This is a genomic window from Halopseudomonas sp. L-58 (assembly GCF_056859475.1).
The window spans coordinates 1-48,329 of the sequence record NZ_JBSXON010000042.1; the positions used below are offsets into that span (position 1 = coordinate 1).

The following is a 48,329-nucleotide window of genomic DNA, read 5'->3' on the forward strand; positions in this document are numbered from 1 at the left end:
CGTCTTTCGAACAACCCTTTCGAGGTGGCGCATTCTACGCCATCTCGCCGAACTGTCAAGCTTCATTTTAAAGCTAACTTATTGATTAATAAGCGCTTTAAGCGAAGCATCCTGCCCGACGAGGAGGCGAATTATAGGCCCGTCAGATTTTCCGTCAAGCCTTTTTTCAGCAATTCACACCGAACGATAAATAAGCCGCTTGCAGGCGTTGCGCCTGCGACGACCAGTCCGGCCGCAGACCAAACCTGCAACCCGCAACTCACACCCACCCGAACAACGAGACGACTGCGCAGGCACAAAAAAACCCGCCGAAGCGGGCTTTTCTTGCACCAAGCGCTTACTTCACGTCTTCAACAGACTTCAGCGGGTAGTGCGCCGGATAAGGCAGAGTCGCCACACCGGAGTCGATGGCAGCTTGCGCAACGGCAGCCGGCACCTTCTCGATCAGGCGAATATCCATCGGCTTCGGAATGATGTACTCACGACCGAATTCCAGAGCAATCCCGCCGTACGCTTCGGAAACGTAGTCCGGCACCGGCTCTTTGGCCAGTTCGCGGATAGCGTGAACCGCAGCGATCTTCATTTCTTCGTTGATGCGGGTCGCGCGAACGTCCAGGGCACCACGGAAGATGAAGGGGAAGCCCAGAACATTGTTAACCTGGTTCGGGTAGTCGGAGCGGCCAGTAGCCATGATCACGTCAGGACGCGAAGCGTGAGCCAGCTCGGGATCGATCTCCGGATCCGGGTTCGAGCAGGCAAACACGATCGGATTTTCAGCCATCAGCTTCAGCTCAGCCGGTTGCAGCAGATTCGGGCCAGACAGACCAACGAATACGTCAGCACCTTTCATGGCGTCGGACAGGGTGCGCTTGTCAGTCTCGGTGGCGAAGATGGCCTTGTACTCGTTCAGGTCATCACGGCCAGCGTGGATCACGCCCTTGCGGTCGAGCATGTAGATGTTTTCGGTCTTGGCGCCCATGCTGACCAGCAGCTTCATACAGGCGATAGCAGCAGCACCGGCACCCAGGCAGACGATCTTGGCGTCTTCGATGGTCTTGTCGGCCAGTTCCAGCGCGTTGATCATCGCGGCTGCGGTTACGATCGCAGTACCGTGCTGGTCATCGTGGAATACCGGAATGTCGCACTGCTCAATCAGCGCGCGCTCGATTTCAAAGCACTCGGGCGCCTTGATGTCTTCCAGGTTGATACCACCGAAGGTGCAGGAAATGCGCTTGACGGTATCAATGAAGGCTTGCGGGCTTTCGGCTTCAACTTCGATGTCGAATACGTCAACGCCTGCAAAGCGCTTGAACAGAACACCCTTGCCTTCCATAACCGGCTTACTCGCCAGCGGGCCGAGGTTACCCAGACCCAGAATGGCAGTACCGTCAGAGATAACGGCAACCAGGTTACCCTTACCGGTGTATTTGTAGGCGTTTTCCAGATCCTTGGCGATTTCACGCACCGGCTCTGCTACACCCGGGCTGTACGCCAGAGCCAGATCGCGGGCAGTCGCGGTCGGCTTGGTCAGTTCAACGCTCAGTTTGCCTGGACGCGGGTTGGCGTGATAGGCGAGTGCATCAGTTCTCAAATCAGACATGGTCACTATTTTCCGGTCAGGTTGCTCATGCGGACGACGGAGAGTACATAAAACGAAACACCCTCGCAAGGTTATTCACGAGATCAATGTCAAGGACATTCTCTTACAACTTTGAGTCATCTTGACGTTGTCAGTCACTGCTGAACAGATGTAGCTGAGCGGGGTGGCGCAGGCTGATCATGTAGCGGCGAAAACCGTTTTGCTGTTCGCGACGGTCAACTACCCAGCCACGCACTTCAATCTCTCGCCCAACCCAACTGGCGCCCGGCGCAGACGCAAAGTTCACCAGGTCCCGGCGGTCCAGCCTGAGCGTCAGCGACCCTTCCAAGTCGATCCAGATCGCCTGACGGGCCTGACTGACCGCAACGACGCTGCCACGCAGCAACTGAAAGCCACCACGATCAAGGTGCGTCACCGGGCGCACCACACCAGACTGCCAGAGCCCTCGCCGAGCCTGACGCGCATTCGCCTCAGCCGCCAGGTGGCACTCGGCCAACGCATCATTGGGCGGAATGACGACCGCATAACCAAGACCGGACTGCAGCAGCTCCGCCTCAACGCTGCGGCCGTGGCTGTCGAACAGGTAGCCCAGCGTACGACCGTAATGATCCCGCGGATCATCACCGACCTTGAGCTGCAGCGACTCGCCGCTGACCAGCGCCAGCAGCTCGCGCCGCGCGGCCTGCGCCCAGGGCTCCGACGCCTTGCCGTCACGCCCGATCTCGGGGGTATTGATACCCGCCAGCCGCAGCCGGCGACCATCGGTCAAACGCAAGGTGTCGCCATCAGTAACGCTGCGTACAGACACCGTCTCAACGCCCGGCGGCATGACGCAGGAAGCCTGTGGCGGGTCAGCCTGAACGCAGCCAGCCAGTAAACTGCAGGCAAGAAAAAAGGCGCCCACAAGGGACGCCTTCTTTTCGTTCGCCAGAACCACAAGGGCCTGCATGGCAAACTTACTTGCTGCTGACCGCACCAAAGCGAGCCTTGAAGCGCTCGATACGGCCGCCGGTGTCCAGAACCTTCTGCTTACCGGTGTAGAACGGGTGGCACTCGGAGCAGACGTCCAGGTGGATCGGAGCGCACAGGGTGGAACGGGTCTTGATCACCGCGCCGCAGCTGCAGGTCGCTTCGATTTCTTCGTACTTCGGATGCAAATCAGCTTTCATGGTATGTCCTCGGTTGGTTTGTGCCGCCACCGGATCAACCTGATCGGGCACCGCACTCTGAATCTGTTCTACCAGCCAAGTGACTGCATGCCACAAGCGGCGCATACAGAGTGACCGGAAAATAGGCCGGCGATGATAACAGAATCCGCCAGTGAAGCAAGCACCATTGTTTTGCGCCCGTCGGTGGTAACATCAGCGCCACGCCCCATGGAGTGATCTGCGTGACCGGACCTATCCTGCAAGTTGCCCTGCCCTCGCCGCTGAGACGCCTGTTCGACTACCGCGCGCCGCGGGGAGTCAGTGCGGCCGACCTGCAGGTGGGCCAGCGGGTTCGCGTACCGTTCGGCAATCGCGCCATGGTGGGCATGATTGCCGGCATCAGTGACCACACCGAGGTACCGGCCAATCGACTCAAGCCCGCCGAGGCACTACTCGACCTGACGCCAGTTCTGCCCGACAGCCTCTGGCGCCTGTGTCTATGGACCGCGCGCTACTACCAGCACGGCCTGGGCGATACTCTCAGTGTCGCCCTGCCGGTCCTGCTGCGCCAGGGCGAACCGGCGTTAGCCCGTCAGGACCAGCTCTGGCAGCTGCAGCCCGGCGCCTACCCCGAGCACCCGGCGGTGCAACGTGCGCCCAAGCAAAAGCAGGCGGTGCAGATTCTCGCCCAGCATTCGCATGGCCTGTCCCACGCGCTGATCGGTCAATGGGGGCTGAGCCGCGACACGCTGGTTACCCTTGAGAGCAAGGGCCTGGTACAGCGCATTGAGCGCTCACCTCACCATGTCGCCGAACCGCTGCCTTTATTAAGGCAGGCGCACCTTACTGCCAACGCCGAACAGCAGGCGGCACTGGACGCGATTCTCGGTGCCGAGGGCTTTCATACCTGGCTGCTGGAAGGGGTAACCGGCAGCGGCAAGACCGAGGTCTATCTGCAGGCCATTGAGCGCTGCCTGCTCAGCGGCCACCAGGCGCTGGTACTGATCCCGGAGATCGGCCTGACCCCCCAAACCCTGAGCCGCTTTCAACAGCGCTTCAGCGCACCGGTGGTGATTCTCCATTCCGGCCTGAATGATCGCGAGCGACTGGATGCCTGGATCGCTGCCCGCGACGGCGACGCATCCATTGTTATTGGTACCCGCTCGGCGATCTTCACCCCGCTGGCGCGGCCCGGCCTGATCATCGTCGATGAGGAACACGACCTTTCCTATAAACAGCAGGACGGTCTGCGCTACAACGCGCGGGATCTCGCGGTCTACCGCGGCCATCTGGAACAGGTCCCGGTGATCCTCGGCTCGGCGACGCCATCGTTCGAGAGCCTGCACAACGTGCAACAGGGCCGCTACCGGCACCTGCGCCTGACCATTCGCGCCGGCAATGCCAAGGCCCCAACCTTCCAGTGCCTCGACATCCGCAGTCGCCCACTGGAAGGCGGCCTCTCCCGCCCGTTGACCGAGCTGGTCGGCGAACACCTCAAGCGCGGCAATCAGGTCCTGGTGTTCATCAACCGCCGCGGCTTTGCCCCGACCCTGATGTGCCACGACTGCGGCTGGATTGCCGAGTGCCGGCGCTGCGACGCGCGCATGACCGTGCACCAGTCGCCGCCGCACCTGCACTGCCATCACTGCAACAGCCAGCGCCCGCTCGATCGCCACTGCCCCAAATGCCAGAGCGAGGACCTGCGCCCGCTGGGTGCCGGCACCGAGCGCACCGAGGAGTTCCTCAAGGAACGCTTTGCGCACATCGACGTACTGCGCATTGATCGCGAGAGCATGAGCCGCAAGCGCGCCATGCAGGACATGATGGACACCATCCAGAGCGCTAGGCCGTGCATTCTGGTCGGCACCCAGATGCTTGCAAAGGGGCATCACTTCCCCAACGTCACCCTGGTCGCCATTCTGGACGCCGACGGGGGGCTGTTCTCCGCCGACTTTCGCGGCCCCGAGCGCATGGCACAGATGATTACCCAGGTCGCCGGACGCGCCGGACGCGCCGAAAAGCCGGGGCAGGTGATCATTCAGACCCACATGGCCGAGCACCCGCTGCTGATCGAACTGACCGAACGCGGCTACCCGGCGATTGCCGAGCGCGAACTGGCCGAGCGCGAAATGGCCCAGCTGCCGCCCTATCGTTTCATGGCGCTGCTGCGCGCCGAAGCCAATCAGGCCAGCGCCGCCGAGGACTTTCTCGAAGCCGCGCTGGAGCAGGCCGAGATGCTGATCGGCCAACACAACCTGCCGGATATCGACCTGCTCGGCCCGGTCCCCTCACCCATGGAACGCCGCGCCGGACGCCACCGCGCCCAACTGCTACTGCAAGCGGCCCAGCGCTCAGCCCTGCACCAACTGGTGCACATGCTGCTGCCAATGCTGGAACAGCACCCGCAGGCGCGCAAGGTGCGCTGGTCGATTGATATTGATCCGCTGGATATGTTTTAGAAGGGTGACACCAGGCTGGCTGACAGACAAAGAACCATCGCCCGGTATTTGCATCGCGCTGCGGTTGAGCCATCAGAAAGAGGGCGCAATGCGTGAAGACTGCACGGACCCACTCCCCGTTTACGCGGGCGAGTAGCGCAGGACTGGCAGGAAAAAGGACGGCAGCCTGTTTGACGCTCGAAGAGCCGAGTTCTGCCGGCCCCTGCCAAGCCGAGCAACGCAGCTAACCCGCAGGGCCGCGTAGCTGGGTGCCCGGGGGATCGCTAAGGGGGGCTGGGCAAGCAGCCCCCCCTTGGCTCGCCGTAAAAGGCGAAAAGCAAACTCGACAAAAGCACCTTGCAGAGAACGATCACCCTTGTGCAGCCACCGCAGAGCTACATAAAGCCCGCGCCAGCCGCAACGACAAACCCCAACCGACCACAGGGTTTGGCAAGCCGCCCCATAAAACGGATAATGTCGGGTTTTCACTGGGCACCTGCCGGATACTCCATTAAATGAAGAACCTGATCAGCCAACTGCTTGCCGATGCTGTAGACCGCCTCAAGGCCGACGGCGTCCTGCCGACCGACCTTTCGCCCTCCATTCAGGTCGAGAACGCGCGCGACAAGGCCCACGGCGACTTCGCCAGCAACCTGGCGATGATGCTGGCCAAGCCGGCCGGCATGAAGCCGCGCGATCTGGCCGAGAAGCTGATCGCCGCCCTGCCCGCCCATCAGGCGGTGGCGTCGGTCAACATCGCCGGCCCGGGCTTTATCAACTTCTTCCAGGATGCCGGCTGGCTGGCCGGTCAGCTTGAAGCCGCGCTGGCCGACCCGCAACTGAGCGTGCGCGCCGAGGTTCCCGCCCAGCGCGTCGTCGTCGATTACTCCTCGCCAAACCTGGCCAAGGAGATGCACGTCGGCCATCTGCGCTCCTCGATCATCGGTGACGCCGTTGCCCGCATCCTAGAATTCCTCGGCCACACCGTGATCCGTCAGAATCATGTGGGCGACTGGGGCACCCAGTTCGGCATGCTGCTGGCCTATATGGAAGAGCACAGCGTCGACGCCGAAGCCGAGCTGGGCGATCTGGAGAATTTCTACCGCCAGGCCAAGAAGCGCTTCGACGAGAGCGAAGACTTCGCCGCCCGCGCGCGCCAGCGCGTGGTCGACCTGCAGGCTGGCGAGCCATCCTGTCTCGCTCTGTGGGAACGCTTCAACAGCATTTCCCTCGGCCATTGCCAGGCCGTCTACGACCGCCTCGGCGTCAGCCTGACGCCCGCAGATGTGCGCGGCGAAAGCGCCTACAACGCCGATCTGCCGGGCATCGTTGCCGATCTGCGTAGCGCCGGTCTGCTGACCGAGAGCGATGGCGCCCAGTGCGTATTCCTCGAGCAGTTCAAGAACGCCGAGGGCAACCCGCTGCCGGTGATCGTACAAAAGGCCGGCGGCGGCTATCTGTATGCCACCACCGACCTGGCCGCCATGCGCTACCGCCATGCCGAGCTGCATGCCAACCGGGTGCTGTACTTTGTCGATCAGCGTCAGGCGCTGCACTTCCAGCAGGTGTTTGCCGTAGCGCGGGCAGCCGGCTTTGTTCCCGCCGACATGCAACTTGAACACATGGGCTTCGGCACCATGAACGGTGCCGACGGCAAGCCGTTCAAGACCCGCGACGGCGGCACCGTCAAGCTGGTCGACCTGCTGGACGAGGCAGAGCAGCGTGCTCTGCGCCTGGTTAAAGAGAAGAACCCGGAGCTGCCGTCCGACGAGCTGCGCGCCATCGGCACCGCCGTGGGTATCGGCGCGGTCAAGTACGCCGACCTCTCCAAGCACCGCAGCAGCGACTACAGCTTCAACTTCGACCTGATGCTGAGCTTCGAGGGCAACACCGCGCCCTACATGATGTATGCCTATACCCGCGTTGCCAGCGTATTCCGCAAACTGGAGCGCAGCATGGATTCGCTCGCCGATCTGGCTCCTATGGCTCTGGTCGAGCCGGCCGAGACCGAGCTGGGCGCGCATCTGGCGCAATTCAACGCCACGCTGAATTACGTTGCTCGCGAAGGCACCCCGCACGTACTCTGCACCTATCTGTACGAGCTGGCCGGTCGCTTCTCCAGCTTCTATGAACAGTGCCCGATCCTCGCAGCGGACAGCGAGACCCAGCGCGACAGCCGTCTGCGCCTGGCAGCACTGACCGGCCGTACCCTCAAGCAGGGTCTGAACCTGTTGGGCATCAACACTCTGGAGCGTATGTAAGGGCATGGCAAAAGGACGCAAAGCCCCTCGCCGCGGCGCCAGCCGCGCGCAATCAGCGCCACGGCGCAAAGGCATTCCCGGCTGGTTGTGGCTGATCAGCGGACTGGTGATTGGTGTGTTCGTTACCTTCCTGCTGCAACTCGAACCGGGCCGCGAGGGGGTCCGACGCTCGCCCGAGCCACCCAAGCCAAGCAACACACCCGCCGCGCCCCCAACGACGCCCAAGCCGCAGTACGATTTCTACACCCTGCTGCCGGAGTCCGAGGTCAGCACTCCGCAGCAGGCGACGCAGACTACGCCGGCACCAACACCGGCGCCCGAGGCCAGCAAACCGGCCTCAAGCGGGCCATCCTATTACCTGCAGGCGGGCTCCTTCCGCCAGCGTTCGGATGCCGACCAGCTGCGCGCGCAGATCCTGCTGCTGGGCATGGACGTGAAACTGGAGAACGCCACCATCAATGGCGACCAGTGGTACCGCGTTCAGGTTGGCCCGTTCAACAACAAGGACAGCATGACCCAGGCCCAGCGCACCCTCAGCGGCAACGGCTTCAGCAACCTGCTGCCGCAACAGCGCTGAGCCTCTCGCGCCCGTTGCTCGGGCGCATCCAGCTTTGCCTTGAAATCCTGATCAGTGCCCCCAGATCAGGATGCAAGGCAGCGATCCTGCCACTTTTTCCCCACAGCCAACCAGGAGTTGCGCGTGACTACAATCGTATCCGTACGCCGCCACGGCAAGGTCGTGATCGGTGGTGACGGCCAGGTATCCCTCGGCAACACCGTCATGAAGGGCAACGCCCGCAAGGTACGCCGCCTCTACAAGGATCAGGTCATTGCCGGTTTCGCCGGTGGTACCGCCGATGCCTTTACCCTGTTCGAACGCTTTGAAGCCCAACTGGAAAAACACCAGGGCAACCTCGTCCGCGCCGCCGTCGAGCTGGCCAAGGACTGGCGCACCGACCGCGCCCTGCGCAAGCTGGAAGCCCTGCTTGCCGTCGCCAACAAGGACGCCTCGCTGATCATCACCGGCAACGGCGATGTCATCGAGCCTGAAGAAGGGTTGATCGCCATCGGTTCCGGTGGCCCCTACGCGCAATCCGCCGCGCGCGCCCTGCTGATGCACACCGAGCTGTCTGCTCGCGAGATCGTCGAAACCAGCCTCAACATTGCCGGCGACATCTGCATCTATACCAACCGCAACCTGACTATCGAGGAGCTGGACGCCAATACCTGAGGCGACCGGATTCAACCCCATGTCCATGACACCCCGTGAGATCGTGCACGAGCTGGACCGACACATCATCGGTCAGCAGGATGCCAAGCGCGCCGTCGCCATCGCCCTGCGCAACCGCTGGCGCCGCCAGCAGCTGCCCGAGGCGCTGCGCAATGAAGTCACCCCGAAGAACATCCTGATGATCGGCCCGACCGGTGTCGGTAAGACCGAAATCGCCCGTCGCCTGGCGAAACTGGCCCAGGCACCGTTCATCAAGGTCGAAGCCACCAAGTTCACCGAGGTGGGGTACGTCGGCCGCGACGTCGAATCCATCATCCGTGATCTGGTCGATGCCGCCATCAAGCTGCTGCGCGAACAGGAGATGACCAAGGTTCGCTACCGCGCCGAAGACGCTGCCGAAGAGCGCATCCTCGACGCCCTGCTGCCCGGCGCCCGCCCGGCTACCGGCGACCAGCCGGAGCGCACCGACAGCAGCACCCGTCAGCTGTTCCGCAAGCGCCTGCGCGAAGGCGAGCTGGATGACAAGGACATCGAGATCGAGGTTTCCGATGCGCCGGCCGGCATCGAGATCATGACCCCACCGGGCATGGAGGAGATGACCAGCCAGCTGCGCGACATGTTCTCCAACCTGGGCAAGGGCAAGAAGAAAACCCGCACCCTCAAGGTCCGCGATGCGCTCAAGCTGGTGCGCGATGAAGAGGCTGCGCGCCTGGTTAATGAAGACGACCTGAAGACCCGCGCGATCAACGCCGTCGAGCAGAACGGCATCGTCTTCCTCGACGAGATCGACAAGGTCAGCAAGCGCGCCGACAGCGGCAGCGGCGCCGACGTTTCCCGCGAAGGCGTACAGCGCGACCTGCTGCCACTGATCGAAGGCTGCACGGTCAACACCAAGTTCGGCATGGTCAAGACCGACCACATCCTGTTCATCGCCTCCGGCGCCTTCCACCTGACCAAGCCCTCGGACCTGATTCCCGAGCTGCAGGGCCGCCTGCCGATTCGGGTTGAACTGCAATCGCTGACGCCGAGCGACTTTGAGCGCATCCTGACCGAACCGGATGCCTCGCTGACCGAGCAGTATCGCGCTCTGATGGCGACCGAGAACCTGAACATCGAGTTCGCCCCTGATGCCGTCAGCCGCCTCGCGGAAATCGCCTGGCAGGTCAACGAGAAGACTGAAAACATCGGTGCCCGTCGTCTGCACACGGTGCTGGAGCGCCTGCTGGAAGAAGTCTCGTTCAGCGCCGCCGATCTGGCCGCCAAGCACGACGATCAGCCGCTGGTTATCGACGCCGCCTACGTCGACAGTCACCTCGGTGAGCTGGCCGTCAACGAAGACCTGTCACGCTATATTCTTTAACTCAAGCCGCAAGCTTCAAGCGGCAAGCGAACAGCAGATCGTGCGCGCCATGCGATCTGCTTGAAGCTTGAAGCTTGAAGCTTGAAGCTTGAAGCTCAGGACTCTGCCATGCCTGCACCTATCCCGACCCGCATCAAGTTGCACAAGGCCTCGCGCACGCTGGAGCTGGGATATGCCGACGGTCGCAGCTATCAGTTGCCCGCCGAATACCTGCGCGTGCTGTCACCCTCTGCCGAGGTGCGCGGACATGGCCGTCCCGTCCTGCAGACCGGCAAGATCAACGTTGCCCTGGTCGGCGTCGAGCCAGCCGGGCGCTACGCCCTGAAGCTGGTGTTTGATGACGGTCACGACAGCGGCCTCTACAGCTGGGACTATCTCTACCGCCTCGCCACCGAACAGGCGCAGCGCTGGCAAGCCTACCTTGACGAGCTGCACCAGACTGGTGCATCGCGCGACCCTGACGTCAGCGCAATCCGCTTCATCCCCTAACAGGGCGCTCGCCTCAACACCTGTTTGACATATGGCTCTGATTTAGTTGACCTGCCTAAAAAGGCGTTAACAGCAATCAAGCCGCATGCTAACGTGTCTCAAGAATGCGACACCAACAAGCTGGTTCAATTCTTGCTGGACTGCATTCGGAGCGGCTTCCCTGCCTCAGACTGGAGCGTTGAAAATGGGCGATAAAACCAATAATGAAAATCTGGCCAACAAGGCCAGCGAACATATTCTCGGCCCCAACCCCGTGGTTGGTGTTCCGGCACGTGATCTTGTCAGCACTGCCCGCATGGTGCTGAGGCAAACTGTCAAACAACCGCTGCACAGTATTCGCCATCTGGGTCGCCTCGGCATGGCGGTGACCGATGTGATGCTCGGTCGCTCGCAACTGGCTCCCAGTGCCGACGACCGCCGCTTTGTGGATCCGACCTGGAGCCAGAACCCGCTGTACCGCCGTTACATGCAGACCTATCTGGCCTGGCGCAAGGAACTGAACAGCTGGATTACCAGCTCCGATCTGTCGGCCCAGGACATAAGCCGCGCCCAGTTTGTCATCGCCCTGATGACCGAGGCTATGTCGCCGACCAACACCGCACTCAATCCGGCTGCACTCAAGCGCTTTTTCGAGACCGGCGGCAAGAGCATCCTCGACGGTCTCACCCACATGGCCAAGGACATCGCCCACAACGGTGGCATGCCAAGCCAGGTGAACATGAATGCCTTCGAGGTCGGCGGCAACCTGGCCACCACTCGCGGCTCGGTGATTTTCCGCAATGAGGTGCTGGAACTGATCCAGTACAAGCCACTGACCGAAGAAGTCTATGAACGCCCGGTGCTGGTGGTACCGCCGCAGATCAACAAGTTTTACGTCTTCGATCTGTCACCCGACAAGAGCCTGGCCCGCTACCTGGTCAGCAACCATATGCAGGGCTTCGTGGTCAGCTGGCGCAACCCGACCAAGAGCCATCGTGAGTGGGGTCTGAGTACCTACATCGACGCCCTCAAGGAAGCCGTCGACGTGGTACTGGACGTGACCGGCAGCAAGGACCTGAGCATGCTTGGCGCCTGCTCCGGCGGCATCACCACCGTCTCCCTGCTCGGCCACTACGCGGCGCTGAAGGAAAAGAAGGTCCACTCCTACACCCTGCTGGTCAGCGTGCTGGATACCGAACTCAAGACCCAGGTCGCGCTGTTTGCCGACGAGCGCTCAATTGAGGCCGCTCGCCGCATGTCCTACCAGAGCGGCGTGCTGGAAGGCCGCGACATGGCACGCATCTTTGCCTGGATGCGCCCCAACGACCTGATCTGGAACTACTGGGTCAACAACTACCTGCTGGGCAACGAACCGCCGGTATTCGACATCCTGTTCTGGAACAACGACACCACTCGCCTGCCGGCCGCGTTGCACGGCGAATTCCTGGAGATGTTCAAGACCAACCCGCTGACCCGCCCCGGCGCACTGGAAGTCAGCGGCACGCCGATCGACCTGAAGCAGGTCAAGAGCGACTTCTTTGTCATTGCCGGGCTAAACGATCACATCACGCCATGGGAATCGTGCTACAAATCAGCCAAACTAATGGGCGGCAAGTGTGAATTCGTACTGTCCTCCAGCGGCCACATCCAGAGTATTCTTAATCCGCCAGGCAACCCCAAGGCGCGCTTCTTTACCAGCGGCGACATGAGTGGCGATGCCAAACACTGGCTGGAAACCGCGACCAAACAGTCCGACTCCTGGTGGCAATACTGGCGGGACTGGCTGCATGCCCGCGGCGGCAAGCGCAAGCCGGCCCCTGCGGTGCTTGGCAACGAGTCGTATCCGGCGCTGGAGCCCGCACCCGGCACTTACGTACACGAGCGCTGATCGGCGCAAAACTGAGAGCAGCCCATGCCGCAGTCCATCATATTTCGCACCATCGAGCTGGACGGTCAGTACCTGCGTACAGCCGTTCGCCCGGGCTCAAGCTCGCTGCCTCCGCTGCTGATCTTCAATGGCATTGGCGCCAACCTGGAACTGGTGTTTCCGTTCATCGAAGCGCTGGACCCGGACCTGGAGGTCATCGCCTTCGATGTGCCCGGTGTCGGCGGCTCATCCACGCCGATGACGCCGTTCCGGTTCCCCGGTCTGGCCAAGCTGGCCGCACGCATGCTCGACTACCTCGACTACTCCCAGGTCAACGTCATCGGCGTGTCCTGGGGGGGCGCGCTGGCGCAGCAGTTTGCCTACAGCCACCCCGAGCGTTGCAAGAAGCTGATTCTGGCGGCTACCTCGGCTGGAGCCGTAATGGTCCCCGGTCGGCCGGCCGTACTGATGAAGATGGCCAGCCCGCGGCGCTACATTCAGCCTTCGCACGGCGTCACCATCGCCCCCGATATCTATGGCGGCGCGTTCCGCCGCGACCCGCATCTGGCCGAGAAGCACGCAGCCAAGGTGCGATCCTCCGGCAAGCTGGGCTACTACTGGCAACTGTTCGCGGGGCTGGGCTGGACCAGCGTGCACTGGCTGCACAAGATCCGGCAGCCGACGCTGATTCTGGCCGGTGACGACGACCCGATCATTCCGTTGATCAATATGAAGCTGCTGGCCTGGCGCATTCCCAACTCGGAGCTGCATGTGATCGACGACGGCCACCTGTTTCTGGTGACGCGCGCACAGAGTGTCGCTCCGATGATCATGGCGTTTCTGTCAGAGGAGAAACAGCCCGCCGTCATCCGGCACCCTGCCTCCATCAAGCAGGCTCCCGGGCATGGATGATCAGGCACAGCGCCAACGCCAGCAAGGCGCCCTCGACACAGCCCCGTACAGGGCCTGCTTGCGTTAGACTGCGACACGAGACACGGATCTGGATCAGGAACGCTGGATGCCCGAGCACTCACAAGGACGAACGCGCCAAAGCGCTATCGGGCGAGACCTGTCGCAGAGTCTGCTGGCACTGCTGCGCAGCCTGAGCCAACAACCCTGCCACCATGCAGATTACCTGCTCCAAACCCTGGGCAAGGCCCTGCAAGCATTGCTCGGCCAGCTGGATATCGACGTACCGGAGGGCGACCCCCGCTTCAGCCACCCGGGCTGGCAGGCAACCATGCCACAACGCATTTTGCAGCTTTGGTACGCCTGGCAGCAGCCGCTGAACGCATGGCTCAACGGCCTGGAGATGGCTGAGCACGAGCGCGCGCAACTGCGCTGGCTGCTGGAGCAAGTGGCTGCCGCCGCAGCACCCAGCAACAGCCTGCTCAACCCTGAGGTGCTCGACGCCGCCCGCCAAAGCCGGGGTCATAGCCTGTGCCGGGGCGCACATAACCTCTGGACCGACCTGGCCAGCGGTCGCCCCTTTGCCCAACCCAATCTGGATACCCGTCACCTGCTCGGGCGTGACATCGCCTGCAGCCCTGGCCAGGTAATCGCCCGCCACGCCGAGTTCGAGCTGCTTTGCTATCAGCCATTGACTGACCGCGTCCACAACACTCCGCTGCTGATCGTTCCGCCGCCGATCAACCGCTTTTACCTGCTTGATCTGACCCCGGACACCAGTCTGATCCGCCATGCCCTGCAACAGGGGCTGCAGGTCTACCTGATCAGCTGGCGCAATCCCAATCCCAGCCACTGCAACTGGGGGCTGGGCCGCTACGTCAGCGCTAGCCAGCGCGCGCTGAGCGAGTGCCTGCAGCACAGCGCCAGCCCCCAGGCAACACTCACCGGTGTCTGCAGCGGCGGCCTGATCGCTGCCCTGCTCTGCGCCTGGCAGCAGGCCGCAGGCCGCCCTAGCCAACTGAATGCACTCAGTCTGCTGGTGACCCCGCTGGATACTCGCCTGCAGACCGACCTGATGCGCCTGAGCGGCCCGGCAACCCGACAGCGCCTGCGCCAGCGGGTCTGGCGCGACGGCTACCTCGACGCCCGCAGCAGCGGCGCCCTGTTCGGCTGGATGCGGCCGGAACAACTGGTTTGGATACCGGCCGTCACCCGTTACGGGCTGGGCCGCGAGCTGAAGGACTGCCCGGTCAGCACCTGGGGACACGATCACACCCGCCTGCCGGCGCAACTGGTCGAGGACATGCTCGACCTGTTCGACCGCGACCCGCTTGGCCAGCCCGGCAGCCTGCAGGTGAACGGTGAAGCAATCGACCTCAGCGCAGTGACCCTGCCCAGCTGGCATCTGGCCGCGCGTCGGGATCACATCGTGCCTTGGCAAAACACCTACCCCGGTACCCGTCTGGGGGGCGAGAAAGTCTTCAATCTGTGCCACAGTGGCCATATTCAGGGCCTGCTGTGCCCGCCCGGCCATCCACGCGCGCACTTCCAGCACGGCCAGGTCACCTGCGCTTCTGCCGACGCCTGGCTGGCCACAGCCGAAGCACAGCAGGGCAGTTGGTGGTTGGCCTGGACTGGCTGGCTGAAGCGCTACAGCGGCGATCTGATCAGCGCACCGACTCACGCCGATGGCGGCCACGGCCCGGCGCCCGGCCAATACGTTCAACAGCAATGAGTAACCGATGAAGACCCGCGATCGCATCCTGCTCTGCACTCTGGAACTCTACAATGCCGACGGCGAGCCCAACGTCACCACCCTGGACATCGCCAACGAGCTGGAGATCAGTCCGGGCAACCTGTATTACCACTTCAAGGGCAAGGAAGCACTGCTGGAGGCGCTGGTCGATGACTTTCTGCTTTCCACCCACAGCCTGCTGGTCAGCCCAGAAGAACCCGACGATGCCTCACCCGACGACCTCTGGCTGCTGCTGCACCTGCTCTTCGAAGCCATCGCCACTCACCGCTTCCTGTTCCAGGATCTGTCCAACCTGATGGGGCGCTATCCGTTCCTGCGCCATGCCATGCGCCCGTGGTTGGCGGCGCTGCGCAGCCGACTGAATCAGGTGCTGCGGGCCCTGCGCAACAGTGGCCATCTGATCTGCGATGAGGACGCGGAACAGCGCCTGCTTGATGCGCTGTGCCAGACCACCCTGTTCTGGCTCGACTACCAGCGCGTCGCCGGCGACGGCGAGGCCGATGCCGCCGGCGGCGTGCAGCAGATGCTCGGCCTGCTGCGCCCCTGCCTCGACGAGGAGACCGCCGAGTGGATGCAGCTGCTGATCGAGCGCTACGACTGATCGCCCACGCTCACGCAGCCAATAAAAAACCCCGCAATGCCGAAGCAGTGCGGGGTCGGGTACGACGGAGTGCGATCAGGCGCCGGTGGGCTTGTCTGCCGCCGGAGCTGCAGGGGCCGGAGCAGGGGCGGCCGCAGTGGGCGCCTTCACAGCGGGCGTTGCCTTCGGCTTGGCCGGGGCTTTCGGCTTGGCCGCAGCAGTCTTCGCCGCCGGTTTGGCAGCCGGCTTCGGTGCGGCCTTCGCGGCTGGCTTGGCGGCCGGTTTCGCTGCGGGCTTGGCCGCGGGCTTGGCAGCTGCGGTCTTCGGCTTGGCTGCCGGCTTGGCAGCAGGTTTCGCCGCCGGTTTGGCAGCCGCAGGGCTGGCTTTCGGCGCAACCTTGGCAGCCGGCGCCTTGCCGGAAGCCATACCCTGAATCAGCTTGGTCAACTCATCGACCTTGTCGTTCAGCGCCTTCACTTCATCACGTGAGGGCACCCCAAGGCGGGAAACAGCACTGTTGAGACGCTTGTCGAAGGCTTCTTCCAGCTCATTCCACTTGCCTGTCAGCTTGCCCTTGGCCTTTTCGGCCTTGGACTTGGCTTCATCAAGCGGGCTCTTGCCGGCTTTCGCCTTACCCTTGAGGGTGTCGACCTGCTTGTCGATCTCGGCCTTGGCTTTCTTCTCGGCAACCTCTCCGTCCTTGATCAGGGTTTCGAAGAGCTTCACGCCCTCCTTCCCGACCTTGGCGTAGGCACCCAGACCTGCCAGCCAGATCTGCCGCGAATAGCTTTCGATATCCGCAACCCAACTTGGATCCTTGTCCTTCTTTTTACCCGCCATGGAGCAACTCCTCTGTGACCTTACTTGCTTTGCAGCGACTTGAGTGCAGCACTCAGATCATCCAGCTTAGCAGACAGCTGATCAATATCTTTCTTGCTCGGAATACCCATGCGACCGAGGGTGGAAGCAACGCGCTCGTCGAATACTTCTTCAACCTTGCTGAAGCGACCGCCGGTCTTTTCCTGCACCTTTTCCTTGAAGGTTTCGATGCGGCTGTTGGCGGCTTCAACCTGGCTGGCGACCAGTTCCTTGCCCTGTTTCTCGACGGCTTCGCCTTCGCTTACCAGCGCCTTGAAATAGTCCGCACCTTCTTTACCGGCCTTGGCATAGGCACCCAGGCCTGCCAGCCAGATCTGATGGGCGTATTTCTTCACGTCAGCAGCAAAACCAGCGGTGCTTTCTTCAATTTTCTTTGCGGTGTTCTTGGCCATGTTCGTAACTCCAGTTCAGTAGATTGGGATACTGCAATGGACCGGTTACCGATCCTTGGAGACGAACTTACCCAGCAAAATTAGAAAACACATACTAAAAACCGGGACCGGGCAGAGCAGCCTGTCCGCGAGGACGTGCACGCAGGCTCTGGGACAGCCGTTACAGCCGGAGCCTGCGACACGATGACACAGCAATCAAACCAGGTACTTGTCCAGTGCCTTCTGCACTTCGCTTTTCACCATGCCGGCCATCGGCGTGAGCATCATGCCCAGATTGACCTGTACTCGCACGTCAGTATCGGAGACAGTGATGCGGCCATCGGCGCCACTGCGTTTGAAGGTCAACTGGTCACCCTCCCAGCTGCATTTGGCGTCCAGCTTCTGAACCAGCTTGTCAGCCAATTTCTGGGCACGCTGACGCGCTTCTTCCTTGCCCAGGCTGTGTTCGCGGGTAATGTCTACGGTCGGCATCGTTTGTTTCATCCAGTGTTGTTAACAAAGCTCGTCAGCATGCCGCAAATGAGGGCAGCCGTCATCACCCGGGGGAAAACCCGGGCGCGGCAAATGGACTGCGCTTCCGGGTGCAAAAAATGGTTAGAATGGGGCAAATTTTCCAGCGCAGACGGAATCCATGAGCGATCGACACGACAGCGACAAAACCACCCACTTCGGCTATCAGACGGTCGCCGAGTCCGAAAAGGCCCAGCGCGTCGCTGAGGTCTTTCACTCGGTAGCCGCCAAGTACGACATCATGAACGACCTGATGTCCGGCGGCATTCACCGCCTGTGGAAGCGCTTCACGATCGAATTGTCTGGCGTTCGCACCGGCAACCGGGTACTCGACATTGCCGGCGGCACCGGCGACCTGACTCGCCGCTTTGCCAAGCGTGTGGGCCCGACCGGTGAAGTCATCCTCGCCGACATCAATGCCTCCATGCTCAAGGTCGGCCGCGACCGCCTGCTCGATCTGGGCGTCGCCGGTAACGTACGCTTCGTCCAGGCTGACGCCGAGGCACTGCCATTCCCGGACAACTACTTTGACTGCATCACCATCGCCTTCGGCCTGCGTAACGTCACCCACAAGGATACCGCCATCGCCTCAATGCTGCGCGTATTGAAGCCGGGCGGCCGTCTGCTGGTGCTGGAGTTCTCCAAACCCAAGAGCGAGCTGCTGTCCAAGGTCTACGATCAGTACAGCTTCAAGTTTCTTCCCCTGATGGGCAAGCTGGTGGCCAACGATGCCGAGAGCTACCGCTATCTGGCCGAGTCGATTCGCATGCACCCGGATCAGGAAACCCTCAAGGCGATGATGGAAGAAGCAGGCTTTGCCCGGGTCACCTACCACAACATGACTGGCGGCATCGTCGCCCTGCACCGGGGCATCAAACCCTGATGCTGCCGGCTGCACTGCTCAAGGCGGCGGAGCGCAGCATTGCTGCGGCACTGGCCCGTGACAGTGTGACCGCCAGGCGGCTCGGCGCACTGCAGGGCAAATCTGTACTTATCTCGGCCCGTGACCCGGACTGGCAACTCTGGCTGCTGCCAGCCGAGGGCGAGATTGCCCTGCGCAACGCCAGCGAACAGCCCGCCGACTGCGAACTGCACGCGCCCAGTGCCCTGCTTGCCCGCCTGCTGATCAGCAGCGACCGCAAGGCGTTGCTGCAGGAGCCGGACGTCGAGCTGGTCGGCGACAGCCAGGTGCTGGTCACACTGCAGAACATCATGACCGACCTCAGGCTCGACGGTGAGGCCGAACTGGCCCGCTGGCTCGGCCCGGTCGCCGGTCACGCCATCGGCAGCGCGCTGCGCCGCAGCCACCAATGGGGCCGCGAAAGCCGCGCAAGCCTGCGCCAGACCCTGGCCGAGTACCTGACCGAAGAGAGCCGTCAGCTGGTCGGCCAGGCCGAGGCCCGCGCCCGCGCCGAACAGCTGCACGCACTGCGCCTGCAACTCGACCGCCTGGAAGCCCGGGTTGCGTTGCTCACTCCTACCGCACCGGACTCGCCCGACGCATGAGACTCACCGCCTTTTCGCGCCTGCTGCGCATCCTGCATATCTTCGCCCGCTACCGTCTGGACCAGATCCTGCTGGCATTGCCGTTGCCGTGGCTGGCGCGCCTGGCGCTGCAGCTCGGCCCCTGGCGTCTGCGACCGGCCCCGCGCGACCTGAGCCGCGGCGCGCGGCTGCGCAAGGCCTGCGAAGACCTCGGCCCGGTATTCATCAAGTTCGGCCAGATTTTGTCTACCCGCCGCGACCTGCTGCCCGAAGACATCGCCCTTGAACTGGCCCGTCTGCAGGACAAGGTACCGCCCTTCCCAGGCCCCAGGGCCCGTGCACGGATTGAAGAGCAGCTCGGTCAACGCATTGAGGATGTCTTCGCCGAGTTCAGCGACCAGCCGCTGGCCTCCGCCTCGGTAGCCCAGGTCCACGCTGCCCGCCTGAAAGATGGCAGTGAGGTGGTGGTCAAGGTGGTTCGTCCGGGTATTGGCGAAACCATCGATCAGGATATCCAGTGGCTGTTTCTGGCCGCACGCCTGCTGGAGCGCATTTCTGCCGATGGTCGTCGTCTGCGCCCGGTCGAGGTGGTCGAGGATTACGAAAAGACTATCTTCGACGAGCTGGACCTGCACCGCGAAGCCGCCAATGCCTCGCAGCTGCGGCGCAACTTCGAGGGCTCCGAGCTGCTGTATATCCCCCGCATCCACTGGGACTGGTGTCGCCACAAGGTGCTGGTGATGGAGCGGATCGACGGCATTCCAGTGACCGATCTGGCCGCCCTCGCAGACCAGCGCACCGACATGCAAAAACTGGCCGAACGCGGCGTCGAAATCTTCTTTACCCAGGTGTTCCGTGACAGCTTCTTCCACGCCGACATGCACCCGGGCAACATCTTCATCTCCCGCAAGCACCCGTGGGAGCCGCAGTACATCGCCATCGACTTCGGTATCGTCGGCAGCCTGACGCCGGAGGACCAGAGCTATCTGGCGCGCAACCTGATGGCATTTTTCAAGCGTGACTACCGGCGCGTGGCGCAGTTGCATATCGACTCGGGCTGGGTGCCGGCCGATACCCGGGTCAACGAGTTCGAAGCAGCGATCCGCAGTGTCTGCGAGCCGATCTTCGAGCGCCCGTTGAAGGATATCTCCTTCGGCCAGCTGCTGCTGCGCCTGTTCCAGACCGCACGCCGCTTCAACATGGAAGTGCAGCCACAACTGGTATTGCTGCAAAAAACCCTGCTCAACATCGAAGGTCTGGGCCGCCAGCTGTATCCGGATCTGGATCTGTGGAATACCGCCCAGCCCTACTTGGAGCGCTGGATGCGCGAACGCATGCTGCCGCAGCATCAGCTCAAGACCTGGCAACAGCATCTGGAACGCGTACCGGCCCTGATTGATACCACCAACCAGGCGCTGGGAAAGCTGGCCAGAGCGCCCGAGCAACCCCGTGCGCAACAGCGTTCGCGCTGGCCTTTGCAATTGGCCGGGATCGCTCTGCTGGTCTTCGGCGCCAGCGCTCTGGGCGGCGCGGACCCGGCGCTCTGGCTTGACGCCGCCCCGGCCCAGTGGGGCCTGATCGCACTGGGAAGCTGGCTGATTCTGCGCCGCGGATAGTCAGCACCCCGCAGAACTGGCAAACTTGCGACATTAACTCAAAGACGACCCGCCATGACCGACTCGCCCCCCGCCAGTGACTGGCTCGACAGCATCCACTGGGATGCCGACGGCCTGGTTCCCGCCATTGCCCAGGATGTACATACCCAGCGTATCCTGATGATGGCCTGGATGAACCGCGAAGCCCTCCAGCTGACCGTGCAGGAAGGCCGCGGCATTTACTGGTCCCGTTCGCGTCAGCGCCTGTGGCGCAAGGGCGAGGAGTCCGGCAACGTGCAGAAGCTGCACGAGCTGCGGCTGGACTGCGACGCCGACGTGATCATCCTGCAGGTCGAGCAGATCGGCGGCATTGCCTGCCATACCGGTCGTGAGAGTTGTTTCTACCGGGTTCTGAAGGACGGCCAGTGGCAAACCGTCGACGCCGTCATCAAGGACCCGAAAACGTTATACGAGCACCCAAAACATGTCTGACACCCTGAGCCAACTGGCTGCCGTACTGGAACAACGCAAGCAGGCGTCTGCCGACACCTCCTACGTTGCCAGCCTGCACGCCAAGGGCCTGAACAAGATTCTCGAAAAGGTCGGTGAAGAGTGCACCGAGACACTGCTAGCCGCCAAGGATTGTCAGCACAGCGACGACAAGTCCGACCTGATCTACGAGACCGCTGACCTGTGGTTCCACTCATTGGTCATGCTCAGTCATCTCGGCCTTGGTCCGGACGACATCCTGAACGAACTGGCACGCCGCTTCGACCTCTCCGGTCTGGAAGAAAAGGCGTCCCGCAGCAAATAAACTGGGCAATAGGCCCCGGAGGCAAACATGGGTTTTGGTGGCATTAGTCTGTGGCAACTGCTGATCGTACTGGTCATCGTGGTACTGCTGTTCGGTACCAAGCGGCTCAAGAACATCGGCGGCGATCTGGGCGGCGCAATCAAGGGTTTCCGCAAGGCGATGAACGATGAGGACAAACCCTCGGTCGAAAACAAGTCGGGAGAAACGCTCGACGCCAAGGCGCAAGAGCACAAGCCGGACGCTCCGTCCAACAAGCAGTAATTCGCCGACAGGTTCCGTCTCATGTTCGACATCGGCTTTATGGAAATGCTGGTGGTGGCGATCATCGCCCTGCTGGTACTCGGCCCCGAACGGCTGCCCGGTGCCATCCGCACCGTCAGCCTGACCGTAGGACGGATCAAGCGCGGCTTCTCCGAGGTGCGCAGCCAGGTCGAGCGTGAGATCGGTGCCGACGAAATTCGTCAGCAGCTGCACAACGAGCGCATCCTCGCCGAACTGGAAAAACAGGGCCTGAACGCCGGCAGTCCAAGCAATCAGCTGCACACTGCCAGCGGTAACAAGCCCGTCACACAGTCGTCGCACACTGGCCCGACCGCCGATAAATCCAGCGCCGAGCCCGTCAATGAGCAGCAAGACACCCGCCATGAGCAACCCTGAACTGCCACCAGCCAAATCTGCCGGTGACATGCCGCTGGTCGCGCACCTGACCGAGCTGCGCTCGCGCCTGCTGCGCATCGTGCTGATCTGGCTGCTGATCTTTGCCGGCCTGTTCTACTTCGCCAACGACATCTACGCGTTCATTTCCGAACCGTTGCGGGCGCTGATGCCGCCCGGCACCAGCATGATCGCCACGGACGTGGCCTCGCCGTTTCTGACCCCGTTCAAACTGACCCTGGTCAGCGCGCTGTTTATCGCCATGCCGTTCGTGCTGCATCAGATCTGGGGCTTTATCGCACCCGGGCTGTACAAGCATGAAAAGCGCATCGCCATCCCGCTGCTGGTCTCCAGCATCCTGCTGTTCTACGGCGGCATGGCGTTCGCGTACTTTGTGGTCTTTCCGCTGGTGTTCGGCTTCTTCACCAGCGCCGCGCCGGATGGCGTGGCGGTGATGACCGACATAAACAGCTATCTGGACTTCGTGCTCACGCTGTTTATGGCCTTCGGCCTGTCGTTCGAGATTCCGGTCGCCACCGTGCTGCTGGTGCTGGTCGGCATCGTTGACGTACAAAGCCTTAGCAAGGCGCGCCCCTACGTGGTCGTCGGCTGCTTCACCGTCGGCATGGTACTGACTCCGCCGGACGTGATCTCCCAGACCCTGCTGGCGGTACCGATGTGGTTGCTGTACGAAGTCGGCATCCTGTTCAGCCGAATGGTTCGCCCGCGCACGTCAGAAGATCAGCAGGACAGCACGCAGGCATGAACCTGCTGCTGCTTGAAGAGACTGATTTCATCGACGCGGACCATGTTCGCCTTAGCGGCCGCCGCCTGGCCCATATGCTGGACATCCAGCAGGTCGGCGTTGGCGACACCCTGCGAGTCGGCCGCATCAACGGATTGATGGGCCAGGGCACGGTGCTGGATCTGGACAAGAACAGCGCTCTGCTCAACGTCGTGCTGAACGAACAACCACCCGCCAAACTGCCGCTGACCCTGCTGCTGGCCATGCCCCGCCCGAAGATGTTCCGCCGCATTCTGCAGCACTGCGCCACCCTCGGCGTGCCGGAGATCATCCTGCTCAACAGCGTGCGGGTGGAAAAGAGCTTCTGGCAGACCCCATTCCTGCAACCGGAGGTGGTGCGCGACAACCTGCTGCTGGGCCTGGAGCAGGCGCGCGATACCGTGCTGCCGGCGGTGCGCATCGAGAAACGCTTCAAACCCTTCGTCGAGGACAGCCTGCCCGGCATCATCGACGGCCGTCTGGCGCTGGTTGCCCACCCCGGCAACTTCCCGGCCTGCCCACGCGGCATCGACCAGCCGCTGACGCTGGCCATCGGCCCCGAGGGCGGCTGGGTTCCCTATGAGGTCGACAAACTGATCGAGGCCGGCATGCAGCCGGTGCAACTGGGCGACCGTATCCTGCGGGTGGAGACGGCGGTCACCGCGCTGATATCACGCCTGTTCTGAAGCCAGCCCCGCTTTTTGCAGCGGAACGGCCACATCACACGGGACGAGTATTGCACGCCTGCTCCGGACACATCGACTAGCGACAAGGCTCGAACATCAGAACGCACTGACTCGAGCCGGCTGAATGCAGGCCTGTAGCAGGGCTACTTTGCTGCTTCCCTGTGCAGGGCTATCCTCGCAGCAAGACAAAAGGCCAGCCCGGGCCACACAAGGAGCAATCCATTCATGGACAGATTCGCGCTGCCACCATTACCGCGTGTGCTTAACAGCATCCTTATGCTTATCCAGCGAGCAACAACGCTGCTGGCGCTGGCAATGACCTTCATCTACCCAGCCGCAGCGATTGTATTTGTCATCAGCGCGGCGCTCACCGTCGGGCTGTGGTTCAAACATCCGTTTACTTACGCTGCCGTCATGGTCGCTTCGTTTATCAGCATCACTGCCAGCTTGAAAACCGGCGACATCGTCCTGGCCTGCAGCAGTGTGCTGAACGCATTAATGGCGCTGTACATCCGGCTCAACCTGTACGAACTCAAAGGGCCGGCTGAACCCGATGCAGAAACGGAATGAAGGCCTGGCAAGGCACTGAACGCAGGCCGCCGAGCTACTGCGGAACCGCGCCGCAACCTGATCCGCTACCCATAGTCCGGAGCTGAGGAGAGAGAGCCTGAAGTACACCGGACTGGCCACAGCGCTGCTGCTGTCCGCCTGCACCAGCGTCGCCCAGGAAACACCGCTTGAGCAGGCGCTTGCCGATCAGTTCGACGCGGCTATCCCGGCCCATCAAAGCGCGACGGTCGACCTCAACGCCGACGGCTTCGATGACGCGCTGGTGTACGCGCTCGGCCCAGACTGGTGCGGCTCCGCGGGTTGTACCCTGTTCGTATTCAAGGGCAGCGCAGAAGGCTACGAGCTGCTGTCGAAAACCACCATTGTGCAACTGCCACTGGCCGTATCAGCGCAGCAGACCGCCGGCTGGAAGGACCTGATCGTGCACACCAAGGGCGTCGGAGATGTGGTACTGAAGGCAACCAACCAGGGCTACCCGCTCAACCCGTCGATGCAGCCGCAGGCGACAGCAGCAGACCTTGAGTACAGCCAGCAGCTGCTCAACTACCAACAACCTTAACCCAACGCGTGAACCAGCATTGAAACCAGCTCGGTCTGCTTACGGCAGTGGATAAGTTGTCACGCGGCTGACCCCGTATTTACCGATTCAAATCGCCATCCGACACAACGGAATTACTCCACCCGCACCAGCTTGATATTGACCAGTTCATTACCCTGCATGAGGGTCTTGTCGTCGACGATGGTCCAGACCTCTTCGGTTTCGCCGCTCTTGAACACCAGATAGCGCTTGCCCGCCGACTCGCGCTCGAAGATATCGTCGAAGGTCGTGCGCCGGCCCTCGGACTCGATGTAGTCGTCGCCGATCACAATGCGGTCAGCCCCGGCCATCTCCGCAAAGGCGTTCAGCACGTCGTTGCTGGAACCGGCACGGCTCTCGTAGACACCCTCGAAGTCGTGACCGCCGCAGGCGCTCAGCAGCGCGGCCGCAACCAGCAGCGCACTGTACTTGATCAGTTTCATGTGAAGTTCCTTGTACAAAGACCGCAGCAGCGGCGTGCTGGCCATCATACTCCGCCATACCAGCTATCCAAACCCTGCAATGCGCGCCCGGCGCCGCGCCGATAACCCCGATGAATAGCGCGTCACAGAGCATTTGCCGCGATCCGGAACTGCCGCCTAAACTCGGTCGTTCAGTCAGGCACGTGCCCGTCGCCGTGCAGCTATCCACCCTTTTCAGGAACACCGCCCATGAGTTTCGATACCCCCCTCTACCTCTGCGGCCCGCTGCGCGAGCCCAAGCAGATGCTGGCCGACCAGGAGTACAGCGGTCACTCTTCGATTCACGACGACAGCATGGCCGAGAAACTGGGCTTTCGCGCCGGCCCGATCGAAGGTCCCACCCACTTCAGCCAGTTCACCCCGTTGCTGGTCGATATCTGGGGCCAGGCCTGGTTTGAGCGCGGCTGCTTTTCCTCGCACTTCCAGAACATGGTGGTCGAAGGCGAACAGGTACGCGCCTTTGTTGAACGCCCCGCTCCGGGTCAGACCCGCGTGCGCTGCTGGGCCGAAAAGGCAGACGGCACGCCGGTCCTGGAGGCCAGCGCCAGCATCGATGCCGCCCCGGGCGAGAGCCTGCTGTACGAACGCATGGCCAAACTGCGGGCACCGGAGAAGCTGGTGATTCTGTCGGACCTGCACGTTGGCATGAAGGGTGCGGTAGACGAAAAGGTCCGCATGGACCCGGACCAGCACATGGGCAAGCTCTACCCGTTCTCGCTGAACCAGAAGCTGGCCGGCATCACCGAGAACTCGCCCTGGTATTCCGATGGCAGCAGCACGCCCTGGGGCCGCGCGGTGATTCCGACCGAGATGGTCAGCGTACTCGCCGAGTACACCAGCAAAGACGCCGCCTTCCCGGTCAAGCAACCGGTTATCGGCCTGTTCGCCGATCAGGAAATCCGCATGATCGACGGCCCGCTGCTGGTCGGCGAGGACTATCTGATCCGCCGCGAGATCGTCGCCCTGTCCGAGAGCAAGCGCACCGAGTCCTACTGGGTACTGACGCGCATCTATGACGCCAGCGGCGAGGTACTCAAAGCCGAGATGCTGCTCAACCACGCCACCCTCAAGCACTCCTATGCCAACTACGAGGCAGAGGCCGCTGCGCTCTGATTTTGGTTACTGGCGCGCATCTGCTGGTGTTGCGGCCCTTGCATCCGGGCCGGAGCCGGTGGGAGTATCGACAAACGAACTCCCACTGACAGGAGGTTAGGGATGTTAAGTCGATCGCGTCGTCGGGCACTGTTTGCAGCGCTCCTGGCCCTGCTATTCAGCCTGCCGGCACATGCACTGCGCTGCGGCACCAGTATCGTTGATGAGGGCGACCTCAAGTTCGAGGTGCTGCAGGCCTGCGGCGAGCCGATCTCGCGCGAGGTCATCGGCTACGTCGACAGCGTGCAATTGAACGACCGTATCCGGGTCATGAATATCGAGGAGTGGATCTACCAGATTAACGGCAACTACCAGAGCCTTGAGTTCGAAGGCAACCGCTTGGTACGCATTACCCGCATCCGCTGACCCTCAGCGGCGGCGGTGCACCCATAACAACAAACGCACCCGCGCAGAGGGTGCGACACTTGCGTGAGGATGTCTGTCCATGAGCAAGACACTGGTTATCGGCAGTACCGGTCAGATCGGCCTGCAATTGCTGCCGCTGCTGCAGCAGACAGGTCTGAAAGTCGTTGCCCTGACTCGCAACCCCGGTAAGTTGGCCGGCATTGCGGGGCTGGAGATCATCGAAGGCGATCTGGAGAGCGACTTCGAGCACGCCTTTGTCGGCTGTGAACGGGTTATCTTCACCGCCGGCTCTGGCGCCAGCACCGGTGCAGACAAAACCCTGCTGGTCGATCTGTGGGCCGCCCGCAAGGCGGTTGACTACGCTCTCAAGCACCACCTCAAGCACTTTGTCATGGTCAGTTCACGCGGTGCCGACAACCCGGATCGCGGCCACTCGCCAATCAAACCCTATCTGGTAGCCAAGTGCTTCGCCGATGAATATCTGCAGCGCTCCGGCGTGCCCTACACCATCCTGCGTCCGGGCCGTCTGACCGACGACGCCGCGACCGGCTGCATCACCACCCGTCGTCCTGAAGACGCCGAACGCCAGCATATTTCCCGTGCCGATACCGCGCGTATCATTGCCCATGTGATCAGGACCGGGCAAAGCCGTAACATCACCTACGAGCTCTATCGGGGCGATACTCCCTTCGCTGATCTGATCGCCTGATCCGGATCACTGCTTCACTGGCGACAAATACGCAGCCTGCCGCAGCATCGGGCAGGCTCGGCTATTCTGAAACCTGTCCAGTATCAGCAGCGGGAGCCCTGCCATGTCAGCGATCAAACCACTTGAAGGCCACTGCCTGTGCGGGGCCGTCACCCTGCGCGCCGCCATCAACCACAGTCAGGTAGGCGCCTGCCATTGCGCAACCTGCCGACGCTGGGGCGGCGGTCCGCTACTCGCAATCGAGAGCGACCAGCCGGTAGCGTTTGACGGCGCACAGCAGATCAGCGTCTACGCCTCATCGGACTGGGCCGAACGCGGCTTCTGCAAGGAATGCGGCACCCACCTGTTCTACCGCCTGCTTGATCAACCTTTCTACGCTATTCCGGTCGGCTTGTTTGACGACCAGCAGGACTGGCAGTTGACCCGAGAAGTGTTTATTGACCAGAGACCCGAGTTTTATTGCTTCGCCCAGCGCACCGAGCAACTGACCGGCGACGAACTGTTCGCGCTGCACGGCAGTGACTGATCAATAAATACGCCTTATGGCCGATCAATCTCCCCCTACGGAGGCATTGACGGCAGCGCGGCTTACGCGGAGGCTTGCGTTGACGTACCAGTAAAAACAACACCAACGAAAAGGGATCACCCGATGTTCAGTCACATCATGCTTGGCGCCAATGATCTGGAAAAATCCAAGGCGTTCTACGACGCCACTCTGGGCGTTATCGGCTGCAAACCCGGCTTTGCCGATCCAAAGGGCCGCGTCTTCTACATGACACCGACCGGCGTCTTTGCGATCACCAAACCGATCAACGGCGAACCTGCCAGCTGCGGCAACGGCAGCACCATCGGTTTCGCAATGGAAAGCCCGGAACAGGCTGATGCCTGGCACGCAGCCGGTCTGGCAGCTGGCGGCACCGACTGCGAGGATCCGCCGGGCGTACGTGAAGGCAACGGCATGAAGCTGTATCTGGCCTACCTGCGCGACCCGGCCGGCAACAAGCTGTGTGCGATGTATCGCATGCCCTAAGGCAAGCCCTTCCCTTGAGCAGTTCGGCGGCTTTCGCAGCCGCCGGATTGCGCACAACCCGCCGCAAAAAAACAGTCTGTTCCTGCGCCAGCGGCCTGCGTAACATCGCCTGACCAACCGAGGCGATACGCATGAACCATTGGGTCTACCTGATCACAGCCATTGTGTCCGAAGTGATTGCCACTTCCGCCCTGAAAGCCAGCACTGGCTTCACCAAACCGCTGCCATCGGTGGTTGTGGTAATTGGCTATCTGGTCTCTTTTTACTTTCTTTCGCTGACACTCAAGACCATTCCGGTGGGCATTGCCTATGCCATCTGGTCCGGGGTGGGCGTGGTGCTCATATCGGTCGTGGCCTGGCTCCTGTACGGCCAGAGGCTCGACCTGCCTGCGCTAATCGGCATGGGGCTGATCATCAGCGGCGTCATGGTCATCAACCTGTTTTCCAACACCGCCGGGCACTGAAGCCTCCCGCTCAGCCCGCCAGCAACTTCTCCGCCTCTTCGCCAAAGGCCGCACCCGGCCGCACATCCACATCCCGCGGCCCCAGCGGCTCGGCGCATTCAGAGCACACCATCACCGGTTTCATCCGCTGGCCGCAGCCTTTGTGATAGTGCTCGATTGGCGCACCACGTTCGTCCGCCATCCAGGTATCGCCCCAGCTGACCAGCGACAAAATTACCGGGTGCAAGGCCATGCCCTTCTCGGTCAGCCGATACTCCTCGCGCAGCGGCCGCTGCTGATAAGGCACCTTGGCCAGCACCTCGTGCTCGACCAGTTTCTTCAGCCGATCAGCCAGCAGGTGACGGGTCAGACCGATACGCCGTTCAAACGCGTCGAAGCGGCGCACGCCGAGAAAACAGTCGCGCAGAATCAGCAGCGTCCAGCGGTCACCCACCACCGCCAAGGTGCGAGACATGGAGCAGGGCTGCTCACCCAGTTCTTCCCAGCGCATGTATTAACCCTCCAGTTGATGTGCTCAGGGTAGCTTGACAAGTTCCAAAATGAAACCCACTATCATGTCAGTTCCAAAAAAGAACCATAGATAACGAGGATCATGCCATGACAGCAACTGCACCCGTAGCGGTCGTGATCGGCGCCGGTGATGCCACCGGCGGCGCCATTGCCCGTCGCTTCGCCCGGGAAGGTTTTACCCTCTGTGTGACCCGTCGCAATGCCGACAGCCTGAGCGAGCTGGTCAACCAGATCGAGGCAGACGGCGGCAAGGCCCACGCCTTCGGCTGCGATGCGCGCAGCGAAGAGGAGATGGTGGGTCTGTTCGAGCACATCGAGCGGGAGATCGGCCCGGTTGAAGTGGCGATCTTCAACATCGGTGCCAACGTGCGCTTCGGCATTACCGAGACCACTGCCCGGGTCTACCGCAAGGTCTGGGAAATGGCCGGGTTCGCCGGCTTTCTGACCGGCCGGGAAGCCGCCAGGGTGATGCTGCCGCGCGGCAAGGGCACCATTATTTTCACCGGGGCCACGGCGTCGCTGCGTGGCGGTTCGGGCTTCTCGGCCTTTGCCGGCGCCAAGTTTGCGCTGCGGGCACTGACCCAAAGCATGGCCCGCGAACTGGGGCCGCAGGGTATCCATGTCGCCCATCCCATCATCGACGGCGCCATCGATACCGCCTTTATCCGCGACAACTTCCCCGAGCGCTATGCGCTAAAGGACCAGGATGGCATCCTCAACCCCGACCACATTGCCGACCAGTACTGGGCCCTCCACGCCCAGCCCCGTGACAGCTGGACCCACGAGCTGGACCTGCGTCCGTGGATGGAAACCTTTTAATCCCGCTCCGGAGAGAGACACATGAGCAAGACCATCGAGTTTTATTTTGACGTCGGCAGCCCGGCCAGCTATCTGGCCTGGAGCCAGCTGCCGGCGATTGCCCAGCGCACCGGGGCCACCCTGGTCTACAAACCCATGCTGCTGGGCGGCGTATTTATGGCCACCGGCAACAGCTCCCCGGCAACCGTGCCGGCCAAGGGCGCCTATTCGCGCATCGACATGCAGCGCTTCGCCAACCGCTATGGCGTCACCCTGAACCAGAACCCCTTCTTCCCGATCAACACCCTGCAACTGATGCGCGCGGTTACCGCCTATCAGGGCACACCACAGTTCGAGCCTCTGCTGACGGCGATCTTCAATGCCATGTGGATCAGCGAGCTGAACATGGGCGAGCCCGAGATCGTCGGCAAGGTGCTGGTCGAGGCCGGGTTTGACCCGGCTGAAGTGCTGGCCAAAGCCAGTGACCCGGCGGTAAAGGAGCAGCTCAAGCATGCCACCGAGGAAGCGATCGGGCGCCGCGTTTTCGGCGCGCCGACCTGCTTTGTCAATGGCGAGATGTTCTTTGGCCAGGACCGCCTGGACTGGGTCGAAGCAGCCGCGCGCAGTTGATCCGACTGACCGGCGGCACCCTCTCCGGTGCCGTTGGTCGGCTGCCGTCAAAACCTGCTTTGCAGCCAATTGACGGCCATCTCGGCGCGGCATACATTCGCGCCGATGAGCAGCGCTCTGGCGTCCTGCCCCTGCTCAGGGATTCCCTGTCCCTACCTTTGCGGATCTATCCACATGCTGTCCCTTGCCCTCAAGTGCGTCCTGGGTGCGCTCGCAGTGCTGCTGATTGCACTGCTGGCGAAGACAAAGAGCTTCTACATTGCCGGCCTGGTGCCGCTGTTTCCAACCTTCGCGATCATCGCCCACTACATCGTCGGCAGCGAGCGGCTGGCCAGCGATCTGCGCAGCACCGCCATTTTCGGCCTCTGGTCGCTGCTGCCCTATGCGGCGTATCTGTTCACGATTGTGCTGTTGAGCGAACGCTTCACGCTGGTGGTGACGCTGACCGTCGGTGCTCTGGCGTGGGCGATGGCGGCCGGCTTGCTGCTGACCGTCTGGACGCGAACCTACCCGGCTGTCTGAGCAGTTGGTGTCAGCGCAGCAGTAATAGGTGGACAAGCCTTTGGCGTTGTCCACCCTACGCTAGTAACGCAACCTGCCCCCGCGGCGTTGTCCCGACGCCAGCGGTTCAGACCTCAAGCAGAAACGTCACCGGCCCGTCGTTGACCAGATGCACCTGCATATCGGCGCCAAAACGACCGGTTGCGACCTGCGGATGCAGCGCCTGCGCCCTGGCAACCAGATAGTTGAACAGCACCTCGGCGCGATCCGGCGGCGCGGCTGTGGAGAAACCGGGGCGGCGGCCCTTGCGGGTGTCGGCGGCAAGGGTGAACTGTGATACCAACAGCAGCCCGCCCTGCACGTCGGTCAGCGAGTCGTTCATGCGACCGTCGACATCGGTGAATACCCGGTATTCGAGCAGTCGCTTGAGCAGTTTGTCGGCGCTGGCCTCGTCGTCCTGCGGTTCGATGCCGACCAGCACCAGCAGTCCCTGATCAATCGAGCCGACAATCTCTCCCTCAACCTCGACCCGGGCCTGACTGACCCGTTGCAGCAATCCCTTCATGTCACTCGGCCTGCGGCGTCAGATTGAGCAGCCGGCGCGCCATATCGCCGGTAGCACGCACCAGCGCGTCGGCGATGCCCGGCTCGGAGGCGGCGTGGCCGGCATCGCGAATGATGTTCAGCTCACTGCCCGGCCAGCGCTGATGCAGCGCGTGGGCGTTGTCCAGCGGGCAGACCATGTCGTAGCGGCCATGCACGATGATGCCCGGGATATGGGCAATCCGGTCCATGTTGTCGAGCAGCTGGTTGGGGGCCAGGAAGGTTTTGTTGGCGAAGTAGTGACACTCGATGCGGGCAATCGCGTAGGCGCGGCGTGCGTCACTGAACCGTTCGATCACCTGCGGGCTGGGCCTGAGCGTGGCGCAGCGCCCCTCCCAGACCGACCAGGCCTTGGCCGCGTGCATGCGACAAATCTCGTCGTCACCGGTCAGCCGGCGGTAGTAGGCGGCCACCATATCGGCACGCTCTTCCTCGGGAATCAGGCTCAGATAGTCTTCCCAGTAATCGGGGAACACATGGCTGGCGCCCTCCTGATAGAACCAGTGGATGTCCTGCTCGCGGCACAGGAAGATGCCGCGCAGCACCATGCCCATTACCCGGTCCGGGTGCGCCTGGGCGTAGGCCAGTGCCAGCGTCGAGCCCCAGGAACCGCCGAACAGCACCCACTTGTCGATCCCAAGGTGCTCGCGAAGGGTTTCCATATCGGCGACCAGATCGGCGGTGGTGTTGTTCTCCAGACTGCCGTGCGGGGTGGAGCGGCCACAGCCGCGCTGGTCAAAGGTGACAATTCGATAGATCGACGGATCGAAGAAGCGGCGACTGAGCGCATCGCACCCGGCCCCGGGTCCGCCATGGATGAATACTACCGGCAGGCCATCGGGCTGACCGCTTTCATCGGCATAGAGAACATGGGGAGGGGTGACCGCCAGTTCGTGGCGGGCGTAGGGTTTGATCTCCGGATACAACAGCTGCATGATGGCTCCCTGAACCGGCACGAGTGCGCCGCGCTCCTTACATTGGAAGCCCCAACATTACTGACCCGCGAGGCCGCTGTCACCTATGCGTTTTCTGCTTGCCGCCCTGCTTGCACTGAGCCTGTTGGGGTGCGGGGCTTCCAGCCCGGACCAGCGCCTGAATCAGGCCATCGAGCAGCTGCAGAGCGGGATCGAGGAGCGCGACCGCAGCGCCGTCATGGACCTGCTGCATCCCGAGTTTATCGCCCAGAGTCAGTACGACCAGGACTGGGCCGACCGCACCCTGCGGCTGATGTTCTTGCGCAATCAGCGCATCAACGTGCTGGTCACCCAGCAGCGCACCGAGATCGACCCAGGCTACGAACAACGTGCCGAAAGCGAGGCCCGCGTCACCCTGACCGGCGCCGAGCGGCTGATCCCCAACAGCGCCGGCCAGTATGATATTCGCCTGCTGTGGGAGGACGTCGACGGCCGCTGGCTGCTGCGTGACATCAACTGGCAACCGGTACGCTGAGATGCCAGCCAAGCCGGATCACGCCGCTCTGGCACGCATCGCCCTTGCTCATATCACCCGCGTCTATCCGCACAGCGGCCCGCAACGACTGAACTGTGCAGCCGACTGGCAGCCACCCGAGCAGGCCCATCCGCTGTTCTGCGGCAGCTATGACTGGCACTCCTGCGTGCATAGCCACTGGCTGTTGGTGAGGGTGCTGAACCGAGCCCCCGACCTGCCCGAGGCAGTCGCCATTCGCCAGCGCCTCAAGCAGATCACTGACGACGCAGTCGCCGCTGAAATAACCACCTTCGAGCGTCAGGGACAAGGCTTTGAGCGCCCCTACGGCTGGGCCTGGCTGCTGATGCTGCAGGCCGAACTGCTGCGCAGCAGCGAGCCGACAGCGCGGCGCGGCGCAGCAACGCTGCAACCGTTGGCAGACTTGATTCGTCGGCGCCTGCTGGACTACCTGCCGCGCCTGCTCTACCCCATCCGCAGCGGTCAGCATAACAACACCGCCTTCGCCCTGCTGCTCTACCTCGAATACGCCAGAATGGCGCAGGACCAGCAACTGGAGCGCCTGCTGCGCGAGCGCAGCCTGACGTGGTTTGCCAACGATCGCGGCTGCCCGGCCTGGGGCGAGCCGAGCGGTGAGGACTTTCTCTCTCCGACACTGCAGCAGGCGGTGCTGATGCAACAAGTCATGGACGGGAACACCTTCGCCGACTGGCTGGATGCCTTTCTGCCGGACCTGGTCGTACAGCAGCCAGCCACCCTGTTCCGGCCGGTTAGCGTCAGTGAGCGCAGCGACGGCAAGCTTGCCCATCTCGATGGCCTCAACCTCAGCCGAGCCTGGTGCTGGTTTCAGCTATCAGCCGCACGGCCCACATTGCTGACCGTGGCCGAAGCCCATCTCGCCGCGGCAATCAATCACCTTGAGGACGACTACATGGGCAGCCACTGGCTGGCCACCTTTGCCATGCTGGCGCAGCAAGCGGCCAGTGAGCACGCGTGACGCCAACGCTCAGCGCAGCTTGGTCTCCCGCAGCTTGAGCATGTAGTCCGGCGGCGCAAAGCTGTCAGCGCGGGCCTGGGCCCAGTACTTTTTGAACAGGTGCAGTTCTGCCCGGCCATCCAGCAATACGCCCGGCTCAAGAAACTCGAACAACTCGCTATAGGGCCGTACTTCGTAGCGCGACACACGCCGAATCACATGTTCAGGGCCCAGCTCACTCGGATGTTTCAGCCCGGCTGCCTCCAGCATATGCGCCAGCGCCAGCACGGTATTGCGGTGGAAGTGGTAGACCCGTTCGCTCTTGTCGGCCACATCCAGCCGGGCGCTGCGGCTAGGGTCCTGGGTGGCGACACCGCTGGGGCACTTGCCACTGTGGCAGCTCAGGCTCTGGATACAGCCCAGGGCGAACATGTAGCCACGGGCCGCATTGCACCAGTCGGCGCCGATCGCCAGGGTACGGGCAATATTGAACGCCGAGGTGATCTTGCCGGCAGCACCGATATGAATTTTTTCCCTAAGATTGGCCCCGACCAGGGTGTTATGCACCAGCAGCAGGCCATCGGTCATCGGCGTCCCAAGCCGGTTGATGAACTCCAGCGGCGCAGCACCAGTGCCACCCTCACCGCCATCGACCACGATAAAGTCCGGATGCTCACCCGTCTCCAGCATCGCCTTGACGATGCCGAACCACTCCCACGGGTGCCCGATGGCCAGCTTGAAGCCTACTGGCTTGCCGCCCGACAGCTCACGCAGCCTGGCAATGAACGCCATCAATTCCAGTGGGGTATGAAACGCCGAGTGGGCCGCGGGCGACACCACATCCTGCCCCTGCGGCACACCCCGGGCCTCGGCAATCTCGGCGGAGACCTTGGCCCCGGGCAGAATGCCGCCATGCCCGGGTTTGGCGCCCTGGGACAGCTTGATTTCGATCATCTTGACCTGCGGCAACCGGGCATTGCGCTCAAACAGCCCGGCATCAAAGCCGCCATCCGGCGTGCGACAGCCGAAGTAGCCGGAACCGATTTCCCAGACCAGATCACCGCCGGGGCGCAGGTGGTAGCGCGAGATCGACCCCTCGCCGGTGTCGTGGTAGAAGCCGCCCTTCCTGGCTCCGGTATTGAGCGCCAGAATCGCGTTGGCCGACAGCGAGCCGAAGCTCATCGCCGAGATGTTGAATACGCTGACATCATAGGGCTGGGTGGTCTTCGGATGGCTGCCAACCCGCACCCGGAAGTTGCTGTCCGCAATCTGTACCGGCGCCAGCGAATGATTGAGCCACTCGTAACCCTCTGCGTTCATCGACATCAGCGAGCCAAAGGGTTTCTTGTCCAGCACATTCTTGGCGCGCTGATAGACCACGTTACGCTGCTCGCGGGAAAACGGCAGCTCATCGGTGTCGGACTGGATAAAGTACTGGCGCAGCTCAGGCCCGATCGACTCCAGCAGATAGCGCAGGTGCGCCAGCACCGGGTAATTTCGGCTGATCGTGTGCCGACGCTGAGTTACGTCCCAAAGCCCGACCAGGGCCAACACCAGCAGCGGTGCCGCCAGCAGCCACCAGAGTGCCGACAATGCAGTCAGAGCCAGACTGATCAACGCACCGAGCACGCACAACAGCCAGGTAAGATAACGTGTTGGAATCGCAGTCGGTTGCATGGACTCATCCTTATCAGCAGGGGCATCGCGCCTGAGGATTGATAACATATCCGCTGCGGCGCTGCACGGTCAGCGCACCGGCACTCCCACCTGGTCGGCAATGCAGGGCGAGACAAAAAGCTCGCCACGCCAGGCGCCACGCAGGGTTGCAGCCATCACCAGCACCCAGAGCAGTGCCAGCAGGCCGACCAACCCGGCTCCAAGGCGCGAAAAAAAGGCGAGCTGCAGCATTTGCCCCAGAGTCAGGGTCGCCAGCGCATACACCCCGAGCGGAAAGGTAAAGGCCCACCAGCCGAGGTTGAACGGCATGCCCTCACGCAGGTAACGGCAAATGATCAGCAGCGCCAGCAACAGCCACCACAAACCCAGCCCCCAGAGCAGTAACCCGCCGACTATCCCAAGGCCGTGTGCCACCACACCGACGCTGGAAAGCCCCTGAGCGGCAAAGACCTCTGTTGCTGCCTGACCCAGCAGCAACAGCCCGAGCGCACCGGTCCCCAGGGGGCCCAATGCCAACAGACTGGAGGCCGCCATATTGCGGTGCGGCAACTTGTGGACCGCCATACGCAGCAGAAGGATCACCAGAATACTCAGGGCGACCGGCACCGAGCAGGCCCAGAGCACGTAGCTGGTCACCAGTACCGCATAGGCCTGCTCGGCTGCCAGCCAGGGAATCAGCAATCCGCCACTCGCCGCGGCGACCTCGGCAGCCACCACCGGCAACAGCCAGACCGCGGTCATCTGGTCGATACTGTGCTCCTGGCGGGTGAACATCAGATAGGGAATGCCAACACCGCAGGCCAGCGCCAACGCCACATCCAGCCACCACAGAGGCAACGCCAGCGTCATCGCGGCCTCGCCCCAGAGGGCGACACCGTGACTCGGCAGGCCATTGATCAGGGTGGCCAACCCCATCGGAATGGTACCGATAAACATCGATACGGTAGCGTGGCCGAAGATACGCCGCGCCTCATTGAAATACAGCAGCCAGCGGGCGGCATACAGCCCGAAGAACAACGCAAACAGCAGCAGGTTCAGCAGCCACAGCGTCTGACCCAGTAATGCCGCGCCCGGCAACCCAAGGTGCGGCAGCGCAGCCGACAGAATGCCTGTGCCCATGGTGACGGCAAACCAGTTTGGGGTGAACTGACGAACGACCTCCCTTGGGTGGCTCAACTGCACGAGCGGGCGGCAGCACAGGGTGTTGAATGGCATGCGGGGCATGGCGGCACTCCAGCGATAAATTCCATTTCATTCTAATGATCTTTAATATCGATATAAGCGCATAATTCCTGTTTTGCTTATCGGCTTTACCGAACAAACAGAATGACTGGCACTCTTTGTGCTTCACTGGCAACAGGCATCACACGAGTGCAATCACATGATTCGACCCGATACCGCCTGCCAGGCACCCGACCGCAGATTGATCAGCCTGCAGAGCACCTGCCTGATCGCCAGTTGGCTGGAAGAACACCATCTGCCTGTTGAACCTGTCCTGGCCGGTTCCGGGCTCAGCTCGGCGGACCTGCAAACCCCGGCCCTGCTGATCACCCCTGAGCAGGAGCAGGCCGTCTTCGCCAATACGGTCGCCCTGACCGGCGACCCGCTGATCGGCCTCAAGCTCGGCCAGCGCATGCGGGTATCGGCCTATGGCCAACTGGGTTACGCGATGCTGTCGGCACCGACCCTGCTTGATGCCTTGCAAGTCATGCTGGCCTTTCCGGTGCTGCTCGGCAGTTACTTCCGGTTGCAGCTGGAAACCCTGCCGAATGGCCAACTGGCACTGCGCGCCGATCACTATCACGAATCACCGGCACTGCGGCTGTTCAACGTCGAGCTGTGCCTGTCCTCGATCAAGGCCATGCTGGATGATGCGCTGGGTGCCAGGCTGCAACTGGAGGCCGTACACTTGAGCAGTAATCCCCCTGCTCACAGTGACCACTATCGGACCTATCTGGGTGACTGCCCCCTGCTGTGCGACCAGGACGCCGAGCGCCTGGTGTTTGCCGCTGACACCTTGAATGCGACATTGCCACTGGCCGAACCCGTCACCCACTTTGAAGCCAAACGCCACTGCCAGACCGTGCAGGACAGTTTCCGGCCGGAACCCTCGGCGCTGGTCAGTCAGCTCAGCGCGCAACTGGAGCAACAGCTCGAAGCGCCGCCAACGCTGGAGCAGTTGGCCAATCAGATGCACTGCACCACCCGCACCCTGCGTCGGCACCTGCAGCGTGCCGGCTGCGGCTACCAGCAACTGCTTGACCGGCTGCGGTTCCAGCGCGCCAAGCTGCTGCTCAACCGCGAGCAGCTGCCGATCTACGCCATCGCCGAACAGCTCGGCTTCAGCGAAACCGCCAGCTTCCGCCACGCCTTCCAGCGCTGGTCCGGGACCACGCCGCGGGCCTGGCGTCAGAGTCAGCCACACCAGCACGCCCCATTCTGACCAGGGCACAAGCGGACCTCGGCGGTCAATCGCCTGTCCGTTTCGATCCCTTTTCTGTCCCTCTGCAGCATTTCCCGAGGCTACGGTGCACGCCATGATCGAAGGCAACCGACTCACCAGCCACAGGATTCATCATGCGGACGTTCTACAGCGACGATCATCGCCTGCACCACGCCAACGCCGAATTGAACAATGGCCAGCTTATGCCCTGCTTCGAGAAACCCTCGCGCGCCGATATGGTGCTGGAGCAGGTGAAGCGAACCGGATTGGGGCCAATCTGCGAGCCGCAGGACTTCGGTCTGGCTCCGATCAAGCGCATCCACAGCCCGGAGTTTGTCGACTTTATCCAGCACGCCTGGCAACGCTGGAGTGCACTGGGCCGCAGCCACGACATGCTGCCGCTGGCCTGGCCACCGCGCCGCATGCCGCCGCGCTGCCCCGATGACATCGACGGCCAGCTCGGATACTACAGCTTTGATGCCGGTGCGCCGCTGACCGCCGGCAGCTGGCAGGCGATCTACAGCAGCGCGCAGGTCGCGCTCAGCGCCCAGGCACACTTGTGTGCGGGCGCCCAGAGCGCCTTCGCCCTGTGTCGCCCACCCGGGCACCACGCCGGTATCGACTATATGGGCGGCTACTGCTACCTGAATAACGCGGCGATTGCCGCCCAGGCCATGCTCGACCAGGGCGCCAGCAAGGTCGCCATCCTTGATGTCGACTTCCACCACGGCAACGGTACCCAGGACATCTTCTATCAGCGCCCGGACGTGCTGTTCACCTCGATTCACGGCGACCCGCGCAACGAGTATCCGTGCTTTGCCGGCTACGCCGACGAGCGCGGTGAAGGTACCGGCCTCGGCTACAACCACAATTACCCTCTGCCTGCCGGCAGCGACTGGAGTGTCTGGTCGCAGGCCCTGCGCGACGCGCTGCGGCAAATCGTCGGCTTCGGCGCAGATTATCTGATCGTCTCGCTCGGCGTAGACACCTACATGGCCGACCCGATCTCCAGCTTCAAGCTCGACAGCCCCGACTATCTGAAGATGGGCGAGCTGATTGCCGGGCTGGGGCTGCCAACACTGTTTGTCATGGAGGGCGGCTACGCCGTGGAAGAGATCGGCATCAACGCTGTCAACGTCCTCACCGCTTTTGACGCAACCGTCACAACTCAAGGAGAAGCACAATGAAACTGGCAAGCAAACTGGGGCTGATCGCCCCGCTGGCGGCGCTGTCATTCAGTGCGCTGGCAGCCGATCAGGTGAAGATCTACAACTGGTTCGACTACACCCCGCAGGCGACTCTGGACGGCTTCCAGGCGGAAACCGGTATCGCCCCGACACTCGACACCTTCGACTCCAACGAGGTGCTGGAAGCCAAGCTGCTGTCGGGCCAGTCCGGCTACGACGTGGTGGTGCCAAGCGACAGCTTTCTCGCCAAGCAGCGCCAGGCAGGCGCCTTTCAGGCGCTGGACAAGAGCCTGCTGCCAAACCTTGGCAACCTCAATCAGGACCTGATGAAGGTGCTCGAAGGCAGCGACCCGGGCAACCAGTACGCCGTGCCCTACATGTGGGGCACCAACGGCATCGGCTACAACCCGGAGAAAGTCCGCGCGGTGCTGGGTGACGATGCGCCAGTCGACTCCTGGGCGCTGGTATTCGACCCGGCAAACATGGAAAAGCTGGCCGAGTGCGGCGTTGCCTTCCTCGACTCGCCGTCAGAAATTCTGCCGGGCGCGCTGCACTACCTGGGTCTGGACCCGAACAGCACCCGAAGCGAAGACTACGACGCCGCAGTCGCCATGATGAGCAAGATCCAGCCGTATGTGCGCTACTTCAACTCCTCGCGCTTTCTCAACGACATCGCCAACGGCGAAATCTGCGTAGCAGTCGCCTGGTCCGGCAGCATCCTGCAGGCCAACTCCCGTGCGCAGGAAGCCAACAATGGCGTCCACCTTGAGTACCGCATTCCCAAGGAAGGCGCACAGGTCTGGTTCGACCTGATGGCGATTCCGAAGGACGCACCCAATCCGGCTGCGGCCCACGCCTTCATCAACTACCTGCTCAAACCCGAAGTCGTTGCCGAAATCAGCAACCTGGTGGGCTACGCCAACCCCAACGCCGCGGCGACTGAGCTGGTCAATGAAAGCCTGCGCAACAACCCCGGTGCCTATCCGCCGGCCGAGGTACAGGCCCGCCTGTTTACCCTCAAACCGCTGCCTTTGGCCGCCGAGCGCGTGCGTACCCGTGCCTGGAACCGGATCAAGACCGGACAATAAGACCGGAGCTGTCCTAGCCAACAAAAAACCGCAGTGATGCGGTTTTTTGTTGATTTTCCGATCAGGCACAGGAGATGCACCGTAGTACAAATCCAGAGCGATTTGCCAAATGCTCGCATGGTGGAGTGGGCACCGGGGTTCATCCCGTTTACGCGGGCGAGTAGCGCAGATTTGTCGGGAAAAAGAGCCACAGGATGTCTGAGGGGGCGGAGCCCCCGAGTTTTGTGGCTCCCCGATAAATCGAGCAACGCAGCGAACCCGCAGGGCCGCGTAGTCGGGTGCCCGGGGGGATTGCTAAGGGGGGGCTGGGCAAGCAGCCCCCCTTGGCTCGCCGGGAAGGCGAAAGTCTAACTCGGCAACAGCTAAGTGCAGGAAACGGTCAAACGAAAGGGAAGATCACCTTGAAGCTCCCGACCAAACAACAAAAAACCCGCATCACTGCGGGTTTTTTATGTCTGCCGGAATCACACTCCCATCGGCTTGACCCCGATCCAGGCGCCATGCAGGTAGAAAGCAAAGGCCGCCCAGGCCACCAGACCGACCACCACAACCACCGCGTCCATCACCGGCTTGCCCTTGCCGTAGCCGACACCGGCAGCACGATCACGCTTGCGTGAGACCACAAACAGCGCGGTGGCCCATGCCAGGAAGCCGCCGAACAGCAGCAGATCCGCCAACGTGCCGTTGGCAATCAGGTGCGCCAGCGCCCAGAACTTCACGCCCAGCAGCATCGGATGGCCAACCCGCGCCTTGATGCAGGAGCCGGGAACATAGGTCGCAGCGATGAGAATAAATGCGGGGATGGTCAGCAGCGCAGCCAGATGGCGCGTCCACACCGGCGAGATCCACAGCCAGGTGGGGCTCACGCGGGCCTGGCCGTAGCCGTAGATGATCAGTACAAAACCGATGATCGAGACCAGTGCGTAAATACCCTTCCAGGCCAATGGTCCCCTGGCGGCAATGAAGGACGCGCGTTTTTCAGCGGCAAACAGGCGGGCGGAGTGCATGCCCAGAAACAGAATCAGGCCCAGAATCAGCAGCAGCATCACGGTACTCCGTTGTTATGGTTTTGGTGAACCGGCCCGCTACCGGGCCGGACGCTGCCATCTTACTCCAGCCGAGCCTTCAGGGAACCGCCCTCATCACCCTCAAGGATCAGCGCACCGGTTTCATCCAGATGAAAACGACTGATCTGCTCCAGCGTCTGCACAACGCGGGTCTCCTGCTCGTTCAGCGCCGGCGCGCAGGCTCGACGGGTGGTCGCCAACTGGCTCAGTTGCAGAGTGCGGCCATCAACCTGATAGGCACCGACATAATTGTTGCAACTGGCCCGACCCGACACGCGACCGTCGTTGCCGAAGTTGAGCGTCACTCGTGAGCGGTCGATGATGCCCCCGCGATTGATGTCCTCCACGACCCATTCACCGGCCTGCAGCACCAGTGCACCGGCTGGCTCGCACTCGGGCAGGCTTTCACCGCGAATGGTCAGCAGGCCCTTGTCGCCCTTGTTCCAGAAACTGGTCGAACTGTCATCAGGCGCTTCGTACCGGGCACCCGAGGCAGTCACCACGCGCTCCAGCAGGAAGCGGCCCTGCATTGCTTCGATCAGCGCCTGCTCGCCGGTCAGGGTGACCCGAACCGGCGAACCGCCACACTGCAAAATCATCACACCGCGCTGCGGAATACCCTGCTCGGATGCGGCCACAGCCGGCTCCGTTGACTCAAGGTTACTGCAGCCTGCCAGTGACACTGCACTGATCAGCCCGGCTGCCAGGGCCGCCTTTGTTGATGTCATTCTGCATCTCCGTGTTCATTTCAATGCTGCAAGCATAGCTATCCGACTTTCCCGGCGGGGTTACCAGGGACTCAGTCGGGCACATGAATACAGCCTTCGAGGTAGAGTACCGCGTAGCCGCTGATGCGGACCCGCTCCGCCTCCACCTTGCAATAGAGCACACCACCACGGGTCGAAGCCTGCAGCGCTTTCAACTCGTTACGCCCAAGTCGCTCCGCCCAGTAGGGCGCCAGCCCGGCATGAATCGAGCCGGTTACCATGTCTTCCAGGCCACCATTGGCCGGCCAGAAATAGCGGGAGACAAAGTCCACATCGTGCCCGGGCGCGGTGACCACCACATCGCGCGGTGCCAGTTGCCGGATCAGCTCCGGATCCTGCTCGACCGCTCGCACCTGGCCCTCATCGGCATAGACTGCAAACCACGCCTGGCGGCTAACCAGCACTGCATCCGGCCTGATCGACAAACCATCAAACAACAGCGCCGGCGGCTCGGCTACCGGCTCTGGCGCCAGCCGTGGCGCATCCATATGGATGAGGCCATCGTCTTCACGGCTGAGACTCAACTCGCCGACCGCTGCGGCCCGAAAGCGCAGCACCGGAACGTCCGGGTTCAAGCGGAAGAGAACAAACGCGGCGGCCAGCGTAGCGTGGCCGCAGAAATCAATCTCGGCCAACGGCGAGAACCAGCGGATGGCATAACCGCCGTCGGCCTGCCTGACCACAAAAGCGGTTTCAGACAGGTTATTCTCGGCCGCAACTGCCTGCATCAGCTCGGCCGGCAGCCAGTCGGCCAGCGGCACAACGGCAGCGTAATTGCCACCAAACAGTATGTCGGTGAAGGCATCGACCTGATAGATCGGCAGTTGCATGAGACGTCTCCGGTAAAAAAGGTTCAACTTACGCGATCCGGCACAGGGGCGTCCCGGCACAATTTGCTGCATTGCTGGCGATACAGTTGCCTAGAAGCTCGAGCCTTTGGTGCGCAGGAACGCCGCCTCTTCTGCCGTCGATGGCCGGCCAAGAATCGCGTTACGGTGAGGGTAGCGACCGAAACGCTCGATGATATCCCTGTGCCTCTGCTCGAAACGCAGATTGTCCTCCAGGCCCGGCGCACTGAACAGTTTCATCGCCTGTTCATGCATGCGCAGCGACTCGCTATGCATGAACGGCATGTACAAAAAGGCGCGCCACTTCACCGGCAGCTGCTGGTCAGCACCTTCGGCAACCGCCTCCTGCGCCAGCACCAGCGCCATACCGTCACTGGCGAATGCCCGCGGCGTATCGCGCCAGATATTGCGCGAGAACTGGTCCAGCACGATGATCTCGGCCAGCCGCCCGAGCGCATTGGCCCGCCAGTTCATCAGTTCACCGCGCACCGCACGTTCGTGCAGGTCGCCAAAGCGACTGCGAATAAGACCATCGAGCGCCGGATCCTTTTGCCACCACTGGGCCGGCCGCAACTCGCCAAACCAGAATTCGAGTACTTCATCCGCCGCCGTCATCACCGTCTCCTGACTGATCACTTCAGAGGCCGGGCTGACTCCCGGCATCTGGATCAGATCAGTCACGCCCGGATCGGTTCCCGACTGCGATAACAGCGTAGTGAGCTGGCCTCGGTGGTGGGTCTGATGGTTGAAAAAGTGAGTCAATGCCAACCACAGCGGATAGCAGCGCGGCTGCGGATTGACCAGGCTGGTATAGCGCAGCTCACTATCCAGGCTGGAAGGAGACAGACTGCCTACCCATTCGATTATCCGTTCGTCCATCACCTCCCGCGCGTCGCGTAGCTCGGTAAAGTCGGCGTACAGTTCAGCATCCAGCGCCGGAGCAGAGAAAGGCTGGCCGGTAAAGCGCCCCATCCACAGGTGGTCGGCCAGCAGCAGGTGATTGAGGGTCCCATGAATGGAGCCGAAAAAGGCACCACGGGGGGCGCGCCGTTCGGCATCGTCCAGCGTGGCACAGAGCCTGTAGAGCCGCTGGTTCATCCACCGGTTGTATTGGGCCAACATGGTGAGCTGTGCGTAAAGCATGGAATCTCCTTGAATCGGGGTACGTCGGGCAGCCTGACGCCTGTCACCTCATTCGCCAGGCTCGTGCAAATAACCTCGACACACCACCGCCAGCTTGTTGCCATCGGGATCGCGCACATAGGCGCTGTAGAAGTCCGGATTATAGTGCTCGCGCAGCGCGGGCTCGCCGTCACTGCTGCCGCCGTTCGCCAGCGCGGCGGCGTGGAAGGCGCGTACCGATTTCCAATCGGGCGCCGCAAAGGCGACCATGACACCATTGCCGACAGATGCGGGCCGCCCATCAAAGGGTTCGCACAGCCAGAGCGCCAGCTCTCGGGCGCCCCGATTCTCGTAGTAGCCCCAGCCGGCCCAACCGTCCCAGTTGGATTCGCCCGGCGTGCGCACGCGCTCGATCCCCAGTGTGGCCATCAGCTCATCGTAAAACCGGACCGCCCGCGGCAGGTTGTTGGTACCCAGCGTGATGTAGGTAAACATGCTCGTCTCTCCACGCGCACCCATGCTGCTCGACATAACCAAGGGCAACGCATCAGGTCATTTTTTAGACATCAATAGATCATTTCGCTATCATGCGCGCCTGCTGAATATTCAGCCCATCACTATGATCATTGCAACTTAGCCAATGATCGACGCGTTTTTTGCCGTTTAATCCAGTTTATCGGCTTACTTTCATGCTCGCGCACTGCCTGTCAGCAGTCAGCCCGATGCGACCTATTGCTTTTGACAAGAAAGATACAGACGATCCGCTATGCCAAAATCCAATCTTCTCGCCGTTACGTCGATCACACCTGATCACTTCGACATCAATCAGCTTAGCCACCAGCGCTTCAAGGTCTACACCGCCAAGCAACTCGACCAGATTCCGCAGCTACAGCAACTGAGCGCAGAACAACGCTTTGAAATGCAGGTGGTCGCCAGCGTCCTGCCGTTCCGGGTCAACCAGTACGTCATTGACGAGCTGATCGACTGGCAAAAGGTACCGACTGACCCCATGTTTCAACTCACCTTCCCGCAGCGCGGCATGCTCAAGCCCGAGCACTACCAGCGGGTTGCCGATGCCATGCGCAACGAGCTTGGTGCCGCTGACCTGAAGGCACTGATCAGCGAGGTCCGCGCCGAGCTGAATCCCCATCCGGCAGGCCAACTGGAACACAACATCCCCAAGCTGGATGGCGAGGTGGTGGAAGGCCTGCAGCACAAGTACCGCGAGACCGTGCTGTTCTTCCCCAGCTCCGGCCAGGTATGCCACAGCTACTGCACCTTCTGCTTTCGCTGGGCCCAGTTTGTCGGCGACAAGGATCTGAAGATTGCTGCCCGTGAGTCCAATCAGCTGCAGGACTACCTGCGCGCGCACCCAGAGGTAACCGACGTACTGGTCACCGGTGGCGACCCGATGGTGATGAAAACCCGTAACCTGCGCGCCTACCTCGAACCGCTGCTCAGCGACGAGTTCGCTCACGTTCGCACAATCCGCATCGGCACCAAGGCGCTGACATTCTGGCCACAGCGCTTCGTCAGTGATGACGATGCCGAGGACCTGCTGGCCCTGTTTGCCGAAATCCAGGCCGCCGGCAAACACTTGGCGCTGATGGCGCACTACAACCACTGGAAGGAGCTGGAACCGGAAGTCGCACGCGAAGCGATCCGCCGGGTCCGCCAGACCGGCGCCCAGATTCGAGCCCAGGGTCCGCTGCTGGCGCATATCAACGATGACGCCAGCGTCTGGGCCCGCCTCTGGCAGACCCAGGTCGAGCTCGGCATCATCCCCTATTACATGTTCGTTGAGCGCGACACCGGGGCCCGCCATTACTTCGAAGTGCCGCTGGTCAAAGCCTGGGAGATTTACCGCGACGCCATGCAGCAGGTATCCGGCATCGCCCGCACCGCGCGCGGTCCTTCCATGAGCTCGCACCCTGGCAAGGTTGAGGTTCAGGGCGTCACCGAGATCAATGGCGAGAAGGTCATCGCACTGCGCATGATTCAGGGCCGCAACCCCGACTGGGTACAGCGCCCATTCTTTGCCAAATATGATGAGCAGGCCACCTGGCTCAACCACCTGCAGCCCGCCTTCGGCGAAGAACGCTTCTTTTTCGACGAATAACACCACGACGCCCGGTGGTTCAGCACAGCGCCGGGCTCTTTTATACTGCGCGCCTCATTTCTGAGGCGCCGCATGAAACCACAACTGATTCCCGCAGCCGACATTGATCGGCTCGATACCTGGCAGAAGTACCGCAAGGGCCTGTGCGACACCTGCAACGCCGGCTGCTGCACCCTGCCGGTCGAGGTTCGCCTGGACGACCTGATTCGCCTGGGACTGGTGGATGAATTCGAGCGCGGCGAGCCACTCAGCCGCATCGCCAAACGCTTGCAGAAGGAGGGTGTGGTCGGGCGCTTTCACCAGAAAAGTGGCATTTTCACGCTCAGTCGCATGAGCAATGACGACTGCCTGTTTCTCGATACCCGCAGCCGCCGCTGCACCGTCTACGACAAACGCCCCGCAACCTGCCGCAACCACCCGCAAATCGGTCCGCGGCCCGGCTTCTGCGCCTACCGCCCCAAACCCTGATAGCTGGACACAAAAAAGGCGCCGACCCAGCGATGGGCCGACGCCTGCTCCTTGAACCCGGAACTTAGTACGGGCAGTTGCCGCGATAATCAGAGATCTGAGAGTCGGAAGTGTGGTTCGGGCCGCAGAGGAACTGCTTGTAGCGGCTGTCTTCATCCAGATGCAGTTTCATCCAGGACACCCCGAACCGGCTCAGTACATCGTTATAGATACTGCCACCATTACCGCAGTAGTGGCTGCCACCGTTGATTTCCACAAAGGCCTTGTCGATGCTGGAAGGCAGGGAATTGTAAAACGGTGAGGCATGCTGGAAGACCGGCGCGATCACATCCGACTCACAGGCAAAGATCAGAGTCGGTGCCTGCGAGCGGCTGGCGTAGTAGCTGGTTGTATCCCAGGGTGCCAGCGGAATGGCTGCCTTGATACGGCCTTCACTGGCAACACGCAGGGTACCGCCACCGCCCATCGACCAGCCAATGACGCCCAGACGATTGGTGTCGATCATGCCGCGAACCGGGCTGGAGCTGCGGCTGTTCTGGCTTACCAGGTAATCCAGTGCGTTGTTGATCTGACGCGCACGGCTCGGCGGCTGATCAAAGCCGGTGTTGGTATCAATAGTCATGACCACGAAACCATAGGACGCCAGTTTCGGGCCCCACCAGTCAATCGAAGACTCGGCAGAAACAAAGCCGGGAATTACAACGACCGCACCCATGGTGCCAGTGGTGCCTGTCGGATAGTAAATGGTGCCGCCACCAAAGCCGCTGACCAGGCTGGAGACACGGCTGGAACGGACGCTGTACTGACCGCGATCGGCTTCGAGGAAGCTGACGGACGGATCCGGACCGCGCTGATAGGCGGAACCACCGCCCGAATCACCCGGATCGGTCGGTGCCGGGTTGTTGGCCAGGGCAGACATCGAGAACAGCAGCGCGCCAGCGCCACAGAGGGCAAGAACGCTTTTCTTGTTAAATGGCATGAGGTGTAGCCTCCATGAATCGTGCGTGGTTTTTGTTGTTGGTACATCACGATCCGGCCTGCGCCGTCTCGGACCTCGGGTTGCCTGAGCGCTACTCTAGCGCCGCTCCCGCCCAACACCAGCACCCATTCAGGTGACTCTCGGGCAAATCCACCCTTTCGGGCGATGGCCGCTCCGGCGGCGGCCAACTAGGGAAGGTCTGAATAACCGCTGATTTAGGCCAGGCTGACCTCCAGTCAGCCAAAAACGTAAATTACAGCCACTTCACTTCCGTTCTTTGTGTGTTTTTTGCCTGTTTCCCGCCATATCGGCGGGAAACAGGCGTACCAACCC

At 62.1% G+C, this 48,329-nt stretch carries 55 protein-coding genes; 37 read left to right on the forward strand and 18 right to left on the reverse strand.

Annotated features, from left to right (window positions below; translation table 11 throughout):
• Window positions 1–337 precede the first annotated feature (337 nt).
• The 3 genes from AC13EY_RS04190 to rpmE form a co-directional block, all read right to left on the reverse strand.
• Window positions 338–1,600, reverse strand: a complete 1,263-nt coding sequence (locus AC13EY_RS04190; RefSeq protein WP_088276140.1) for a malic enzyme-like NAD(P)-binding protein — start codon at window positions 1,598–1,600, stop codon at window positions 338–340.
• 130 nt (window positions 1,601–1,730) lie between these two features.
• The gene (locus AC13EY_RS04195) at window positions 1,731–2,549 is read right to left on the reverse strand and encodes a thermonuclease family protein (protein ID WP_228247028.1); all 819 of its coding nucleotides are present in this window, start codon (window positions 2,547–2,549) and stop codon (window positions 1,731–1,733) included.
• 7 nt (window positions 2,550–2,556) lie between these two features.
• Complete coding sequence (rpmE, locus tag AC13EY_RS04200) at window positions 2,557–2,769, reverse strand: 50S ribosomal protein L31 (RefSeq protein ID WP_088276158.1); 213 nt, start codon at window positions 2,767–2,769, stop codon at window positions 2,557–2,559.
• A gap of 221 nt (window positions 2,770–2,990) precedes the next feature.
• Here rpmE and AC13EY_RS04205 point away from each other — a divergent pair, with 221 nt between their 5' ends.
• The 10 genes from AC13EY_RS04205 to AC13EY_RS04250 all read left to right on the forward strand — a co-directional run bounded on the left by AC13EY_RS04205 (window position 2,991) and on the right by AC13EY_RS04250 (window position 15,639).
• Window positions 2,991–5,207 (forward strand): primosomal protein N', encoded by a 2,217-nt coding sequence (locus AC13EY_RS04205; RefSeq protein WP_228247029.1) that lies wholly within the window; start codon window positions 2,991–2,993, stop codon window positions 5,205–5,207.
• Window positions 5,208–5,701: 494 nt separating this feature from the next.
• The gene (gene argS, locus AC13EY_RS04210) at window positions 5,702–7,447 is read left to right on the forward strand and encodes an arginine--tRNA ligase (protein WP_228247030.1); all 1,746 of its coding nucleotides are present in this window, start codon (window positions 5,702–5,704) and stop codon (window positions 7,445–7,447) included.
• 4 nt (window positions 7,448–7,451) lie between these two features.
• Window positions 7,452–8,024 (forward strand): SPOR domain-containing protein, encoded by a 573-nt coding sequence (locus tag AC13EY_RS04215; RefSeq protein ID WP_228247031.1) that lies wholly within the window; start codon window positions 7,452–7,454, stop codon window positions 8,022–8,024.
• 123 nt (window positions 8,025–8,147) lie between these two features.
• Complete coding sequence (hslV, locus tag AC13EY_RS04220) at window positions 8,148–8,678, forward strand: ATP-dependent protease subunit HslV (RefSeq protein WP_088276135.1); 531 nt, start codon at window positions 8,148–8,150, stop codon at window positions 8,676–8,678.
• 19 nt (window positions 8,679–8,697) lie between these two features.
• Complete coding sequence (gene hslU / locus AC13EY_RS04225; protein WP_228247032.1) at window positions 8,698–10,038, forward strand: ATP-dependent protease ATPase subunit HslU; 1,341 nt, start codon at window positions 8,698–8,700, stop codon at window positions 10,036–10,038.
• Between the two features lie 108 nt (window positions 10,039–10,146).
• On the forward strand, window positions 10,147–10,527 hold the full coding sequence (locus AC13EY_RS04230; RefSeq protein ID WP_228247033.1) for a gamma-butyrobetaine hydroxylase family protein: 381 nt from the start codon (window positions 10,147–10,149) through the stop codon (window positions 10,525–10,527).
• 184 nt (window positions 10,528–10,711) lie between these two features.
• Entirely contained in the window at window positions 10,712–12,394 is a 1,683-nt protein-coding gene (phaC, locus tag AC13EY_RS04235; protein WP_228247034.1) for a class II poly(R)-hydroxyalkanoic acid synthase, read from the forward strand.
• A 24-nt stretch (window positions 12,395–12,418) separates the two neighbouring features.
• Window positions 12,419–13,285, forward strand: coding sequence for a poly(3-hydroxyalkanoate) depolymerase (gene phaZ, locus AC13EY_RS04240; protein WP_088276131.1), 867 nt, complete (start codon window positions 12,419–12,421; stop codon window positions 13,283–13,285).
• 106 nt (window positions 13,286–13,391) lie between these two features.
• Window positions 13,392–15,017, forward strand: coding sequence for a PHA/PHB synthase family protein (locus tag AC13EY_RS04245; protein WP_228247035.1), 1,626 nt, complete (start codon window positions 13,392–13,394; stop codon window positions 15,015–15,017).
• Window positions 15,018–15,024: 7 nt separating this feature from the next.
• Window positions 15,025–15,639 (forward strand): TetR/AcrR family transcriptional regulator, encoded by a 615-nt coding sequence (locus AC13EY_RS04250; protein WP_228247036.1) that lies wholly within the window; start codon window positions 15,025–15,027, stop codon window positions 15,637–15,639.
• Between the two features lie 75 nt (window positions 15,640–15,714).
• Here the strand turns inward: AC13EY_RS04250 and AC13EY_RS04255 are convergent, their stop codons facing one another.
• The 3 genes from AC13EY_RS04255 to AC13EY_RS04265 form a co-directional block, all read right to left on the reverse strand.
• The gene (locus tag AC13EY_RS04255) at window positions 15,715–16,458 is read right to left on the reverse strand and encodes a phasin family protein (RefSeq protein WP_228247037.1); all 744 of its coding nucleotides are present in this window, start codon (window positions 16,456–16,458) and stop codon (window positions 15,715–15,717) included.
• Between the two features lie 20 nt (window positions 16,459–16,478).
• Window positions 16,479–16,889: a phasin family protein gene (locus AC13EY_RS04260; protein WP_228247038.1), complete on the reverse strand. Its 411-nt coding sequence runs from the start codon at window positions 16,887–16,889 to the stop codon at window positions 16,479–16,481.
• Between the two features lie 195 nt (window positions 16,890–17,084).
• Entirely contained in the window at window positions 17,085–17,360 is a 276-nt protein-coding gene (locus AC13EY_RS04265; RefSeq protein WP_228247039.1) for a polyhydroxyalkanoic acid system family protein, read from the reverse strand.
• Between the two features lie 160 nt (window positions 17,361–17,520).
• Between AC13EY_RS04265 and ubiE the strand changes: the two genes are divergently transcribed.
• The 11 genes from ubiE (at window position 17,521) to AC13EY_RS04320 (ending at window position 24,546) form a co-directional block, all read left to right on the forward strand.
• Window positions 17,521–18,282, forward strand: a complete 762-nt coding sequence (gene ubiE, locus AC13EY_RS04270) for a bifunctional demethylmenaquinone methyltransferase/2-methoxy-6-polyprenyl-1,4-benzoquinol methylase UbiE (protein ID WP_228247040.1) — start codon at window positions 17,521–17,523, stop codon at window positions 18,280–18,282.
• Entirely contained in the window at window positions 18,282–18,905 is a 624-nt protein-coding gene (locus tag AC13EY_RS04275) for a ubiquinone biosynthesis accessory factor UbiJ (RefSeq protein ID WP_228247041.1), read from the forward strand. The genes ubiE and AC13EY_RS04275 overlap by 1 nt, the downstream gene beginning before the upstream one ends.
• Window positions 18,902–20,500: a ubiquinone biosynthesis regulatory protein kinase UbiB gene (ubiB, locus tag AC13EY_RS04280; protein WP_228247042.1), complete on the forward strand. Its 1,599-nt coding sequence runs from the start codon at window positions 18,902–18,904 to the stop codon at window positions 20,498–20,500. Before AC13EY_RS04275 ends, ubiB begins: the two co-directional genes overlap by 4 nt.
• A gap of 54 nt (window positions 20,501–20,554) precedes the next feature.
• Window positions 20,555–20,971 (forward strand): phosphoribosyl-AMP cyclohydrolase, encoded by a 417-nt coding sequence (gene hisI, locus AC13EY_RS04285; RefSeq protein WP_228247043.1) that lies wholly within the window; start codon window positions 20,555–20,557, stop codon window positions 20,969–20,971.
• Entirely contained in the window at window positions 20,964–21,293 is a 330-nt protein-coding gene (locus tag AC13EY_RS04290) for a phosphoribosyl-ATP diphosphatase (RefSeq protein ID WP_088276119.1), read from the forward strand. Before hisI ends, AC13EY_RS04290 begins: the two co-directional genes overlap by 8 nt.
• 27 nt (window positions 21,294–21,320) lie before the next feature.
• Window positions 21,321–21,554, forward strand: a complete 234-nt coding sequence (gene tatA / locus AC13EY_RS04295) for a Sec-independent protein translocase subunit TatA (RefSeq protein ID WP_228247044.1) — start codon at window positions 21,321–21,323, stop codon at window positions 21,552–21,554.
• A gap of 21 nt (window positions 21,555–21,575) precedes the next feature.
• The gene (gene tatB / locus AC13EY_RS04300; protein ID WP_228247045.1) at window positions 21,576–21,950 is read left to right on the forward strand and encodes a Sec-independent protein translocase protein TatB; all 375 of its coding nucleotides are present in this window, start codon (window positions 21,576–21,578) and stop codon (window positions 21,948–21,950) included.
• Window positions 21,937–22,713, forward strand: a complete 777-nt coding sequence (gene tatC / locus AC13EY_RS04305; protein ID WP_228247046.1) for a twin-arginine translocase subunit TatC — start codon at window positions 21,937–21,939, stop codon at window positions 22,711–22,713. Before tatB ends, tatC begins: the two co-directional genes overlap by 14 nt.
• Window positions 22,710–23,417, forward strand: coding sequence for a 16S rRNA (uracil(1498)-N(3))-methyltransferase (locus AC13EY_RS04310; RefSeq protein WP_285677819.1), 708 nt, complete (start codon window positions 22,710–22,712; stop codon window positions 23,415–23,417). Before tatC ends, AC13EY_RS04310 begins: the two co-directional genes overlap by 4 nt.
• Window positions 23,418–23,642: 225 nt before the next feature.
• Complete coding sequence (locus AC13EY_RS04315) at window positions 23,643–23,987, forward strand: hypothetical protein (protein WP_228247048.1); 345 nt, start codon at window positions 23,643–23,645, stop codon at window positions 23,985–23,987.
• A 262-nt stretch (window positions 23,988–24,249) separates the two neighbouring features.
• On the forward strand, window positions 24,250–24,546 hold the full coding sequence (locus tag AC13EY_RS04320; protein WP_228247049.1) for a hypothetical protein: 297 nt from the start codon (window positions 24,250–24,252) through the stop codon (window positions 24,544–24,546).
• Between the two features lie 113 nt (window positions 24,547–24,659).
• On the opposite strand, the gene AC13EY_RS04325 is transcribed toward AC13EY_RS04320, so the two are convergent.
• Entirely contained in the window at window positions 24,660–25,007 is a 348-nt protein-coding gene (locus AC13EY_RS04325; protein ID WP_228247050.1) for a hypothetical protein, read from the reverse strand.
• A gap of 228 nt (window positions 25,008–25,235) precedes the next feature.
• Here AC13EY_RS04325 and AC13EY_RS04330 point away from each other — a divergent pair, with 228 nt between their 5' ends.
• The 6 genes from AC13EY_RS04330 (at window position 25,236) to AC13EY_RS04355 (ending at window position 28,767) form a co-directional block, all read left to right on the forward strand.
• Window positions 25,236–26,159 carry a hypothetical protein gene (locus tag AC13EY_RS04330; protein WP_228247051.1) on the forward strand — a complete coding sequence of 308 codons (924 nt, stop codon included), beginning with the start codon at window positions 25,236–25,238 and terminating at the stop codon, window positions 26,157–26,159.
• A 102-nt stretch (window positions 26,160–26,261) separates the two neighbouring features.
• The gene (locus AC13EY_RS04335) at window positions 26,262–26,564 is read left to right on the forward strand and encodes a DUF2845 domain-containing protein (protein WP_228247052.1); all 303 of its coding nucleotides are present in this window, start codon (window positions 26,262–26,264) and stop codon (window positions 26,562–26,564) included.
• 79 nt (window positions 26,565–26,643) lie between these two features.
• Complete coding sequence (locus AC13EY_RS04340; RefSeq protein WP_228247053.1) at window positions 26,644–27,273, forward strand: SDR family oxidoreductase; 630 nt, start codon at window positions 26,644–26,646, stop codon at window positions 27,271–27,273.
• Between the two features lie 103 nt (window positions 27,274–27,376).
• Window positions 27,377–27,799, forward strand: a complete 423-nt coding sequence (locus tag AC13EY_RS04345) for a GFA family protein (RefSeq protein ID WP_228247054.1) — start codon at window positions 27,377–27,379, stop codon at window positions 27,797–27,799.
• Window positions 27,800–27,922: 123 nt separating this feature from the next.
• Window positions 27,923–28,303: a VOC family protein gene (locus tag AC13EY_RS04350; protein WP_228247055.1), complete on the forward strand. Its 381-nt coding sequence runs from the start codon at window positions 27,923–27,925 to the stop codon at window positions 28,301–28,303.
• Window positions 28,304–28,434: 131 nt separating this feature from the next.
• Window positions 28,435–28,767: a DMT family transporter gene (locus tag AC13EY_RS04355; RefSeq protein ID WP_228247056.1), complete on the forward strand. Its 333-nt coding sequence runs from the start codon at window positions 28,435–28,437 to the stop codon at window positions 28,765–28,767.
• Window positions 28,768–28,777: 10 nt separating this feature from the next.
• Here the strand turns inward: AC13EY_RS04355 and AC13EY_RS04360 are convergent, their stop codons facing one another.
• Entirely contained in the window at window positions 28,778–29,257 is a 480-nt protein-coding gene (locus AC13EY_RS04360) for a winged helix-turn-helix transcriptional regulator (protein ID WP_228247057.1), read from the reverse strand.
• 107 nt (window positions 29,258–29,364) lie between these two features.
• Here AC13EY_RS04360 and AC13EY_RS04365 point away from each other — a divergent pair, with 107 nt between their 5' ends.
• The 3 genes from AC13EY_RS04365 (at window position 29,365) to AC13EY_RS04375 (ending at window position 31,227) form a co-directional block, all read left to right on the forward strand.
• Window positions 29,365–30,096 (forward strand): SDR family oxidoreductase, encoded by a 732-nt coding sequence (locus tag AC13EY_RS04365; RefSeq protein WP_228247058.1) that lies wholly within the window; start codon window positions 29,365–29,367, stop codon window positions 30,094–30,096.
• 21 nt (window positions 30,097–30,117) lie between these two features.
• On the forward strand, window positions 30,118–30,705 hold the full coding sequence (locus AC13EY_RS04370; RefSeq protein WP_233048493.1) for a 2-hydroxychromene-2-carboxylate isomerase: 588 nt from the start codon (window positions 30,118–30,120) through the stop codon (window positions 30,703–30,705).
• Between the two features lie 177 nt (window positions 30,706–30,882).
• Window positions 30,883–31,227, forward strand: coding sequence for a GlpM family protein (locus tag AC13EY_RS04375; RefSeq protein WP_228247088.1), 345 nt, complete (start codon window positions 30,883–30,885; stop codon window positions 31,225–31,227).
• 106 nt (window positions 31,228–31,333) lie between these two features.
• Here AC13EY_RS04375 and dtd read toward each other — a convergent pair whose 3' ends face one another.
• Window positions 31,334–31,771, reverse strand: a complete 438-nt coding sequence (gene dtd / locus AC13EY_RS04380) for a D-aminoacyl-tRNA deacylase (protein ID WP_228247060.1) — start codon at window positions 31,769–31,771, stop codon at window positions 31,334–31,336.
• Window position 31,772: 1 nt separating this feature from the next.
• Window positions 31,773–32,744, reverse strand: coding sequence for a prolyl aminopeptidase (gene pip, locus AC13EY_RS04385; RefSeq protein WP_228247061.1), 972 nt, complete (start codon window positions 32,742–32,744; stop codon window positions 31,773–31,775).
• Window positions 32,745–32,829: 85 nt separating this feature from the next.
• Between pip and AC13EY_RS04390 the strand changes: the two genes are divergently transcribed.
• Entirely contained in the window at window positions 32,830–33,258 is a 429-nt protein-coding gene (locus tag AC13EY_RS04390) for a hypothetical protein (RefSeq protein ID WP_228247062.1), read from the forward strand.
• Between the two features lies 1 nt (window position 33,259).
• On the forward strand, window positions 33,260–34,252 hold the full coding sequence (locus tag AC13EY_RS04395; RefSeq protein ID WP_228247063.1) for a DUF2891 domain-containing protein: 993 nt from the start codon (window positions 33,260–33,262) through the stop codon (window positions 34,250–34,252).
• Window positions 34,253–34,261: 9 nt separating this feature from the next.
• Here AC13EY_RS04395 and AC13EY_RS04400 read toward each other — a convergent pair whose 3' ends face one another.
• Together AC13EY_RS04400 and AC13EY_RS04405 are read right to left on the reverse strand one after the other, a co-directional pair.
• Window positions 34,262–35,908 carry an FMN-binding glutamate synthase family protein gene (locus AC13EY_RS04400; protein WP_228247064.1) on the reverse strand — a complete coding sequence of 549 codons (1,647 nt, stop codon included), beginning with the start codon at window positions 35,906–35,908 and terminating at the stop codon, window positions 34,262–34,264.
• Window positions 35,909–35,977: 69 nt separating this feature from the next.
• Entirely contained in the window at window positions 35,978–37,132 is a 1,155-nt protein-coding gene (locus tag AC13EY_RS04405; protein WP_228247065.1) for an SLAC1 family transporter, read from the reverse strand.
• A gap of 157 nt (window positions 37,133–37,289) precedes the next feature.
• Here AC13EY_RS04405 and AC13EY_RS04410 point away from each other — a divergent pair, with 157 nt between their 5' ends.
• The 3 genes from AC13EY_RS04410 (at window position 37,290) to AC13EY_RS04420 (ending at window position 40,626) form a co-directional block, all read left to right on the forward strand.
• Window positions 37,290–38,351: an AraC family transcriptional regulator gene (locus tag AC13EY_RS04410; RefSeq protein WP_228247066.1), complete on the forward strand. Its 1,062-nt coding sequence runs from the start codon at window positions 37,290–37,292 to the stop codon at window positions 38,349–38,351.
• Between the two features lie 134 nt (window positions 38,352–38,485).
• A complete protein-coding gene (locus AC13EY_RS04415; RefSeq protein WP_228247067.1) occupies window positions 38,486–39,538 on the forward strand; it encodes a histone deacetylase family protein in 1,053 nt (350 codons plus the stop codon).
• Window positions 39,535–40,626: a polyamine ABC transporter substrate-binding protein gene (locus AC13EY_RS04420; RefSeq protein ID WP_228247068.1), complete on the forward strand. Its 1,092-nt coding sequence runs from the start codon at window positions 39,535–39,537 to the stop codon at window positions 40,624–40,626. The genes AC13EY_RS04415 and AC13EY_RS04420 overlap by 4 nt, the downstream gene beginning before the upstream one ends.
• Window positions 40,627–41,090: 464 nt before the next feature.
• Here the strand turns inward: AC13EY_RS04420 and AC13EY_RS04425 are convergent, their stop codons facing one another.
• From AC13EY_RS04425 to AC13EY_RS04445, 5 genes are all read right to left on the reverse strand, one after another.
• Window positions 41,091–41,672: an NnrU family protein gene (locus AC13EY_RS04425; RefSeq protein WP_228247069.1), complete on the reverse strand. Its 582-nt coding sequence runs from the start codon at window positions 41,670–41,672 to the stop codon at window positions 41,091–41,093.
• Window positions 41,673–41,734: 62 nt separating this feature from the next.
• A complete protein-coding gene (locus AC13EY_RS04430) occupies window positions 41,735–42,421 on the reverse strand; it encodes an META domain-containing protein (RefSeq protein ID WP_228247070.1) in 687 nt (228 codons plus the stop codon).
• A gap of 71 nt (window positions 42,422–42,492) precedes the next feature.
• Window positions 42,493–43,278: a PhzF family phenazine biosynthesis protein gene (locus AC13EY_RS04435; RefSeq protein WP_323133567.1), complete on the reverse strand. Its 786-nt coding sequence runs from the start codon at window positions 43,276–43,278 to the stop codon at window positions 42,493–42,495.
• A gap of 102 nt (window positions 43,279–43,380) precedes the next feature.
• A complete protein-coding gene (locus AC13EY_RS04440; RefSeq protein WP_228247072.1) occupies window positions 43,381–44,451 on the reverse strand; it encodes a DUF924 family protein in 1,071 nt (356 codons plus the stop codon).
• A gap of 48 nt (window positions 44,452–44,499) precedes the next feature.
• Window positions 44,500–44,925 carry a VOC family protein gene (locus AC13EY_RS04445; protein ID WP_088276088.1) on the reverse strand — a complete coding sequence of 142 codons (426 nt, stop codon included), beginning with the start codon at window positions 44,923–44,925 and terminating at the stop codon, window positions 44,500–44,502.
• Window positions 44,926–45,196: 271 nt separating this feature from the next.
• Here AC13EY_RS04445 and AC13EY_RS04450 point away from each other — a divergent pair, with 271 nt between their 5' ends.
• The gene (locus AC13EY_RS04450) at window positions 45,197–46,549 is read left to right on the forward strand and encodes a KamA family radical SAM protein (protein WP_266101865.1); all 1,353 of its coding nucleotides are present in this window, start codon (window positions 45,197–45,199) and stop codon (window positions 46,547–46,549) included.
• A 72-nt stretch (window positions 46,550–46,621) separates the two neighbouring features.
• Window positions 46,622–47,017: a YkgJ family cysteine cluster protein gene (locus tag AC13EY_RS04455; protein WP_228247073.1), complete on the forward strand. Its 396-nt coding sequence runs from the start codon at window positions 46,622–46,624 to the stop codon at window positions 47,015–47,017.
• A gap of 64 nt (window positions 47,018–47,081) precedes the next feature.
• Here the strand turns inward: AC13EY_RS04455 and AC13EY_RS04460 are convergent, their stop codons facing one another.
• Complete coding sequence (locus AC13EY_RS04460; RefSeq protein WP_228247074.1) at window positions 47,082–47,996, reverse strand: alpha/beta hydrolase family protein; 915 nt, start codon at window positions 47,994–47,996, stop codon at window positions 47,082–47,084.
• Window positions 47,997–48,329: the final 333 nt, after the last annotated feature.

Bases quoted from the DNA above. Each gene is read 5' to 3' on its own strand.
- AC13EY_RS04190 (WP_088276140.1), bottom strand. From the start codon at position 1,600: ATGTCTGATTTGAGAACTGATGCACTCGCCTATCACGCCAACCCGCGT.
- AC13EY_RS04195 (WP_228247028.1), bottom strand. From the start codon at position 2,549: ATGCAGGCCCTTGTGGTTCTGGCGAACGAAAAGAAGGCGTCCCTTGTG.
- rpmE (WP_088276158.1), bottom strand. From the start codon at position 2,769: ATGAAAGCTGATTTGCATCCGAAGTACGAAGAAATCGAAGCGACCTGC.
- argS (WP_228247030.1), top strand. From the start codon at position 5,702: ATGAAGAACCTGATCAGCCAACTGCTTGCCGATGCTGTAGACCGCCTC.
- AC13EY_RS04215 (WP_228247031.1), top strand. From the start codon at position 7,452: ATGGCAAAAGGACGCAAAGCCCCTCGCCGCGGCGCCAGCCGCGCGCAA.
- hslU (WP_228247032.1), top strand. From the start codon at position 8,698: ATGTCCATGACACCCCGTGAGATCGTGCACGAGCTGGACCGACACATC.
- AC13EY_RS04230 (WP_228247033.1), top strand. From the start codon at position 10,147: ATGCCTGCACCTATCCCGACCCGCATCAAGTTGCACAAGGCCTCGCGC.
- phaC (WP_228247034.1), top strand. From the start codon at position 10,712: ATGGGCGATAAAACCAATAATGAAAATCTGGCCAACAAGGCCAGCGAA.
- phaZ (WP_088276131.1), top strand. From the start codon at position 12,419: ATGCCGCAGTCCATCATATTTCGCACCATCGAGCTGGACGGTCAGTAC.
- AC13EY_RS04245 (WP_228247035.1), top strand. From the start codon at position 13,392: ATGCCCGAGCACTCACAAGGACGAACGCGCCAAAGCGCTATCGGGCGA.
- AC13EY_RS04250 (WP_228247036.1), top strand. From the start codon at position 15,025: ATGAAGACCCGCGATCGCATCCTGCTCTGCACTCTGGAACTCTACAAT.
- AC13EY_RS04255 (WP_228247037.1), bottom strand. From the start codon at position 16,458: ATGGCGGGTAAAAAGAAGGACAAGGATCCAAGTTGGGTTGCGGATATC.
- AC13EY_RS04260 (WP_228247038.1), bottom strand. From the start codon at position 16,889: ATGGCCAAGAACACCGCAAAGAAAATTGAAGAAAGCACCGCTGGTTTT.
- AC13EY_RS04265 (WP_228247039.1), bottom strand. From the start codon at position 17,360: ATGCCGACCGTAGACATTACCCGCGAACACAGCCTGGGCAAGGAAGAA.
- ubiE (WP_228247040.1), top strand. From the start codon at position 17,521: ATGAGCGATCGACACGACAGCGACAAAACCACCCACTTCGGCTATCAG.
- AC13EY_RS04275 (WP_228247041.1), top strand. From the start codon at position 18,282: ATGCTGCCGGCTGCACTGCTCAAGGCGGCGGAGCGCAGCATTGCTGCG.
- ubiB (WP_228247042.1), top strand. From the start codon at position 18,902: ATGAGACTCACCGCCTTTTCGCGCCTGCTGCGCATCCTGCATATCTTC.
- hisI (WP_228247043.1), top strand. From the start codon at position 20,555: ATGACCGACTCGCCCCCCGCCAGTGACTGGCTCGACAGCATCCACTGG.
- AC13EY_RS04290 (WP_088276119.1), top strand. From the start codon at position 20,964: ATGTCTGACACCCTGAGCCAACTGGCTGCCGTACTGGAACAACGCAAG.
- tatA (WP_228247044.1), top strand. From the start codon at position 21,321: ATGGGTTTTGGTGGCATTAGTCTGTGGCAACTGCTGATCGTACTGGTC.
- tatB (WP_228247045.1), top strand. From the start codon at position 21,576: ATGTTCGACATCGGCTTTATGGAAATGCTGGTGGTGGCGATCATCGCC.
- tatC (WP_228247046.1), top strand. From the start codon at position 21,937: ATGAGCAACCCTGAACTGCCACCAGCCAAATCTGCCGGTGACATGCCG.
- AC13EY_RS04310 (WP_285677819.1), top strand. From the start codon at position 22,710: ATGAACCTGCTGCTGCTTGAAGAGACTGATTTCATCGACGCGGACCAT.
- AC13EY_RS04315 (WP_228247048.1), top strand. From the start codon at position 23,643: ATGGACAGATTCGCGCTGCCACCATTACCGCGTGTGCTTAACAGCATC.
- AC13EY_RS04325 (WP_228247050.1), bottom strand. From the start codon at position 25,007: ATGAAACTGATCAAGTACAGTGCGCTGCTGGTTGCGGCCGCGCTGCTG.
- AC13EY_RS04330 (WP_228247051.1), top strand. From the start codon at position 25,236: ATGAGTTTCGATACCCCCCTCTACCTCTGCGGCCCGCTGCGCGAGCCC.
- AC13EY_RS04335 (WP_228247052.1), top strand. From the start codon at position 26,262: ATGTTAAGTCGATCGCGTCGTCGGGCACTGTTTGCAGCGCTCCTGGCC.
- AC13EY_RS04340 (WP_228247053.1), top strand. From the start codon at position 26,644: ATGAGCAAGACACTGGTTATCGGCAGTACCGGTCAGATCGGCCTGCAA.
- AC13EY_RS04345 (WP_228247054.1), top strand. From the start codon at position 27,377: ATGTCAGCGATCAAACCACTTGAAGGCCACTGCCTGTGCGGGGCCGTC.
- AC13EY_RS04350 (WP_228247055.1), top strand. From the start codon at position 27,923: ATGTTCAGTCACATCATGCTTGGCGCCAATGATCTGGAAAAATCCAAG.
- AC13EY_RS04355 (WP_228247056.1), top strand. From the start codon at position 28,435: ATGAACCATTGGGTCTACCTGATCACAGCCATTGTGTCCGAAGTGATT.
- AC13EY_RS04360 (WP_228247057.1), bottom strand. From the start codon at position 29,257: ATGCGCTGGGAAGAACTGGGTGAGCAGCCCTGCTCCATGTCTCGCACC.
- AC13EY_RS04365 (WP_228247058.1), top strand. From the start codon at position 29,365: ATGACAGCAACTGCACCCGTAGCGGTCGTGATCGGCGCCGGTGATGCC.
- AC13EY_RS04370 (WP_233048493.1), top strand. From the start codon at position 30,118: ATGAGCAAGACCATCGAGTTTTATTTTGACGTCGGCAGCCCGGCCAGC.
- dtd (WP_228247060.1), bottom strand. From the start codon at position 31,771: ATGAAGGGATTGCTGCAACGGGTCAGTCAGGCCCGGGTCGAGGTTGAG.
- pip (WP_228247061.1), bottom strand. From the start codon at position 32,744: ATGCAGCTGTTGTATCCGGAGATCAAACCCTACGCCCGCCACGAACTG.
- AC13EY_RS04390 (WP_228247062.1), top strand. From the start codon at position 32,830: ATGCGTTTTCTGCTTGCCGCCCTGCTTGCACTGAGCCTGTTGGGGTGC.
- AC13EY_RS04395 (WP_228247063.1), top strand. From the start codon at position 33,260: ATGCCAGCCAAGCCGGATCACGCCGCTCTGGCACGCATCGCCCTTGCT.
- AC13EY_RS04400 (WP_228247064.1), bottom strand. From the start codon at position 35,908: ATGCAACCGACTGCGATTCCAACACGTTATCTTACCTGGCTGTTGTGC.
- AC13EY_RS04405 (WP_228247065.1), bottom strand. From the start codon at position 37,132: ATGCCCCGCATGCCATTCAACACCCTGTGCTGCCGCCCGCTCGTGCAG.
- AC13EY_RS04410 (WP_228247066.1), top strand. From the start codon at position 37,290: ATGATTCGACCCGATACCGCCTGCCAGGCACCCGACCGCAGATTGATC.
- AC13EY_RS04415 (WP_228247067.1), top strand. From the start codon at position 38,486: ATGCGGACGTTCTACAGCGACGATCATCGCCTGCACCACGCCAACGCC.
- AC13EY_RS04420 (WP_228247068.1), top strand. From the start codon at position 39,535: ATGAAACTGGCAAGCAAACTGGGGCTGATCGCCCCGCTGGCGGCGCTG.
- AC13EY_RS04425 (WP_228247069.1), bottom strand. From the start codon at position 41,672: ATGCTGCTGCTGATTCTGGGCCTGATTCTGTTTCTGGGCATGCACTCC.
- AC13EY_RS04430 (WP_228247070.1), bottom strand. From the start codon at position 42,421: ATGACATCAACAAAGGCGGCCCTGGCAGCCGGGCTGATCAGTGCAGTG.
- AC13EY_RS04440 (WP_228247072.1), bottom strand. From the start codon at position 44,451: ATGCTTTACGCACAGCTCACCATGTTGGCCCAATACAACCGGTGGATG.
- AC13EY_RS04445 (WP_088276088.1), bottom strand. From the start codon at position 44,925: ATGTTTACCTACATCACGCTGGGTACCAACAACCTGCCGCGGGCGGTC.
- AC13EY_RS04450 (WP_266101865.1), top strand. From the start codon at position 45,197: ATGCCAAAATCCAATCTTCTCGCCGTTACGTCGATCACACCTGATCAC.
- AC13EY_RS04455 (WP_228247073.1), top strand. From the start codon at position 46,622: ATGAAACCACAACTGATTCCCGCAGCCGACATTGATCGGCTCGATACC.
- AC13EY_RS04460 (WP_228247074.1), bottom strand. From the start codon at position 47,996: ATGCCATTTAACAAGAAAAGCGTTCTTGCCCTCTGTGGCGCTGGCGCG.